Origin of the sequence: Pseudomonas sp. NPDC089392 (assembly GCF_044749595.1) — a bacterium.
Taxonomy (GTDB): domain Bacteria; phylum Pseudomonadota; class Gammaproteobacteria; order Pseudomonadales; family Pseudomonadaceae; genus Aquipseudomonas.
In genome coordinates, this window is sequence record NZ_JBIVIF010000021.1 from 1 (window position 1) to 56,805 (window position 56,805).

The window sequence follows — 56,805 nt, forward strand, 5'->3', positions numbered from 1 at the left end:
GGCGGTCGCGCGCGCCTGGCACAGGATGGACTGGCCCGAAACAAATGTAGGAGCGGCTTTAGCCGCGAAGCGCCGCGCGGGCGGCGCTCGATCTCGTAGGCGCTGAAAATGTTGCGGTGAACACCTGGCGGCGCTCGATCTCATAGGCGCTGCAAATCTTTCGCCAGGCCCCCGGGCTCAGCGCCCCATCAAGCGCTTGGCCCAGTCGCCGCCGTGGCTCCGCTGGCAGGCTTCTTCACTGTCAAACCGCACATGCCAGGCCGGATGGTCCAGCGTAATGCCGGCCTGCTCCAGCGCCAGGCTGGTCAGCGCCAGCATGCGCGCCTTGGCGTCACCCGCCACGGCAGCGGTCTTGTCGGTTTCGTGCTCGAACACCCAGGTAATCCGCAGGCTGGCAGGAAAATTATCCGGGTCAAGCCGATGGGTAAGCCAGCTGAAACCGACGATTTCCGCCTTGGCGGTTTCGCAGGCTTCAGTCAGGCACGCCACCAGTTCCCGCTCCAGCCGGGCCATTTCGCGTTTGCCCATAGCCTTCACGGGTTGGCCTCGTCATCTATCTGCTGGCAAAAGCGCAGGCGGTTGCCGAACGGGTCGTACACCTGCATCTGCAGGCCCCAGTCCAGGCATTCGGCTTCGGGTCGGGCGTAACCGTACTGTTTATCCTGCAGCTCACGCTCCAGCGCCCGCAAATCGTCGATGCGGGCAAACACGGTGGAGCCTGGGCAAGCATCGCCATGGTGCTCGGACAGGTGCAGGATCAGGCCGTCGCGGTGAATCTGCAGGTACAACGGCAGGTCGGGGCTAAATCGGTGCTCCCAGTCGACGCTGAAACCAAGGAAGTCGAGGTAGAACTCCCTGGCCTTGTCGACCGAGAAAATGCGCAGTACCGGTATGGCGGGGGCGAGGGGCATGGGGCGTCCTTGACCGTAAGTGAAGGCGCCACTGTAACCCAGTTGCACCGCTTGTGGTCGCCCGGCCCGGCGGCAATGGTTGACCACCCGCCAGCCACTGCGTAGCCTTGCCACTTCGAGGTTCTTCGGCCAGGCCGAAGCTAAGACGGGAACGCGGTACAAGCCGCGGCTGCCCCCGCAACTGTAAGCACCGACAACGGATCGACACAGCCACTGCGCCAACGCGCGGGAAGGCGTCATCCCGCCAGCCCACTGCTTATATAGCATTGGCAACTGGAACGGTGCGAGCCAGGAGACCTGCCTCGTGACGTTTTCGACTTTCAACCGGGCGGGGTGATCCGGTGGCGAACAAGCCCGGCCGGCCTGGCCCGCGGCTGTCGTCCTGCATGCCCGCGCCACACTGCCAAGGGCAATGCGACATGAAAACACTGGCCAAGCTCCCCGTTACCATCGTCACCGGCTTCCTCGGCTCGGGCAAGACCACCTTGCTGCGCCACATGCTCGACAACGCCCAGGGCCGTCGCATCGCGGTCATCGTCAACGAGTTCGGCGAACTGGGTATCGACGGCGAAATCCTCAAGCAATGCAGCATCGGTTGCACCGAAGAAGAAGCCAGCGGCCGGGTCTACGAGCTAGCCAACGGCTGCCTGTGCTGCACCGTGCAGGAAGAATTCTTCCCGGTGATGCGCGAACTGGTGGCACGCCGTGGCGACCTCGACCACATCCTCATCGAAACCAGTGGCCTGGCCCTGCCCAAACCACTGGTGCAAGCCTTCCAGTGGCCAGAAATCCGCAACGCCTGCACCGTCGACGCGGTAATCACCGTGGTCGACAGCCCGGCCGTGGCCGCCGGCACCTTCGCCGCCTATCCGGACCAGGTCGATGCGCAGCGCAAGCTCGACCCTAACCTGGACCACGAATCGCCGCTGCACGAGCTGTTTGCCGACCAGTTGGCCAGCGCCGACCTGGTGGTGCTGAACAAGGCTGACCTGATTGACGCTGAAGGCCTGGCCAAGGTCCGCGCCGAAGTGGCCGAAGAACTGCCGCCAGCGGTGAAAGTGATCGAGGCCAGCAGCGGCAAACTGCCACTGGCAGTGCTGCTGGGCGTGGGTGCCGAATCCGAGGCGCACATCGATGGCCGCCGTACCCACCACGATTCGCACCACGACGGCGACGACCATGACGATCATGACCACGACGCCTTCGACTCCATCTCCATCGACCTGCCGGAAGCCGACGAAAGCCTGCTGCTCGACGCCCTGACCCAGTTGGTTGTGGAATTCGGCATCCTGCGCGCCAAAGGCTTCGCGGCCATCCCGGGCAAGCCGATGCGCCTGCTGGTGCAAGGCGTGGGTACCCGTTTCGACAAGCACTTCGATCGCGCCTGGCGCGCCGACGAGCCGCGCATCACCCGCCTGGTGCTGATCGGCCAGGACCTGGATGCGGCCCAGCTGGAAGCGCGCCTGCGCCAGGCCCTGGGCGCCTGACCCATGCACCTGCTGCGGACCCAGCCCGGCGGCTTCGTGCCGGATGACAGCATTGCCGACCTCGGCCAGACACCCGCCGAGCTGGTGATTCTCTGCAGCGGCGATTCGCACCTGGCATTGCTCGCCGATACCGCCGAGCAATTGCCCGAAGACTTCCCCAGCCTGCGCCTGGCCAACCCGATGCAGGTGCAGAACCACGCCTCGGTCGACCTTTACATTGACGAAGTGCTGCGCCATGCCAAGGTCATTCTGGTGTCGTTGCACGGTGGCGTCGGCTACTGGCGCTATGGTGTCGAGCAACTGGTCGAGCTGGCCGCCCGTGGCGTGCAGCTGATCCTGGTGCCGGGCGACGACCGCCCGGACCCAGAGCTGACCAGCCTGGGCACTGTCAGCGGTGAACAGGCCGAGCGCCTCTGGCACTACCTGCGCCAGGGCGGCAAGGCCAACGCCATCAACCTGTTCAACTGCCTGGCCAACCAATGGCTGGGCCGCGACTATACCTGGGACGAGCCGCAGCCCTTGCCGCGCACTGCGGTGTATCACCCGGCCAAGGGCAGCGCCACGCTCGAAGACTGGTACCCGCAGTGGCACCCTGAGCACCCGGTGGCGCCGCTGCTGTTCTACCGCTCGCACTTGCAGGCGGCCAACACCGCATTCATCGACGTATTCTGCCAGCGCCTGCTGGCCGCCGGGCTGAACCCGTTGCCGATCGCCGTGGCCAGCCTCAAGGAAAGTGCCTGCCTGGAGCAGGTCGAAGCCTGGCTGGACGAGGTCGGCGCCGAGGTGCTGGTCAATACCACCGGCTTTGCCCTGTCCAGCCCCGAACGCCCCAACCTGCGCCCGTTCCGCCGCGACATCCCGGTGTTGCAGGCCATCTGCGCGCAAGACAACCAGCCCGGCTGGGAAGCCAGCGACCAGGGCCTGGGTGCGCGCGACCTGGCCATGCACATTGCCTTGCCCGAGCTGGACGGGCGCATCATCACCCGCCCGGTCAGTTTCAAGGACATGGCCTGGCGCAGCGAGCGCAGCCAGTCCGACGTGGTCTGCTACCGCGCTCACCCCGAACGCATGGATTTCGTCGCCGAACTGGCCCGCCGCTGGGTCGAGCTGGCGCGCCTGCCGAATGCCCAGAAACGCGTAGCGCTGGTGTTGGCGAACTACCCGACCCGGGATGGCCGCATTGGCAACGGCGTCGGCCTGGACACACCAGCAGCCGCGTTGAACATCCTCAAGGCGCTGCAGGCCGAGGGCTATCCGCTGGCCGAGTTGCCGGGCAGTGGCACGCAACTGATCCACCAGCTGCTTGGCGGCGTGACCAACGACCTCGACCACCTCGACCAGCGCCCCTGCGCGCAGAGCCTGAGCCTGGCCGACTACCAGGCTGCGTTCGAACGCTTGCCCGAGGCCAACCGCCAAGCGGTGCTGGAGCGCTGGGGGTCGCCCGAGCAGGACCCGATGTACCGCAGTGGCCGGCTGATGGTCGCCGGCCTGCGCTTTGGCCTGACCTTCGTCGGCATCCAACCGGCACGGGGCTACCAGGTAGACCCGAGTGCGGTGTACCACGACCCAGACCTGGTGCCGCCGCACGGCTACCTGGCGTTCCACTTCTGGCTGCGCCATGCCTTCGCCGCCGATGCGGTGATCCACGTCGGCAAGCACGGCAACCTTGAGTGGCTGCCCGGCAAGGGCGTCGGGCTGTCGGCCCAGTGCTGGCCGGACGCCTTGCTCGGCCCGCTGCCGAACATCTACCCGTTCATCGTCAACGACCCGGGCGAGGGCGCCCAGGCCAAGCGCCGCACCCAGGCAGTGATCATCGACCACCTGATGCCGCCGCTGACCCGCGCCGAAACCTATGGCCCGCTGCGCCACCTGGAACAGCTGGCCGACGAGTTCTACGAAGCGCAGCTGCTCGACCCACGGCGTGCCCGCGAGTTGCAGCGCGATATCCTCGAACTGGTCAAGGCCAACCACATCGACCGTGAGCTGCAGCTGGAAGGGCAGCTGGACGATGCCGCCGTGTGGCTGCCACGGCTGGATACCTACCTGTGCGACCTCAAGGAATCGCAGATTCGCGATGGCCTGCATGTATTCGGCGAGTCACCTGGGGGGCGGCTGCGCCTGGATACCCTGCTGGCGCTGGTGCGCGTCGAGCGTGGCGACGGTCGTGGCGGCAATGCCAGCCTGCTGCGGGCCCTGGCCAAGGCGCTGGTGCCGGGCTTCGACCCGCTCGATTGCGAACTTGGCCAGCCGTGGCAGGGCGCACGCCCTGAGCAGCTGCAGGCCGTGAGCAGCGAGCCTTGGCGCACCTGTGGCGATACCCGCGAGCGCCTGGAGCTGTTGTCGCTGCAGGTGATCGAGCAGGCGTTAAGTGGCGCAGCACAGTTGCCCGACCAGAGCGAATGGCAACCGGTGCACGACGTCGTACAGGCCCTGCGCGACGCGGTGGCACCCGGCCTTGACGCCTGCGGCCCCGCCGAAATGAATGGCCTGCTGGCGGCGCTGGCCGGGCGTTTCGTGCCGGCTGGCCCCAGTGGCGCGCCCAGCCGTGGACGCCTCGACGTGCTGCCCACCGGCCGCAACTTCTATACCGTGGACGTGCGCAACCTGCCCACCACCACGGCCTGGCGCCTGGGCTTCGCCTCGGCCAACCTGATTCTTGAACGCCACTTGCAGGACCACGGCGACCACCTGCGCCAGCTGGGCTTGTCGGTGTGGGGCACGGCGACCATGCGCACCGGCGGCGACGACATCGCCCAGGCCATGGCGCTGATGGGCGTACGACCGGTGTGGGCCACCGGCAGCCAGCGCGTCGACGACTTCGAAATCCTGCCATTGAGCCTGCTCGACCGCCCGCGGGTGGACGTGACCTTGCGCGTTTCTGGCTTTTTCCGCGACGCCTTCGGCAACCTGATCCGCCTGTTTGATGCCGCCGTGCAGGCCGTGGCCGCGCTGGACGAACCCGACGACCTCAACCCCCTGGCTGCCCGTGTGCGCAGTGAGCGGGCCGCGTTGCAGGCACAAGGCGTGGACGCCGAGCAGGCCGCACGCCAGGCCGGTTGGCGAGTGTTCGGCGCCAAACCCGGTGCCTACGGTGCCGGGGTGCAGAACGCCATCGACGGCCGCCTGTGGCACAGTCGCGAAGACCTGGCCGAGGTCTACCTGAACCACGGCGGCTATGCCTACGGCGCCAGTGACGACGGCACCCCGGCCCGCGCCCAGTTCGCCCAGCGCCTGGCCAAGGTGCAGGCGGTGCTGCAGAACCAGGACAACCACGAGCATGACCTGCTCGATTCCAACGACTACTACCAGTTCCAGGGCGGCATGCTGGCAGCGTCGGAAACCCTGAGCGGGGCTGGCGTGGCCAGCTACCATGGCGACCACAGCCAGGCCGACCGGCCGCGCATCCGTACCCTGAAGGAAGAACTCAACCGGGTCATCCGCGCCCGCGCGCTGAACCCGAAGTGGCTCGACGGGGTCAAGCGCCACGGCTACAAGGGCGCCTTCGAGATGGCGGCGACGGTCGACAACCTGTTCGCCTTCGACGCCACCACGCACCTGATCGACGACCATCATTACCAGGGGCTGGCCGATGCCTACGTGCTCGACCCGGCAACCCGCGATTTCATGCGCGAGCACAACCCTGAGGCCCTGCGCGATCTTACCGAGCGCCTGCTGGAGGCCCAGCAGCGCGGCCTGTGGCAGGCGCCGGGTGATTACCGCGAAGCCCTTGAGGAACAGCTGCTCGACGGCGAGGAACAGGCTTGAAATGAGTGAACCCGTACAATTTCCGCTGGCTGCCGTGGTCGGGGCTGACGACCTGAAGCTGGCGCTGTGCCTGACCGCCATCGACCCCAAGATTGGCGGTGTGCTGATCGAAGGGCCGCGTGGCATGGCCAAGAGCACCCTGGCCCGCGGCCTGGCCGACCTGCTTGGCGAAGGCCCGTTCGTCACCTTGCCACTGGGCGCCAGTGAAGAACGGCTGGTCGGCACCCTCGACCTGGATGCCGCGCTAGGGCAGGGCAAGGCGCAGTTTTCCCCGGGCGTGCTGGCGCAGGCCGACGGTGGCGTGCTGTACGTCGATGAGGTCAACCTGTTGCCCGATACCCTGGTCGACCTGTTGCTCGACGTGGCCGCCAGCGGCACCAACCGCATCGAGCGCGACGGCATCTCGCACCGGCACAGTGCCCGCTTCGTACTGATCGGCACCATGAACCCGGAAGAGGGCGAGCTGCGCCCGCAGCTCCTTGACCGGTTTGGCTTGAATGTGGCGCTGGAGGGGTTGCCCGAGCCCGCAGCGCGGCAGCAGATCATTCGCCGTCGCCTGGCTTTTGACAATGACCCGCAGGCCTTCTGCGTGCAATGGGCACAGGCGCAGGCACAATTGCGCGAGCGCTGCCAGGCGGCGCGCCACGCCCTTGCCAGCATTGCCCTGGATGACCAGGCGCTGGCCTGGATCACCGAGCGCTGTTACGCCGCTGGCGTGGATGGCCTGCGTGCCGACCTGGTGTGGTTGCGCGCAGCGCGTGCCCACTGCGCCTGGCGCGGTGCAGCTGCCATCGAAGAAGCCGATGTCGAGGCAGTGGCCGAGTTTGCCTTGCGCCATCGCCGCCGCGTTTCGCCCCAGACCAACCCGCCATCGCAGCCTGAGCAGCAGCCCGCTCAGCAAGGCGCCAACAGCCCTGGCGAACAGGGCGGGCAGGGCGACTGGGGGGCATTGCCGGCGCAGCCGGTGGCCAGCGGTGCCCGCCGCGAGGTGCCAAACTGGGCAAAAAAGCCCTGAGCATCCCCCAGCCACCTGCCACAGGGGCGGATGCCAAAGCGGGCACAGGCAAGCAGCAGGGTACCAGCCGTGGCCGCGCGCGCAATGCGGCGGCCGGCCGGGTAGCCTGGCTGCCGACCTTGCTCAAGGGGCGCCCACGCCAACGCCAGGATTTGTGCTGGCAGCAACGCCAAGGCAAACCCGCAGAGCTATGGCTGGTGATCGTCGACGCTTCGGCCTCGACGCGTCGCCATCAGGCCCTGGCCCAAACCAAAGGGTTGCTGGCGACACTGTTCGACCAGGCCTATCGCCAGCGCGCCCGCTTGGCCCTGCTGACTGCCAGCGGGCGCACGCCACAATGGCAGCGCCACGGCCTGAAGGCTTCGGCCGCGTTGCAGCCCTGGCTACAGGCTTTGGGGGCAGGTGGGGGGACGCCATTGCTCGCAGCCCTTGAGCAGGCCCGGCACTGGCTGCAGGCGCGGCAACGGGCTCATCCACAAGAAGTTGTGCGCTGCCTGGTGTTTACCGACGGCCGCCTGCAGCACTGCAACGCCGTGCAACCGATGCCTTGCGCCACGTTGCTGGTGGATATGGAACTGGCGCCGGTGCGTCTGGGGCGCGCACAGCGTCTGGCAGAACAACTGCAGGCCGATTACCAGCACTTGCAACAGTTCAAGGTAGTGGATTGAAGCGGCTGGGCGCGACACTATGTCGCAATGTGAAAAGTTGCCAGGACAGCAACTATGAAGTTTTACAAGTGCGTGCTGCTGCACGCACTTGGTGTGCCGGCCAATATTATTTTGGCATCGACCACGGTTGCAGGGCGTAACCTTTTTCGCACAGTTCGGCGCGCACTTCCTCGATCAGGCTGGCCCACTGGGCCGGGTCGGAATAGATACGCGAGGACACTTGCTTGGCGCCGATGCGGGTGCTGGTCCGGTCGATCACTGCCAGGCTCAGTTCACCAGTACCATTGGGTGCATCCCAGGCTACGCACTGGAAAGGTTCGAAGGCGTGGTCGGCAATCAGCAGTGCTTCGTTGACACGGAGCGGGGCATTCATGGTTCGGTCTCTCTATGGTCCCAAACATCGAAGTAAAGTCCGCGTTGCTTCAAAGTCGCCTCTTTATATCGCGATGTGCAGCGCGGGGTTATGTGTACTGATGCTCGTTGTCCGGGGGCAAGTCACACGTCAGGTGTAAAAATTTTTGTCAGGGTCGATTCCGTTCTTGCCTGCGCCGCCATGTGATGTCGATAAAGTGCGAAAATTCCCGTGACGCTTTGTAAAAAAATGCTTCGGCAGACAGACGGTACTGGGAACCGTCAACTTCGTTGCTACTGTTAATTGGGCGCCACAACTTGCTGTTTTACTTCAAAAAACCAAAAACTGGCGCCAAGGATTGGTCATGCAGCAGCCTGCCGCCCAACGCCGTTTGCTCATCGTCGACCCGTGCGATGACTGCCACCGTTTATTGCCCGGCCTGCACAACGCCGGCTGGGACGTGGACAGCTGTATGCTCGGGGCCGCGCTGGATCATCCTTGTGATGTGGGCCTGTTGCGTTTGCAGGCTTCGCACCTGAGGCACCCGGACGCAGTCAAGGACATGATCAAGCGCAGCAACACCGAATGGATCGCCGTACTCAGCGCCGAACAGCTGCGCATGCCGGCGTTCGGCGATTTCGTCTGTGAATGGTTCTTCGACTTCCACACCTTGCCGTTCGACGTCTCGCGGGTGCAGGTCACCCTTGGCCGCGCCTTCGGCATGGCGCGCCTGCGTGGCAAGGGCGCCGTCAAGGTAGATGAAGCGAGCCACGAGTTGCTCGGCGAAAGCCGCCCGATTCGCGAGTTGCGCAAGTTGCTGGGCAAGTTGGCGCCCACCGAGTCGCCGGTGTTGATCCGCGGCGAAAGCGGCACCGGCAAGGAACTGGTGGCGCGCACACTGCATCGCCAGTCGCAACGCAGCGAGCAGCCGTTCATCGCCATCAACTGCGGGGCGATCCCCGAGCACCTGATTCAGTCTGAGCTGTTTGGCCATGAAAAGGGGGCATTCACCGGTGCCCACCAGCGCAAGGCCGGGCGCATCGAAGCGGCCCATGGCGGCACGCTGTTCCTTGATGAAATCGGTGACCTGCCGCTGGAGCTGCAGGCCAACCTGCTGCGCTTTCTGCAGGAGAAGCACATCGAGCGGGTTGGCGGCAGCCAGCCAATCCCGGTGGATGTGCGAGTACTGGCGGCCACCCATGTGGACCTGGAAAGGGCCATCGAGCAAGGGCGCTTTCGCGAAGACCTGTATTACCGCCTGAACGTGTTGCAAGTGGTGACTGCGCCGTTACGCGACCGGCATGGTGACTTGTCGATGCTGGCCAGCCACTTTGCCCAATTCTACAGCCTGGAAACCGGGCGCCGGCCGCGCTCGTTCAGCGACCATGCCCTGGCGGCCATGGGCCGGCATGACTGGCCGGGCAATGTGCGCGAGCTGGCCAACCGGGTGCGCCGCGGGCTGGTGCTGGCTGAAGGGCGGCAGATCGAGGCGCAAGACCTCGGTTTGCAAACCCTTGGCCAGGAGCAGCAGCCGCTGGGCACGCTGGAAGAGTACAAGCACCGTGCCGAGCGCCAAGCGCTGTGCGATGTGCTCAACCGGCACAGCGACAACCTGAGTGTGGCGGCCAAGGTGCTGGGCATTTCGCGGCCGACGTTTTATCGGTTGCTGCACAAACACCAGATACGCTGACCAGCCCTACCGAAGCGCTGGCACCGGCTGCGCCGGTGTTCGCGGCTAAAGCCGCTCCTACAAGTACCGCGCAGGCCGCGAGGGCAGCGCGGTCCCTGTAAGAGCGGCTTTAGCCGCGAAAGGGCCCTTACAGGCTAAAGAAGATCAATGCGGCCCGCGCGCAATGGTCTTCAGCAAGTCTTCCGGGCTGATATGCCCGACCACCTGGGCCACCGCGCTGCCTGGGGTCGGCAGGTCGATGATGTGGTTCTTCATCTTGCCGATCACATGCATTTCGCACGGCTTGCAGTCAAACTTCAGGGTCAGCACTTCGTCACCCTGAATCAGCTGCATCGGTGCCACCTTGGTACGCACGCCAGTCACGCCCTTGGCCTGCTTGGGGCACAAGTTGAAGGAGAAGCGCAGGCAGTGCTTGGTGATCATCACCGGCACTTCACCGTGCTCTTCATGGGCCTCGTAAGCCGCGTCGATCAGCTGCACGCCGTGGCGGTGGTAGAAGTCGCGGGCCTTCTGGTTGTACACGTTGGCCAGGAAGGACAGGTGCGACTCGGGGTACACCGGCGGCGGCGTGGTCTCGGCCTTGCGCCCACCACGCGGGTGCGCCTGCACACGTGCGGCAGTCAGCGCCTCGATGGCTTCGCGGCGCAGGGCCTTGAGCTGCGAGTTGGGGATGAAGTACGCCTGCGGGGCATCCAGCTCGATGCTGTCGGCGTGGTACATCGTGGTGCCCAGCTGGCCGAGCAGGTCGTGCAATTGCTCCAGCGCCTGTTGCGGCTTGTTGGCTGCGCCGAACGGGCCTTCCAGGGCCACCTGCACGCTCACGCCTTCTTCACTGCTCAGGGTCAGCATCAGGCGCTGCTCGCGCAGTACCGCGTGCCACTCAACGGCAACCCGGCGCTCGGACGAGGTGCGTTGCAGGGCCTGCTGCCAGTTGTGGTCGAGGTTGCGCGACAGCGGGTGGTTGGGCCGCAGCTTGTGCAGGCCTTCGGGCATTTCGTTAGGTTCTACACGGTAGCGGTAGCGCTTGTGACCGTCTTCATCGAACTCGCCACGCGGCTCGGCGATGTTGGCGCGGAAGCCCACCACCTCACGCTTTACCAGCACATTCAGGCCGTCGCCGTTGGTCAGCGGCACATCGGTGACCACTTGCATGTCACGTTTGCCGACCTTTTCCACCACGCCCACCGGCAGGCCGGTGAAGGTTGGCGAGTCGAAGGCGCCGATATCCACCTTGCGGTCGGTGACGAAATAGTCGGTGCTGCCACGGTGGAAGGTTTTATCCGGGTCGGGCAGGAAGAAGTGCTCGGTACGGCCGCTGGAGGCGCGGGCATACTGCGGGCGGCCTTCGAGGATGGCGTCGAGCTCTTTGCGGTAGTGGGCGGTGATGTTCTTCACATAGCCCATGTCCTTGTAACGGCCCTCGATCTTGAACGAACGCACGCCGGCATCCACCAGGTCGGCCAGGTTGGCGGTCTGGTTGTTGTCCTTCATCGACAGCAGGTGCTTTTCGAACGCCACCACGCGGCCCTGGTCATCCTTCAGGGTGTAGGGCAGGCGGCAGGCTTGCGAGCAGTCGCCACGGTTGGCGCTGCGGCCAGTCTGCGCATGGGAGATGTTGCACTGGCCAGAGAAGGCCACGCACAGCGCGCCGTGGATGAAGAACTCGATGGCAGCATCGGTTTCGGCGGCGATGGTGCGAATTTGCTGCAGGTTCAGCTCACGCGCCAGGACCAGCTGCGAGAAGCCGGCCTGGTCGAGGAACTTGGCCCGCTCCAGGGTACGGATGTCGGTCTGGGTACTGGCATGCAGCTCGATTGGCGGGATGTCCAGCTCCATCACCCCCAGGTCCTGCACGATCAGCGCATCGACACCAGCGTCGTACAGCTGGTGGATCAGCTTGCGTGCTGGCTCCAGCTCGTTGTCGTGGAGGATGGTGTTGATGGTGGTAAACACGCGTGCATGGTAGCGATGGGCGAACTCGACCAGTTCGGCGATATCGCTGACTTCGTTACAGGCGTTATGGCGCGCGCCAAAGCTCGGGCCGCCGATGTAGATGGCATCAGCGCCGTGCAGGATCGCCTCACGGGCGATGGCCACGTCACGGGCAGGGCTGAGCAGTTCCAGGTGATTCTTTGGAAGGGACATGTCGTTATATTTTCGGGCTGTCACGGTTTAGGCGGGCATTGTAGCGGCGAAACGGGCTGGCGGCATCATTGGAGTGCCGGGTGGGCAGGCTTGCGGTGCCGGCATGGTGGTCAATCGCAGATTTCGCAGCCCACCCGGAACCCTGTAGGAGCGGCTTCAGCCGCGAACACCGGCGTAGCCGGTGCCATGCACTGCGTCGCCTTTTTCGCGGGTAAACCCGCTCCCACAGGTATCGCGCTCGATCTTCAAGTCAGCGCTTGGCAGCCATCGCAGTCACTTCCACGCGCATGCCTTCGATTGCCAGCGAAGCCACGCCCACCGCAGCGCGCACCGGCCAAGGCTTGCTGAAGAAGCGCTGGTACACCTCGTTGAACGCCGCACGGTCGGCCATGTCGGTCAGGTAGATGGTCAGGTGCAGCACACGGTCCATACCGCTGCCGGCTTTCTCCAGCGCCACTTTCAATGCCTGCAGGGTGCATTCGCTCTGCTCGACGATGCCGCCCAGCTCCAGGCTGCCATCGGCGCGGGTCGGGATCTGCGTGCTGACCAGCACGCCGTTGTACTCGGCGACGTCGGACGAAATCGACTCGGCGTCCGGGTCCGGGGTGTAGGTGATGTCTGCATTTGCCATGGTGTGTTTTGCCTTGCAACGGAAGGAAAGCGGCAAGCCTACGCGAGCACACCGGTCGGGTCGAGGGTGCCCAATGTTTGAAATGCGCGGCGTTCGCCGTCAAAATCGCGCCCGATTGCAAAACCAGGGGTTTACGTTGAACGAACAGACTTTGTCCAGGCGCCTGGAGCGTGTGGCAGCCCATGTGCCGCAGGGCGCGCGCCTGGCCGACATTGGCTCGGATCATGGCTTTCTGCCGGTGGCCTTGATGCTGCGTGGCGTGATCGAGGCTGGGGTGGCCGGCGAGGTGGCGCAAACGCCGTTCGCTTCGGCGCAGCGCACTGTGCGCCGGAACGGGCTGGAGGATCGCGTCACCGTGCGCCTGGCCGATGGCCTGGCCGCGCTCGAGCCTCAAGACCGTATCTCGGTGGTGAGCATGTGCGGCATGGGCGGCGAAACCATGTGCGAGATCCTTGAAGCCGGCAAGCAGCGCTTGGGCGGCGTCACGCGCCTGGTGCTGCAGCCCAATGGCGCCGAGCGCGATTTGCGCCAGTGGCTGGCGGGCAACGGTTACCAGATCGTCAGCGAAGAACTGCTGCGGGAAAACCGCTTCGACTACGAGATCATCGTCGCCGAGCCGGGCGGGGTGGCCTATAGCGCTGAACAGCTGTACTTCGGCCCGGTGCTGATGCAGGAGAAAAGCGAGGCGTTCATGGTCAAGTGGCGGCGCATGCTACGGCAGAAGCAGCAGACCCTGGCCAACTTCCAGCGGGCCCGCGATGCGGTGCCTCAAGCGAAAATCGACGACTTCAACCAACAGGTTGGCTGGATCACCCAGGTGCTGGCGTGACTCACTGCTGCGAGCAATTGCCCATTTCGCGGTAGTCGACTTCGCGCTTCTGGCCCTGGTGGTCGACATACACCATATGTGCGGTGCCAACTTGGCAGTCGACGGCGTTGCTGGCCGGGGTGATGGAGATGACTTTGGCCACGTCCAGCGGCATGCCGTATTCGTAGTTGCTGCTGCTGACCGGCTGGTTTTTACCGGCGTCGGCCAAGGCACCGAACGAGACGAGGGTGGCAGCAACGGCAAGGACAGCGATCGAACGTTTCATGGCAGGCTCCTTTTTTAAATGTATGGCTAATGATCCATTCATTGGTCATCCACAATAAATGGGCTAACTCGTGATAGATTCCTGCCTCTAACGCAACAATAAGACCGAACAAGGAGCACACCTTCATGGACATGCTGCATGCCATGCGAACCTTCGCCCGTGTGGTGGAATGTGGCAGCTTCGCTGCGGCCGCCAATGCCTTGGACATTTCTGCGGCGCAGGTTTCGCGCATTGTTGCCGAGCTGGAGAACCAGCTACAGACCCGCCTGCTGCACCGCACTACCCGGCGCTTGCGCATGAGCGAGGCGGGCGAGCGGTTTCTTGAGCGGGCGCGGCAGATCATGCTGCTGACCGAAGAGGCGGTAGGCGAAGCCCGTGGCGCGCACCTCACGCCGCGTGGCCGCCTGCGTTTGCATTGCCCGCACGGCCTGGGTCTGTTGCTGATGCCGCTGGTGGCTGGCTATAACGCCCTGTGCCCGGAGGTGGTGATCGAGCTGACCCTGTCCCAGCGCAACCCTGACCCGTTGGCCGAAGGGCATGACGTGGTGATTACCGTTGACGGCGCGTTGCCGGATTCGCAGCTGATCGCCGTTCCGCTGGGCAACATTTTCAGTATTCCCTGCGCGGCGCCCGGGTACCTGGAAGCCCATGGTGTACCGGAGCGACCCGAAGACTTGCACAACCACCGCTGCCTGCGCATGGCTTACCCGATGTATGAAGGCGACTGGGTGTTCCCGCAAGGGGTTGACCAGTGTGTGATCGCACCGAACGACAGTTTCTCCACCAACGTCGCCGACGCCATGCTGGTGGCCAGCGAATTGGGCATGGGCATTGGCTTGCTACCGTTCTATACCGCCAGCCAGGCGATCGAGCAGGGGCGCTTGTGCCGCCTGCTGGCGCCGTATCGGCTGAGGGAAAGTGCGCTGTATGCGATGTACCCGTCACGGCATTACCTGGATGCCAAGGTGCGCACCTGGATCGACTACCTCAAGGAGCAGCTGCCAGCGCTGTTCGAGGGGCATGCCAGGGTGGTGGATGATGCGCGGTATTGGCGCTGAGGCAGGACAACTGTTGTGTTGCATTTCCCAGGCTGTCCCAATTCCCTGTAGGAGCAGCCTTGTGCTGCGAAGAGGCACTCACTGCCACAATTCAACTTCTGGCATGCGGGCCCTTTCGCAGCACAAGGCTGCTCCTACAGGGATGGCGTCAGCATTTAGAGGGGATAGTGCTTCAACTCCCGCGCAATCAGCATGCGCTGGATCTCGCTCGACCCTTCATAGATCTGGGTAATACGCGCATCGCGGTAATAGCGCTCCACCGGATAATCCTCCAGGTAGCCATAGCCGCCATGCACCTGGATCGCCATCGAACACACCCGCTCGGCCATTTCCGAGGCAAACAGCTTGGCCTGTGAAGCCTCCGACAGGCATGGCTTGCCGGCGCTGCGCAGGCGCGCCGCATGCAAAATCAGTAGGCGCGCGGCATTCACCTGCACTTGCATGTCGGCCAGCAGGTTGGCGATGCTCTGGTGCTCATTGATCGGTTTGCCAAACTGCACGCGATCGCGCGAATAAACCAGCGCCGCCTCGAACGCGGCACGGGCGATGCCCAAGGCCTGGGCCGCAATGCCGATACGGCCGCCTTCAAGGTTGGACAGGGCGATTGCCAGGCCCTTGCCACGCTCACCCAGCATATTGGCAGCAGGGATACGGCAGTTGTCGAAGGTGACCGCGCAGGTGTCGGAGGCACGGATGCCCATCTTGTGCTCGCTGCGGTCAACCTTGAAGCCCGGGTTGTCGGTAGGCACCAGGAACGCCGACAGGCCCTTTTTGCCCAGCTCCGGGTCGGTTACTGCAAAGACGATGGCCAAGCCGGCACGGCGGGCATTGCTGACGAACTGCTTGGCGCCGTTGATCACCCACTGGCCATCCACCAACTCGGCGCGGGTGCGAAGGTTGTGTGCTTCGGAGCCGGCCTGCGGCTCGGTCAGGCAGAAGCAGCCAATCACCTCGCCTGTGGCCAGGCGCGGCAGCCACTGCTGCTGTTGCTCGGCAGTGCCGTAGGCCAGCAGCGGGCCGCAGCCCACCGAGTTGTGGATGCTCATCATCGCCCCGGTGGCGCCGCAACCGGCGGCGATTTCTTCCACTGCCAAGGCGTAGGCGACGTAGTCGGTGTAGCTGCCGCCAAAGTCTTCCGGCACCACCATGCCCAGCAGGCCCAGCTCGCCCATCTTGCGCACCACGCCGTCATCGATCCAGCCGGCCTTTTCCCAGGCCTGGGCATGCGGAGCGATCTCGCCACGGGCAAAGTCCCGGGCCATGTCGCGGATCATGATCTGTTCTTCGCTCAGTTCCAGGTCTTGCATCTGTGTACTCCCGGGCTCACAGGCCTTCGAAGAATTGGTCGACCCGCTGGCGTTGCAGCGCGGCCAGGGTCGGCGGGTTCCAGTGGGGCTGCTTGTCCTTGTCGATGATCAGGGCGCGCACGCCTTCGATGATGTCGCCGTGCTGGAACCACTGGCGGTCCAGGTGCAGCTCCATTGCAAAGCACTCGTCAAGGCCTAGCTGTCGACCCCGGCGCAGCATCTCCAGGGTAACCGCCATGGCCAGCGGCGAGCGGCTTTCCAGCTGGTCGGCGGTGGCAATGGCCCAGGCGTGGCTGTCGCCAATGCTGACTGCGCGCAGTTGCTCGACCATGGCCGGCAGGTCGGGCAGGGCGAAGAAGTGGTCGATGACCGGGCGCAGTTTTTCCAGTGGCGCGTCGCCCAGCACCTGGGTGCCGAGCTTGGCCAGCAGGTTCTGCAGGTCTTTCAGCGGATTGTCGCTGAACGCCAGTTGGTCGAGGCCCTGATCGAGGGCTGTGATCTGCTCGCTGGCCAGGTACCAGTCGGCCAGGCCACAGTACAAGGCATCAGCCGCCTGGATCTGCACGCCGCTGACGCCCAGGTAGATGCCCAGCTCGCCCGGAAGGCGCGACAGGAAGTAGCTGCCGCCCACGTCCGGGAAGTAGCCGATGCCGACTTCGGGCATGCCCAGCCGGCTGCGTTCGGTCACCACGCGCAGGTCGCAGCCCTGGGCCAGGCCCATGCCGCCACCGAGGGTGAATCCGTCCATCAGCACCAGCACCGGCTTGCGGTAGCGGTGGATGACCAGGTCGAGGGCGTATTCCTCGACAAAGAAGGTTTCGTGCAGCGTGTCGCCGGCCTTGAAGCTGTCGTACAGCGAGCGGATATCGCCACCGGCACAGAAGCCCTTGGGGCCTTCGCCGCGCAACACCACCGCGCGCACGTGTGGGTCTTCGGCCCACAGGTCCAGGTGCTGGCGCAGGCTGCGGACCATGTCCAGGGTCAGGGCATTGAGGCCGGCAGGGCGGTTCAGGATCAGGTGGCCGATCTGGTTGCGAACTTCGGCCAATACGTGGTCGGTTGCCGAGGTGTGAGCGTGCGCAGTCATTGCGTTCTCCCTGCTTTGTTATTGATTTTCCAAGTGAAGTCTGGAGTTCGCTGGAGGATCGCAGGATCCTGGCATGCGAATTTGCCTTGCACAATCGACAATTCTGCAAGGGGTATTCTGCATTTTTGCGTGGGGTGGCGCTATCGACACTTCATCCATGTTCCGGCACGACGCGGTGATCATCTGGCGGTCTGCACGCCTGCCGGCGTCATCGCCGCGGCTTCCTGGGCGTGCTGCTGGGCGTCAAATCCAATGTGGGCGGGGTGGGCATCGCCCTGATCATTACTGCTTGGGCTGCCTGCTGGGGCCGTCAGTGTTGTTTTTTTGTGTTCGAGGTTTACTTGGCTGATAGCACGACATTATCGCAACAACAGTAAACGTGATGTCCTTGCTACGCGGCCATACATATGCGTACCTAGCATTTTTACCAGTAGCAGATCCTAATGATTAGCAGGACAATCGGATCCCTAGTTCGATTTTCTTTTGCTCAGTCCAATAGCTATAAGTTGGTGGTCAGTTGATCTCCGCTGCGCACCTTGTGACGGCGAAGCTCATGCTAAGTCATTATCCTGTGGAGGGTTTATTATGGAATGTCCGTCTGTTGCTGAAAGCAGGTCGCTGGATGATTTTTTGAAAGAGATGAGGGAGAGAGCCCAGACCCTCGGATGGGACGCAATTCTGAGTTATGACAGGCAGAAGACCAATATTCTTTTGATTCAGCAGTATATTGACCGCTTCGCAGAGGGGACTTATTTTCCTGTGTTCCCAGCCAGTGAAATCGAAATCGGCGAGGGTATTTATCATGCCTTGATGGGGCTTGTAATGGCCAAGCCGAGAATTTCATTTGAAAACTCGAGCCTTGCTGATTCCAAAGCTATGTTGACGCTGAATATAGTGGGCGGTAAGCATGTTCAGCTCTCGGAGTCTTACCCCGACGGAAAACCGGTCAGAAAAGTGGAGCGATTAGCTAATCAGAATGCTGCGGCAGGGGCTGCGCTGTATATGGATATCACCTTGCAGGCCGTGCCCGGCTCTTTAGAGCAGGGCGGTAAGGTCATGCTTGATATATCCCAAGGAAGCATCCCGCGCTTTAGCGGCGTTGCAACCGATTTTGAGCGAAGCAAGCTGGGTGAGCATCTGCAAAATATCGTTAAGAGTAACTGGGGTGCTGAAATAACAAATTTCGAACTCAGCAAGTTGTCTCCCGGTGAGGATGAGCTGTTTAGCCCTGGCAGGTTCGGTATCCGTACTCAAGCTGCACCGAAGGGTAAAATACTCGATGCCGAAGAGTACGGTGACGGCGCCGTCGTGGTGTTTGCAGCCATGGAGGGTCGGGACACAGGTAAATACCCTGAGCTGGAATCGGACATGTTGTACATGCTGCCGGATTCCTATTCCAGTAATCTGGTGCTTGGCAGCAACTTTCTAATGACGCAAGTCGTGTTGCCTTGGCTTGAGCGGGTAAAGCTCTTCGAAGATGCAAAGTTTGAATTGAGCGTTGTAGGGGGGCGGTTGGCGCTTGTTGCGAAAGGTGGGGTGTATGAAGTCCCGGCGTACACTTCAGGTTTTGTAGTTGAAAATGGGCTTGGAAAAATTGGTTACGAGAAGATCGCAATCAAGATGTATGAGGGAAACAGCCCGTTGAGGTTATTTGTGGACGGCGATCGCTTGAAACTCAGTTGGCGTTCAGAATCCGTGGAGGTGCCGACCGCTTGGTATGTAACGTATAACACGAATCCCCCGAGCGGTGATCAAGGAAGTGGGACAATATCTGTTAAATGTACAATCGACGCCGAGTTCAAATTTGTAGTGGCGCAGCAGGAGGGTCGTGCTGTATTGAAGTTGGAGCGAGTTCCTGTAACTTCGGAGCGCATTGGCGGGCTTCCAGATCCCTACGATTTTATTCGCCTGTACTACGAGAATTTCGATAAGCTGGTTGCGCGTGATATTACACTGGCGACCGCTCAGCTCGCTAAGATCGCGCCTCAGTTAGACGCTTTTCGGCTGAATAACTTGCTGTTCCAAGGCTCAAACATTGTTTTGCCACGCGATGTACACTGGCCTTTGGATTTGACGGTTTTGGGCGACCTCGCACCAGAGCGCACTGAGTTCGTAATCAGTCCATCGGAGCTTGTGGTAAAAGCTGGTGGGGCTGGCGAGTTTAAAGCCTCAACTGTAACAGGTGTAACGTGGGAGCTCGAAAACCTGCCGGGTGAAACGGGAGCGCTTGGCACAATCGTCAATGGCAAATATACAGCCCCCGCAATGGATGATGATTTGCGTGAGAAGGGGCATCGTCAGTTGATCGTTAAAGCTACCTATGAGGGTAAAACCAGCAAGGCATTGGTCAGCCTGGTTGAGTCGGAGATTTCAGTGTATCCCTTTGTCGCGGCTCTTGGCCTGGGGTCAAGCCATTCGATGATTGCAAGAATGCCACGCACTACGGAGTTGAAATGGTCGCAGCCGCCTGAAGGGTTAGGAACGATCGATACGGACGTTGATCCAGTCAACGGGCCTGGTTACAAATACTTCGCACCCACAAGCCTGCCTAAAGTAAAAGATGATGAACCCCTTTATTACCATTCTATCCGGTTGGCCCCGATTGACATTGCAGACCCGGTAGGCGGTAGCAAAGCTACAATCGATATGCTGATCGTTGGTGGCAAAAGCGGTAATTACTGGCTGGAAACTAAGCTAGGGGCGAATGGTGGTATCCTCTTCACCTTTAATCGAAAATTGCGTGATGGCAAGGTGGAAGAAGTACCTCAGGACTCGACAGAGTGGTCTTTACTCAAAGGCCAGGGTAATCTGGACAAGGGCGTGTTCACACCAGCGTCTGGGGCCGGTGATAAATATGCAATTGTTGTTGCATTCTATGACGACGGTGAAAGTACCGACCGTTTTGACTACGTGATCCTGCCTCTACCCTTCATCGACGAAGATCGCTTCGTTAGTCTTGGTTTGGCAACCCAAGAAGCCTGAACCAACAGCAGGCGTTTTAGTAGGTTAAAAGGCCGGTACTATCTTAACCTCACTGCGAAATTGCCGGGGCCGCTCTGCGGCCCTTTCCGACCGGTCCGGCGCCCCGGCAAGGCCGCTCCAACAACTGAGCGCGCCTGTTGGTCATTCGTTAACTTGATCGTAATGATTAGCGACCGAGCTTGATTGATACCCCAACCACCCCCGCCCTAAGGTAACTCCCACGACAGCGAATCCGTGGAGTCACCCATGACAACAACGCAGAATCCACCGCCGCAATGGTCGCGGCGGCGTGCTGAAAAGCAGCGCCGCCTTGACCGGGCCCGCCACCTCGCCGACGGCGTGGTGCTGCCTACCGAGCATATCGTCGAAGCCCTGGAGCTGTTGCTGGCCCCCGGCGACCGGGTAGTGCTTGAAGGCAACAACCAGAAACAGGCCGACTTCCTCTCGCGTTCGCTGGCCAAGGTCGACCCCGGGCGCTTGCACGACCTGCACATGATCATGCCCAGCGTCAGCCGCGCCGAGCACCTGGACCTGTTCGAGCGCGGCATCGCCCGCAAGCTCGACTTCTCCTTCGCCGGCCCGCAAAGCCTGCGCATCGGCCAATTGCTGGAAGACGGCCTGCTCGAAGTCGGCGCCATCCATACCTATATTGAGCTGTATTCGCGGCTGCTGGTCGACCTGATTCCCAACGTCACCCTGGTGGCCGGCTTCATGGCCGACCGCGATGGCAACCTGTTCACTGGCCCCAGCACCGAGGACACCCCTGCCTTGGTGGAGCCGGCCGCGTTCAGCGACGGCATCGTCATTGCCCAGGTCAACCAGTTGGTGGACCACGTCGATGACCTGCCACGGGTCGATATCCCGGCGTCGTGGGTGGATTTCGTGGTGGTCGCCGACCAACCCTTCTATATAGAACCGCTGTTCACCCGCGACCCGCGTCATATCAAACCGGTGCATGTGCTGATGGCGATGATGGCCATCCGCGGCATCTACGAAAAACACCAGGTGCAGTCGCTGAACCACGGCATTGGCTTCAACACTGCGGCCATTGAGCTGATCCTGCCCACTTACGGCGAGTCCTTGGGCCTGAAAGGCAAGATCTGCCGCAACTGGACGCTCAACCCACACCCGACGCTGATCCCGGCCATCGAGACCGGCTGGGTGCAAAGCGTGCACTGCTTCGGCACCGAACTGGGCATGGAGGATTACATCGCCCAGCGCCCGGACGTGTTCTTCACCGGCCGCGACGGCTCGCTGCGCTCCAACCGCATGATGTGCCAGCTGGCTGGGCAGTACGCCGTGGACCTGTTCATTGGCGCCACCTTGCAGGTGGATGGCGATGGCCATTCCTCGACCGTGACCCGCGGCCGCCTGGCCGGTTTCGGTGGTGCGCCGAACATGGGTCACGACCCGCGCGGCCGCCGCCACGCGACCCCGGCCTGGCTCGACATGACCGTACCGGAAACCATGCTCGAACGCGGCCGCAAGCTGGTGGTGCAGATGGTCGAGACCTACCAGGAAGGCGGCAAGCCCACCTTCGTGGAAACCCTCGATGCCGTGGAAGTGGCGAAAAAGGCCGGCATGCCGTTGGCGCCGGTGATGATCTACGGCGACGACGTCACCCACCTGCTGACCGAAGAAGGCATAGCCTACCTGTACAAGGCCCGCAGCCTGGAAGAGCGCCAGCAGATGATCGCCGCCGTGGCCGGGGTTACCGCCATCGGCCTGCGCCACGACCCCAAGGACACCTTGCGCCTGCGCCAGCAAGGCCTGGTCGCCTTGCCCGAAGACCTTGGCATCCGCCGCACCGACGCCAGCCGCGAGCTGCTGGCTGCGCGCAGCATTGCCGACCTGGTCGAATGGTCCGGCGGCCTGTACAACCCGCCTGCACGCTTCAGGAGCTGGTGATGAAAGCACTCGACTTGCAACCGCATGCGCAACTTCGCGGGCACGCCCGCTCCCACAGGTTTAGCACTGAACCTGAAACTGCCGCGGTCGTTGTAGGAGCGGGTTCACCCGCGAAGAGGCCAGCCCAGGCAACAGAAATCCCCCTGGCCGACCACCTGGCCGACCTCGCCGTAGAAGCCCTGATCGACGAAGCCGACCTGTCCCCCAAACCCGGCCTGGTCGACCGCCGCAGTAGCGGCGCCCACTCCGACATGAGCCTGGCCCTGATGCACGCTTCGGCGCTGGCCCTGTGGCCATGCCTGCGCAACATGGCCGCAGCCGCCCAAACCATCGGCACCATCAGCCAACCCCTGCGCGCCGCACTGGGCCAGCTCGGCCGCGAAGGCGAGGCCGCAATGCTGGCCGCCACCCACGGGGTAAACACCCACCGCGGCGCAATCTGGGCCCTGGGCCTGCTGGTAGCGTCCAAGGCCCTTGCCCCCCAGGCCGACACTACCACTCTGGCCGCCCGCGCTGGGCGCATTGCCCTGTTCGATGACCCGGCCATGCCGCATCAGGACAGCCACGGCCAGCAGGTGCGTCAGCGCTACGGCACCGGCGGCGCCCGCGAACAGGCACAACAAGGCTTCCCTGCGGTCATCGGCCACGGCCTGCCCCAACTGCAGCGCAGCCGCGCGGCCGGTGCCAGCGAGCAGCACGCCCGGCTCGACGCGTTGCTGGCGATCATGGCCGTGCTCAGCGACACCTGCGTGCTCTGGCGCAGCGGCCCAGCCGGGCTGGCCGCCGTCCAGCAAGGCGCCCGCGCCGTACTGGCCGAAGGCGGCAGCGCCACCTTGGCCGGGCGCCGCCACCTGCGCGACCTCGACCAAAATCTGCTGCACCTGAATGCCTCACCGGGCGGCGCCGCCGATTTGCTGGCCGCCTGCCTGTTCCTCGACAAAGCCGGGAGCCTGTGACATGGAAACCCTGACCTTTAACTTCCCCGCCGCCGAACCGGGGCGTGGCCGCACGCTGGTGGGCTGTGTCAGCTCCGGCGACCTTGAAGTGCTGATCGAGCCCGGTACTGCCGGCAGCCTGCAGATTCAGGTGGTGACTTCGGTCAACGGCAGTGGCGCCCGCTGGGCCCAACTGTTCCAGCGTCTGTTCGAAGGCCGCGCCTGGCCGGCCGTGAACATCGACATCCATGACTTTGGCGCCACCCCAGGTGTGGTGCGCCTGCGCCTGGAGCAAGGCTTCGAGGAGATCGCCCATGACTGACACCGCACGCTTGCTGAGCAGCCGCAGCTTCGTCGAACTGGGCGCCCGCCAGCGCGCCCGCGCCGTGCTCGACCCCGGCAGCTTCCGCGAATTGCTGGGCCCGTTCGACCGCCTGATGTCGCCCTGGCTGCCGCGCCAGGGCATCGTGCCGCAGGCCGACGATGGCGTGGTCATCGCCAAGGGCCTGCTGAACGGGCGCAACGCCGTGGTCGCCGCTATCGAAGGTGGTTTCCAGGGCGGCAGCATGGGCGAGGTAGGTGGCGCCAAGATTGCCGGCGCCCTGGAGCTGGCCATCGAAGACAACCGCAACGGCATCCCCACTTGCGCGGTGTTACTGCTGGAGACCGGCGGTGTGCGCCTGCAGGAGGCCAACCTGGGCCTGGCGGCGATTGCCGAAATCCAGGCGGCTATTGTCGAACTGCGTGCCTGGCAGCCGGTAATCGGCCTGATCGCAGGCTCGGTCGGCTGCTTCGGCGGCATGTCGATCGCCGCCGGCCTGTGCAGCCACTTGCTGGTCACCCGCGAAGCCCGGTTGGGTCTCAACGGCCCGCAGGTGATCGAGCAGGAGGCGGGCATCGGCGAATACGATGCCAAGGACCGCCCCTTCATCTGGAGCCTGAGCGGCGGCGAGCAGCGCCATGCCAGCGGGCTGGTCGATGGCTACGTTGCTGACGATATCGAGGCTTTGCGCGAGCGCTTGCTGCAGTTGCTCGACGCACCTTCCAAAGACCGCGCCAGCCAGCACACCTGGTACCTCGAGCGCCTGGCCCGGCTGGGCGATGAATGCCCGCAACTGGACGCCGCCGCCGTGCGTGACCTTTACCAAGGAGAAGCCAAATGAACCGTGCCTTGAACTGGCTGCCGGGCCTGGCCGGCGGGCAAGCCTTGCCGGGCTACCCCGCATCGCTGCGGGTTATCGACGGCGAACTGGACAATCGCCTGGCGCGCTTCATTGCCGTGGTGCCGGATGCCGACAACCCGTTCCCCCGCGCCCGCTCGGGCGAGGTCGGCCTGCTGGAAGGTTGGGGCCTGGCCAAGGCCGTGAGCGAGGCGGTGGAGGCTGACCGCAACGGCCAGAAGCGCGCCATCGTGGCGGTGATCGACGTGCCCAGCCAAGCCTATGGCCGCCGCGAGGAAGCGCTGGGTATTCACCAGGCGCTGGCCGCTGCCGTGCAGGCCTATGCCCAGGCGCGACTGGCCGGGCACGCGGTGATCGGCCTGCTGGTCGGCAAGGCCATGTCTGGCGCCTTTCTGGCCCACGGCTACCAGGCCCAGCGCCTGATCGCCCTGGACGATGCCGGGGTGATGGTGCACGCCATGGGCAAAGCTGCGGCGGCGCGGATTACCCTGCGCAGCGTCGAGCAGCTGGAGGCCTTGGCCGCCGAGGTACCGCCCATGGCCTACGACCTGGACAGCTACGCCTCGTTGGGCCTGCTGTGGCGCCGCCTGACGGTGGACAATGCCGAAGCGCCGAGCAGCGCCGACATTGCTCAGGTACGTGCTTGCCTGGCCGACGCGGTACGCGACATTGGCAGCTCGACCGACCTGTCGTCGCGGCTGGCGGGGAAAAACCGCAGCGCCTCGCGCCAGGTACGCGAGCAGCTGCGCCGACAGTGGCAGGGCGCTTGAGATGAGCGCGCCAAGGCCGCACGACCTGCTCTGGGGGATGCCTGCCTCGGGCTTGCCCGCTGACGCGCCGCAGTGGGCGCGGGAGGTGCTGGCAAGCGGCCGGCCGGTGGTGGTGCGCCGTGCCACCTGTGAGCAAGGCTGGGTAGCGGTCGGGCTGCGTGGTCAGGGCCGGGCGCAGCGCCTGGGTGCGCTGATGCGGCTGGCCGATATCCAGCGTCAGCAAGGCCCCGAAGCGCTGCGCTGGCAAACGCAAAGTCCGTGGCCTGCGTTGCGGGCTTTGGCCTCGGTTGCCCCGGTGTTGAATGCCAGCGGCCTGGCTTGGGGGCCAACAGGCGGGGCGGGCTACCAGATCGCCACAGGCATAGAAGTTGTGCATGCCGACAGCGACCTGGACCTGTTGCTGCGCACGCCACAACCGCTGGCCCGCGCGCAGGCGCGGGAGCTGCTGGATATTCTCGATTGCGCGCCGTGCCGTATTGACGTGCAGCTGGAAACCCCGGCGGGTGCTGTCGCCCTGCGTGAATGGGCCAGCTTCGCCCGCCGCGTGCTGCTCAAGTCCCCCCATGGCGCGCTTTTGGTCAGCGACCCATGGACAACGCTGGAGCGTGCCGCATGAGCAGCCTGTTCGCCTTCCCTGGCCAGGGCGCCCAGCAGGTGGGCATGCTGCAGCGTCTGCCTGAAGGTGCCGGCCAATTGCTGGAAGAGGCCAGCGACACCCTCGGCCAATCAGCGCTTGCGCTGGACAGCCAGCAAGCCCTGCAATCTACCCGCGCCGTGCAGCTGTGCCTGCTGCTGAGCGGCGTGGCCTGGGCGCGCTGGCTGATGCAGCGCAGCCCGGCGCCGGATTATGTGGCGGGGTTGTCGATTGGTGCCTATCCGGCTGCGGTCGTGGCGGGTGCCTTGGGCTTTGCTGATGCCGTGCGCCTGGTTGCCTTGCGTGGCGAGTTGATGCAGCGCGCCTATCCGCAAGGGTACGGCATGACTGCACTCAGCGGCCTGGACCTGGCCAGTGTCGAGCGATTGCTGAACGAGGTGAGTGGTGAGGTGTATGTCGCCAACCTCAACAGCGAAAACCAGATTGTCATTGCCGGCAGCGATACGGCGATGGCTGCGGTTGCGGCCAAGGCACGTAGCCTGGGCCAAGGTGTGGCCCGGCGGCTGGCGGTTAGCGTGCCGTCGCATTGTCCGCTGCTGGCTGGCCCGGCGGCGGAACTGGCCAGGGCCTTCGCGGCAGTCGAATTGCAGCGGCCACGCATCACTTACCTCAGTGGCAGCAGCGCGCGGCCGATCTTCGACCCACAGCGCTTGCGCGACGACCTGGCCGGCAACATGGCGCGGGTGGTCGACTGGCGTGCTACGTTGCGCAACGCCTATGAGCGCGGCGTGCGCCTGCACCTGGAAATGCCGCCGGGCAGCGTGCTCAGCGGCCTGGCCCGGCCGGTGTTCGAACAGGGCAGGGTGGTGGCGGTGGAAGGTACCCGTTGGGACAGCCTGGATGCGCTGCTGCGCCAGGAGGTGGCCCAGAACCGATGATGCCAATTGCTCCCGACTAGCAGGATTACGCGGTCATTGTAGGAGCGGCCTTGCGTCGCGAAAGGGCCGCAAAGCGGCCCCGGCTATCTAAGCCGCGAAGCTGAAATCCTGGGGCCGCTGCGCAGCCCTATCGCGACACAAGGCCGCTCCTACAGGTCCGTAGCGATGGCACAAGTGTGTGTTTACAAGAACAACAACAAGCAACTTCGACACTACCCGAGGACAACAACAATGATCATCTATGGTGTGGCACTGCTGGCGGTCTGTACGCTTGCCGGCGTCATCGTCGGCGACTTCCTGGGCGTGCTGCTGGGCGTCAAATCCAATGTGGGTGGGGTGGGCATTGCCATGATCCTGCTGATCTGCGCCCGCCTGTACATGCACCGCAACGGCGGCATGAGCAAGGAATGTGAGTTCGGCGTGGGCTTCTGGGGCGCCATGTACATCCCGGTGGTGGTGGCCATGGCCGCCCAGCAGAACGTGGTCACCGCCCTGCACGGCGGGCCGGTGGCGCTGCTGGCAGCGATAGGCGCGGTGCTGGTGTGCGGTGCGACCATCGCCCTGATCAGCCGCAGCCACCGCGGCGAACCATTGCCAGCCCTCGAACCCACCCCTGAAACCCGTGCGCAGGTTGCCCCTGCAGGAGGTCGTTGAACATGTGGCCACTCATTGACAATGCGCTGGAACACAACGGCCTGATCACCGCCTTTGCGGTGGTCGGCGGCATCATGTGGCTGTCGGTGGTGCTGTCGAAGTACCTGACCTTCGGCCGCGTGCACGGCTCGGCCATCGCCATCGTCATCGGCCTGGTGCTGGCCTGGGTCGGCGGCACCCTTACCGGTGGCCAGAAAGGCCTGGCCGACATGGCGCTGTTCTCCGGTATCGGCCTGATGGGCGGGGCCATGCTGCGCGACTTCGCCATCGTCGCCACGGCCTTCGAGGTGCAGGCCACCGAGGCGCGCCGGGCCGGCATGATCGGCGCGGTGGCGCTGCTGCTGGGCACGGTGCTGCCGTTCATTGTTGGTGCGGCGGTGGCTTATGCCTTCGGTTATCGCGATGCGGTAAGCATGACCACCATCGGCGCGGGCGCGGTGACCTATATCGTCGGGCCGGTGACCGGGGCGGCGCTGGGTGCCAGCTCGGATGTGATGGCCCTGTCGATTGCCACCGGGCTGATCAAGGCGATCCTGGTGATGGTGTTTACCCCGGTCTCGGCGCGGCTGCTGGCGCTGGACAACCCGCGTTCGGCGATGGTGTTCGGTGGTTTGGCAGGGACGGTGTCGGGGGTGACGGCCGGGTTGGCCGCGACGGATCGGCGGCTGGTGCCGTATGGGGCGTTGACCGCGACCTTTCATACCGGGTTGGGGTGCCTGATGGGGCCGTCGATTCTGTACTTCTGCGTACGGGGCCTGGTTGGCTAACACCAAACGCAAACCTGGAAGCCCTGCCCAGATCCCTGTGTGCGGCTTTAGCCGCGAACACCGGCCTAGCCGGTGCCATCCACCGCGGCGCCTGCTTCGCGGGCAAGCCCGCTCCCACATCGACCGCGCCGACTTCAAGTCATGTGCAGTACCTGTGGGCGCTGGCTTGCCGGCGATGAGGCCGCTCGACGCCACATCAATGCCAGGTGATATCCCCGGTCTGCCGGTGGAACAGCAACTCTGCCAAGGCCTTGGTCATCTGCACATGATGCACCGCATTGACCAACATGTTGATGCCGGGCTCACCAGCGTTGGCGCAGATGTATTCGTCCAGCGTGTCTTCGATCCCGGACATTAACTGGAGGGCGTGGATCAGGGCGTCAACCGAGGGCATATCCTGGTTGATGGTGTAGAACGGGCGGGGTGAAAGCTTTGCGGGTGGATCGGGTACGAGCTTTTTCATTATGTAATTCCAGCTTCTAGAAGAATGGAACTACCACCAGAATCTTTCTCATGGATTGAGGGTGGCAGCCGTACGCGGGTGTGAGAAAGCCGAGAAGAAGCTAGCAAAGACCCGGCCAGGCGAAAGCCCGCCCACGTACGGCCACCATCAAGGTGCTGCTAGCTTATCTGTCGGGTTCTCATGCCCGGTCACCGAAGCGACTTGGAAACGTTATCTGTGGGGTGATTTCCCGACAACAGCGATAGTTCGGCAGCGCGCGTAGGATAATTCCTAAGCGGGTTAATTCTGAAGCATTTGGTTGCAGGTTCAGAAATGTCTTACAGGCGATGGCTTTGTTGGCTGTGGGGGGTAGGGCGGGGGATTGGGTGAGGGCTGCCATGTGTCCGGCACCACATTTTCGGCGCCTGTGAGATCGAGCGCCGCCCGCGCGGCGCTTCGCGGCTAAAGCCGCTCCTACGTTTGTTTCGGGCCAGTCCCTCCTGTGCCAGGCGCGCGCGATCGCCTTGTTTGTACGACGCGATATCGAGCCATGCGCCAAGGCGTTCGCGCGCGAATCCCATAGGAATAATTGGCCCGAAACAAACGTAGGAGCGGCTTTAGCCGCGAAGCGCCGCGCGGGCGGCGCTCGATCTCATAGGCGCTGAAAATGTTTCGGAGGACACCTTGCGGCGCTCGACCTCACAGGCGCAAACAATGGCATGGCAAGCACCTGCAACCCCACCCCCAATTCGGGGAAACCCGCCGGGGATTGCCCCCCAATCTGCCACACACGCCGTCGCAACCAACTGAAAACAATACATATTCACACCTGGCACACACCTTGCTGAAGCTCCCCGCAGAGAACCTGTGTCCCGGAGGTGCAGCATGTCGACACCGCTCAAAGGCCCCATCCTGTCATCACTTGTTCTGGCCTTGTTCGGCTGGGAGTCGACCAGCGAGGCGGCCGTACAGTGCCAGCGTACCCTGGTCGCCAACGTGGTGGCGCTGGACCAGCCACTGATGTTCAATCGCCTTGGCGCGCAAAACGCCAATGGCATGATGTTCGCCCTGCGCGAGGATGTGGTGGACGACAAGAACGTCCCCCTCAGCATGGGCGGGGCCGCTGTACCGGGCAAGGTCACCCTGCGCCCGGACAAGCGCCCACGGCCCATCGTGCTGCGTGTGGCCGCCGGTGACTGCCTCACGGTCAACCTGACCAACTTGCTCGATTACCGGGCTAACCCGAACAAGCACGGCATCGAGGCTGAAGAGCCAGAGGGTGAAGAGGAAGGGCCGGAAATCGAAAACGAAGCCAGCGAAAACTTCGTCGCCGATGAGCAGGTAAATGATCGCCACGTAGGCTTCCAGGTCAACGGCATGCAGGCCGTGAACAGCATTGGCGACATCGCTGCCAACACCGGTCGCAATGGCAACTTCCTGGTTTCGCCGGGCAATACCCGCAGCTATACGCTCTATGCGGAACGCGAGGGCGCTTTCGCCGCCACCAGCCAAGGGGCCACCTTTGGTGGGCAGGGTGGTGCCGGCAACGTCGCCAATGGTTTGTTTGGCCAAGTGGTGGTAGTGCCCAAAGGTGGCCGCACCTACCGCAACACGCTGACTGAAGAAGAGATGCGCCTGGCCACCACCGGCCGGACCGCCACCGGCCAGCCGGTGATCGACTACGAAGCCCGCTACCCGCAAACGCAGCCGTGGCTGGCCGAAGGCAAGGCCGGCAAACCGATCATTGCCATGGTCAACGGCAACGAGATCCTCAACAGTGAAACCGATGCCATCGTCATGGGCCCTAACCCGGACGGCAGCTTCCCCAAAGCCACCTACCCGCTGGAGAATATCGGCAAGCGCAACCCGGCGCTGCCCAACCGCCTGGAGGCGTTCCGCGATTTCGCCTCGCAATTTGCCGATGAAGTGGCTGCCACCCAGGCCTTCCCCGGCTACTGGGCCGACCCGGTGATGGGCCATGTGCTGGAGCCGACGCGCGACTCGTTCATGATCAACTACGGCTCTGGCGGCATGGGCGCCGAAGTGGTCGCCAACCGCCTGGGCGTAGGGCCAATGCATGACTGCCTGTCGTGCGCTTACGAGGAGTTCTTCCTCAGCGCCCACACAGTAGGTGACATTGGCACCCTGGTGGACGTGCCGGCCAACGTCGGCCTGGAGAACATCCGCCCAGGTGAAACGCCCCCCGCAAATGCCGTGGGCGTGAAAGCCAACATGGCGCTTTACCCTGCCGAACCCGCCAACGTGCACCACAGCTATATCGGCGATTTCACCAAGTTCCGCAACACCCACAATGGCCATGAACAGCACATCTTCCACTTGCACGGCCACCAGTGGCTGTTCAACCCGAACGACGATAACTCCGACTATATCGATGCCCAAGGCATCGGTCCGGGTATCGGCTACACCTACGAAATCGCCAACGGTGGTTCGGGTAACCGCAACCGGGTGGCGGGTGATGCCATCTACCACTGCCATTTCTACCCGCACTTTGCCCAAGGCATGTGGGCCATGTGGCGGGTACACGACGTGTTCGAGGAAGGCACCCGCCTGGAGGTGAGCGGGCAGGGCGAGAATGGCTTCCACAGCACCCCGTTCGCCCTGCGCAGCGGCAAGCCGGCGGTTGGCGCCCGGGCCCTGCCGGATGGCGAGATCGTTGCCGGTACGCCGATCCCGGCGATTGTGCCGCTGCCCGGCAAGGCAATGGCGCCGATGCCAGGCAAAGTGGTGGTGGTACCGAAACTCTCCGAAGAGCTGGTCGCCGCCAATGACGATGATCACGATGACGAAGAAGAGGGCGACGACGACCACGCCAACCAGGCACCGGTACGCAAAGCCATTGGCTCGCTGGCCATGGTCGACCGCACCGATGCCAACCGCAACGTCGACGGCACCCTGAAAAACCCAGGCTACCCGTTCTGGATCGGTGGCATGGAAAGCAGCGTCGGCAACCGCCCACCAACCCCACCACTGGACATGCTCGACCCGGACCTGGCTCGGCAGCTCAAAGCCAGCGGCAAAGCCCTGTGGGCCAACCTGGATGCGAACCAGGTCGATGGCTGGGACGGCGGCCTCGGTCGCCACGCGCTGGACGGTGTATCCGCTGGCGGCGAGGCCGTGACGACCACCACCAAACTGGACTTCACCAAGGTGGTACACAAGGCCAAGCCGATCTACCTGCCGGAAGAGGGCACCGATGTCGAACAGGCGGCCATGCAGTTCCACGCCATGGCCGAGCACCCCAGCTATGCGCTGATCCCCGGTAGCCAGCCTGTAGCCAAGGTATTCCGTACCAACGGTGCCTTGCCGACTGCCGGCGCGCCGTTCTACGAGCCGTGCATGGATGACCGTGGCAAGCGCCTGACCCAGTCTTCGGGGGTAGGCGAGTTCTTCAGCGGTGAAAGCCTTACTGGCCTGAGCTTCCGTGGCGCCTCAACCTTTACCGCCGACCGCCCTCGCATCTACAAGGGCGCCAACATCCAGTTCGACGCGGTGTACAACAAGGTTGGCTACCACTTCCCGCAAGCGCGCATCATCGCCCTGTGGGAAGACGCCTGGCCGGTGATCACCAAGCAGCGCCCACCAGAGCCGCTGGTGATGCGCATGAACACCTTCGACTGCACCATGTACCAGCACACCAACCTGATCCCGAACATCTATGAGATGGACGACTACCAGGTGCGCACCCCGACCGACGTGATCGGCCAGCACATCCACCTGCCCAAGTGGGACCTGACTGCCGCCGACGGCTCGGCCAACGGCTGGAACTACGAAGACGGCATTCTCTCGCCCGGCAGCGTGGTCGAGCGCGTGCATGCCATTCGTGCCTACAACGGTTGCACCGAAGGAGATACCCGCGACGGCACTGCCGCCTGCCCCAAAGCCAAACAGCACCCGTACTTTGGCCGCTTTGGCCGGGCTGACTGGCTTGGCGCACGTACGGCCATGCAACGCTGGTTCGCTGACCCGTTGGTGAACGTGCACAACGTGGACCGTGGCCTGGGTACCATCTTCACTCACGACCACCTCGGCCCATCGACGCACCAGCAGCTTGGCCTGTATGCCACCGTACTGGCCGAACCTGCCGGTTCCACCTGGTACCACGCCGAAACCGGCGAGCAGCTGTACAACCCGGCCACGCGCCAGGACGGCGGCCCGACCTCGTGGCAGGCGGTGATCCAGACCGGCGACCATGATGGCGATGGCAAGAATGACAGCTACCGCGAGTTCTTCCTGGAGTACAGCGACTTCCAGCATGCCTATGAAGCCGGCGTGTACGTTGGGGCCGGTCCTGACGGTATCCCCAACGGCCAGTCCTACCCAGCCACGGCAGACAGCTTCCGCTACGCCATCAACCCGCCCGTGCGGCAGAAGGCATCCAACCTGCTTGAGTCGGTGGTCGAGTCGCGTGGCGGCTTGAACCCAGGTTGCCCGAGCCGGCCTTGCCCACAGGCGATTTCCGTGGATGACCCAGGCATGTTCGTTGTCAACTACCGCAACGAGCCACTGGCCCTGCGCGTATTCGACCCGAACAAGGTTGGCCCGGACGGCAAGCGTGGCATGCAGGCCGACGGCCTCGGCGGCGACCTGAGCTATGCCTTGCAGAGCCGTACCGACCGTGCAATCCCGGCCATGAACATGGCGCCTTCGGCGATTACCTCGGCGGTTGGCCCAACTGGTGGGACGACCCTGTTCCCACCTCACATCAACAAGGCGGGCAGCGAGCCAGGCGACCCGTTCACCCCCATGCTGCGTACCTATTCCGGGGACAACGTGCGCCTGCGCCTGCATGCAGGTGGTCATGAAGAGGAACACAACGTCACCCTGCATGGCGTCAAGTGGCTGCAAAACGGCTCTGGCTTCGGCAACAGCTCCAACTCGGGCTGGAAGGCCTCGCAGATGATCGGTATTTCCGAACAGATGGGCTTCATGGCGCCGGTGTCGATGATTTCCAGTTCCGCTGCCACCAACGGCGACTACCTGTACTCGATGGACGCGGCACTGGAAGGTTACTGGAACGGCATCTGGGGGGTGATGCGCAACTACACCGCACAGCGCGCGGACCTGTTCGCCTTGCCGAACAACCCGCAACCGGTGGCCATGCGCAACACCGTGAACTTCGACGGCATCTGCCCGAAAACCACAGCCAACCCCAACGGCATCGGTACCCGCACCACGGTCAAGCGCAGTTACGAGATTGTCGCGGCGCTGGCCAACGACATTCTCGAGAACCGTAACGGGGTCAGCATCAACGACCCGGCCGGTGTCGGCCAGCATGTTGGCGGCCCGTTGAAGTCCAATGGCGGCACCCTGGTGTTCAACAGCCGCAAGACCAGCATCCCGCAGGTCACGGTTGTCGACGAGGAAGATGGCACCACCTTCACCGTGGGCGGCCACAGTGCACCGCTGCATGACCCGACCGCAGTGCTGTACGTGCGCAAGGCCGACCTGGACGCGACGACTGGCAAGCTCAAGGCCGGCGTGCCGGTTGAGCCGCTGGTACTGCGCGCAAACGCCGGGGACTGCATCAGTATCACCCTGGAGAACCGCCTGCCGTTGGTGATGCCGGACCTGCCCAGCACTGCCGTGATGCAGAACGTGGTCAAGCGTGACCGCTTCGGTAGCGAAGGCTCCACGGCCTTCAACAACAACCTGATGCGGCCGTCGAGCCATGTCGGCCTGCATGCCCAGCTGCTGGCCTATGACATCACCAAGTCCGACGGTGCCAACGTGGGGGCCAACCCCGTGCAGACCGTACCGCCTCGGGCGGGCAACAGCGGCGCCTACCCAAGCCGGGTGTACCAGTACTATGCCGGCCACCTGGAGCGCGAAGGCAAGCCAATGCTGCAACTGGGCCGCACGGTGGACAACATCAACACCACGGCGATCGAGTTCGGTGGGCTCAACCTGACCCCGTCGGACTTCATCAAGCAGCCACAAAAAGGCCTGGTCGGTGGCATGAGCATCTTGCCGCAGACGGCGACCTGGACCGAGGACATCGCCAGCCGTGCACAGGCTACGGTCAAGGTCAGCGGGCAGCCCGACTATCGCGACCTGGTAACGGTGTGGCAGCGCTCGATGAACATGCGCTGGGCGGACGGCCGTCCTGTCGAAGGCATCGCTACCGAGGGCAATGGTGTACCGGGCGACCCGAAAGACAACGGCAACATGGCCTTGAACTACAAGACTGAGCCGCTGTGGCTGCGCTTTGGCCTGGCACCGGATGCCCCCTTCGGCCATGCCGATGGCTTCGGCTTCGCGGATGTGCCCAACGCGCACATGGCCTACAGCAATGCCTTGGTAGGCGGTGACCCGCAAACGCCGGTGCTGTATGCCAAGCCTGGCCAGCCAGTGCGCAGCCATGTGCTGATGCCCAGTGGTGGCAGCCGCGGCATCACTTACCAGCTGGATGGGCACCTGTGGCCGCTGCACAACTACCAGGCCGAGAAGAGTGATGTGAACGGCTACCCCACGAGCCTGCCCGGCATCGGCTCGGTGCGCTTCGGCTTCAACCCGATGGCCATGTACATCGGTGCCCAGGAAAGCGTACTGCCAGCGGCGCACTTCAGCTTCATGCTGCCGAGCGCCGGCGGGGCCAACGCGGTGGCGGGTGACTACCTGTTCCGCGACTACGCCGCCTACGGCAACCTCTCGGGGCTGTGGGGGATTCTGCGGGTGACCAACGAAGCGCCGCCGGTGACGGCGCCGGCGCAATAGGCATTGAATACCGGGCAAGGATGCCCGTTTTATGGGGGTGACGATGAACAAAGCCGCTGGATATTCCAGCGGTTTTTTTTTGCCTGCCTTGATAAAGCATTTCGGCTGAGAGGTGCTTGGCACGACATTTTCAGCGCCTGTGAGATCGAGCGCCGCCCGCGCGGCGCTTCGCAGCACAAGGCTGCTCCTACATCTGTTTCGGGCCAGTCACGCCTGTGCGGTCACCGCTGTCCGCCTTGTGTGTTCCATTCAATATCGAAGGGTGCGCCGTTGCTCTTCATCGATCTCCAGCCATGCACCAAGGCTGCAACCCAACTGGCACAGGAATAACTGGCCCGAAACAGATGTAGGAGCAGCCTTGTGCTGCGAAGCGCCGCGCGGGCGGCGCTCGATCTGTGCATCAACCTGAATCCCAAGGCATGCACCTGGAAGCCCTCACCCCACCTCTCCGACGGACAAATCGCAGCCGCTCTTCCCCAGTTTCCCGTAAAGAACCTTTTTCGCCATTTGCCCCCCGTTTTCGGGGAACAGGCTGGGGCATCCTCCCCAGTGTTCTCCGGTAGTTGCGCTAAGTTTCTGTTCTAAATGTAATTTTCAGATGGCATACCGCTTGCTAGAACACTCCATAGAATAATGAGCCTCGTGGAGGTGTTGCATGGTCGTCACACCCGAATTTGCCGCCCCGTTCGAGCAACATCTGCACCGCCTGAGCAAGAGGGCGCAACCATGAAGCTCAAACTGCGGCCGGTTCATGCCGGCCTGTTGCTGAGCATGGCCTTGATCGGCCTTGGGCTTGCCTATGAGGAGCTCTGGTGCGATCCCCGCGAGCTGCTGCAGCAACCTGCCGACCCGCAGGCCCTGCACCGGCTCAGCCGGGACGGCGTAACCGTGGAGTTCGAGGCCCGGCCGCTGGCCGGGGGCGAGCTGCAGGAGGGCAGTTTCGCCAACATCCGCTTCAAGGTCAGCGACCAGTACAGTGGCCAGCCGCTGTCGGGCATGGCCCCGGGGGCGTGGATCGACCCGGCGCAGTCGGCCCCGGTGGGCGACCGCGACCAGAGCTGCAAGGCCCGTGTCGCGCTGTTTCTGAAAAGCAGCATCGGTGCCCGGCCATTGCTCGACCTGAACAGCTACTTCCTGTTGATGCTGAACAAGGACGCCAGCCTGACGGTGATCGACCCAACCGTGTCGGTGGGCGGCGTGACCAGCACCATGGCCCGCATCGACCTGCCCGGGCAACCCATGGACTGGGCGGCCACTGGCGACGACAAGCAGGTGTTCGTGTCGATCCCCGAGCGCGGCAAGGTTTCGGTGATCGACACCGAAACCTTCACCCGTGTGGCCGACCTGGACGCCGGTGACCAGCCGGTGCGGGTGGTGCTGCAGCCTGACCAGCACCGGCTGTGGGTGGGCAATAACAGCAAAGACCCGGCCAAGGGCGGGGTAACGGTAATCGATGTGCCGGGGCGCACTACCCTGAAAAGCTTCAATACCGGCACCGGGCACCACGAAATAGCCTTCAGTGCCGACTCGCGCTTTGCCTACGTCAGCAACCGCGACAGCGGCACCCTGAGCGTTATCGACATCCCGGAAATGCGCCTGGCCAAGACCATCAAGGTTGGCCCGCACCCGCTGTCGGTCAGCTACTCGGCGCTGTCCCAGGCCGTATACGTGGTCGATGGCGAGGAAGGCAGCGTGCGGGTGTTCGATGCCCGCAGCCACCAACTGCGCCATACGGTCACTGCCGAGCAGGGCCTGGGGCCGATGCGCTTCAGCAGCGATGGCCGCTACGGCATCGTGCTCAACACCCTGGAGAACCAGGCCCTGGTGATCGACGCCAGTACCGACAAGCTGATCCACCACATCCCGGTGGCCGCAGAACCGTACCAGCTGACCTTCACCAAGGGCTATGCCTATGTGCGTGGCCTGGCATCGCCGAAGGTGAGCATGATCAACCTGGCCAGCCTGGGCGAAGGGCGCGCGCCGATCGTCCAGGGCTTCGAAGCCGGCCCGGCGGCGCCGCGCCAGGCCGGTGACCTGCCGCTGGCCCAGGGTCTGTCGGTGTCGCGCGACGACAATTCGGTGTTCGTGGTCAACCCGGTGGACAACACCACCTACTTCTATGCCGAAGGCATGAACGCGCCGATGTCCGGTTACAACAACCGCGGCCACCAGGCCCGCGCCGCCATCGTCGTGGACCGCAGCCTGCGCGAGATGGCGCCCGGCGTGTATGGCTCGACAGTGAAAATGCCGGCCGCCGGCAAGTTCGATGTGGCCTTCCTGCTCAACCAGCCGCAGATCATCCACTGCTTCAGCACCGACGTGGCCGAGTCGGCCAATGCCAGCAAGCGCAAGGGCGCGCATGCCGAGTTCATCGGCCTGGACCAACCGTTGCCGCAGCATAGCGCCGTGACTGCGCGGGTACGCATCGTCGGTGACGACGGCCAGCCGCGCCTGGGCCTGAGCGACCTGAGCCTGCGCTACTTCCTGGCGCCGTCGTCGATGCCACGCAACCTGCAACTGCAGGAAGTGGGCGAGGGCATCTATCAAGCGGCCCTGACCCTGCCCGAAGCCGGCGCCTGGTACCTGCATGTGCAGTCACCTTCGCTGGGCCGCAAGTTTGCCGAAGAAAACTACACCAGCCTGCGTGTCCTGCCGGCTGCAGCGACCAACGCCTCCCAGACTGACGCGAGGAATGTGCGATGAAGACCAAGCATTCTTTCAAACTGCTGGCCCTGAGCCTGGCGTTTGCCAGCAACCTGGCCATGGCCCATGCCGGCCACGACCACAACGGCAGCGCCGAACAGCCGCCGGCGGCGCGCCAGGAAAAGACCAGCGTACGCTTTGCCGATGTTTCCCTGCTGAACCAGGACGGCATGCCGGTACGCCTGGAACGGGACCTGGTGGGTGACCACCTGGTGGTCATGGGCTTTATCTACACCAGCTGCACCACGGTGTGCCCGGTGGTGTCGTCGATCATGGGCAAGGTCCAGCAGCAGCTGGGCGGCCGGGTAGGCGAAGAGATCCATATGGTGTCGATCAGCGTTGACCCGCAGCGTGACGATGCCAAGCGCCTGCAAGACTATGCCAAGGCCTTCCAGAAAGGGCCGGGCTGGAGCTGGCTGACCGGTACCCCGTACGCCATCACCGAAACTCTCAAGGGCCTGGGCAGCTTCAGTGCCGACCTCAGCCAGCACCCACCGCTGATCCTGGTGGGTGACGGGCGCAGCGGGCACTGGACGCGTTACTACGGCTTTACCGACCCGGCGGTGCTGATCGAAGAAATCAACCGCCTCAGCGCCCGCCGCGTGCATGCCAAGAGCACCGCCGTTGCCGACCATCACGAGGTGCAACCATGAGCCAGGTAACTTCCCACCGCGCGAGCATGCGCGGCTTCGACTGGCTGGTGCTGGGCGGCTGCCTGTGGATCCTCGCCTCGGTGGCGTTCGCCCACGAGGGCCATGCACCGCAGGCGCCCGAGCCGCAGCCGGCGCCGCAGGCCATGACCAGTGGCGGCGGCACGCGCGATGCCCAGACCTGGTTCACCGACACCGTGCTCAAGGACCAGAACGGCCGCGAACTGCGCTTCTACAGCGATGTGCTCAAGGACAAGGTGGTGATGCTCAACGTGATCTTCACCCACTGCACCGACGCCTGCCCGCTGATCACCCGCAAGCTGCGCGAAGTACGCGAAGCCATGGGACCAGAACTGGCAAGCCAGGTGACCTTCGTGTCGATCAGCAGCGACCCGCTCAACGACACCCCGCAGGCGCTCAAGGCGTTTGCCGAGAAGCAGGGGGTGGATGGGCCGAACTGGTTGTTCCTGACCGGTGACAAGGCCAATGTCGACCTGGTGCTCGGCCGCATCGGCCAGTTCCTGCCCAGCCCCGAACAGCACTCGACCCAGCTGATTGCCGGTGATGTGGCGGGCAAGCGCTGGAGCAAGATCCGCCCGGATGCGCCGCCTGCGGCAATTGCCCAGCGCATGCAGCTACTGGCCCAGCCTTTGGCTGGTCGGTGAGTATCATGCGCAGTATTTCGGCAATGCTGGCGCGGATCCCTGTAGGAGCGGCCTTGTGTCGCGATCGGGCGCGCAGCGGCCGTAAAACCGGCACACGCGGTGCACCTGATGAAACGCATTCGCCTGTCCTGCGGCCGCTGCGCGCCCGATCGCGACACAAGGCCGCTCCTACAGGGATCCGCGCCGGCATTGAAGAGTTAGTGCGCTATCTGGCATTTGCATTAGGTATTGCCATGTGCAGCGGTGCATTGGCCCTGGACCTCACCGAACACGAACAAGCCGGCAAACGCCTCTACCGCGAGGGCCTCTCCAGCAGCGACGCGCAACTGCAGGCCCGGGTCGGTGCCAGCGACATGACCGTACCCGCCAGCGTGCTGCCGTGTGCCAGTTGCCACGGCAGCGATGGCCGTGGCCGTGCCGAAGGCGGTGTGCGCCCGCCTAACCTCGACTGGCAACGCCTGGCACTTGGCCAGGGCGCGCGCGAGGTCAACGGCCGCAGCTACCCGGCCTATACCGACAGCAGCCTGGCCCGGGCCATCCAGCATGGCCTGGACCCGGCCGGCAATCGCCTGGACCCGGCCATGCCGCGCTTTGAACTGACCCTGGCCGACCAGCGCAACCTTACCGCCTACCTCAAGCGCCTGGCCCAGGACCGCGACCCTGGTGTGGAGGAGGGCGTACTGCGCCTGGGCACGTTGTTGCCCACCCGCGGCCCGCTGGCCGAAGCCGGGCAGGTGGTACGTGCCGTGCTGGAAGACGGCGTGACGCAACTCAACCAGCAAGGCGGCATTCATGGGCGGCGCCTGGAACTGGTAGTGCTTGACCCAGGCCCCGACCCGGCCAGCGCCGAACGGGCCTTGCAACAGTTGCTGGAGCAGGAGCGGGTGTTCGCCCTGATCTCGCCCTTGGCGCCCATGCTCGACCCGCGCCTGGCAACCCTGCTGTCGCCACAGAATGTGCCACTGATAGGCAACACCCCGCGCAGTGGCGGCAGCGCACAGATTTTCGACCCGCTACCCGGTTTACCCGAGCAACTGCTGAGTCTGGCCGGCCATGCCCGCGCGGCGCTGGGCCTGGCGCCGGGCGACCTGCGCGTGGTGTACGCCGGTAATGAGCAGGCGGCGTTGGCCGAACAGGTGCGCGAACGTTTGCTGCAGCAAGGTTGGTCGCCACCCGCCATCCAGGCGTTCGACGGCCAGGCCATGGACGGGCAGGGCATCGTCTTCCTCGGCCGTGCCCAGGCGTTTGCCGAGTTGGCGGCGGCGTTGCAGGCGGCAGGCCGCCAGCCCTACCTGTTCGCTGCCTCCAGCCAGGTGGCCGGCGCCGTGGCGCACTTGCCCGAGCAGTGGTCGCAACGGCTGTTCCTGGCCTACCCCTACGTGCCCGAGGATTGGACCGAGCAGGGCCTGGCCACGCTGGCCGGCCTGCAGCAGCGCCAGGGCCTCGACCCACGCCAGGCGTCGCTACAGGTCAACACCCTGTGCGCCCTGCGCCTGTTGAGCGAAGCGTTGAAACAGATTGGCCGTGACGCCAGCCGCGAGCAGCTGATTGCTGCCCTGGAAGGCCTGCACGATGTGGCCACCGGCCTGACCCCGGCGCTGGGCTTTGGCCCCGGCCGCCGCCAGGGCATGGCCGGTGCCCATGTGGTGGCGGTGGCCCTGCCTGGGCCACGTTTCATCTCGGTCACCCCGTACCGGCCAGTGCCGGACGCCCTTTGAGCGGAGGTTGCCATGCGAATTGTGTTGCTGTGCCTGTTACTGGTGGTCGCCAGGGCGAGCTGGGCCGATGTGCCCGCTGCGCGGGTCAATGGCGAGGAGATCGGGCTGATGCGCCTTGAGCGCTATTTCAGCGAATACCTGGACGCCCAGGGCCGCGCGGTGACCAGCATCCGCAACCCGGGCCTGTACAAGCGCCTGCGCGCCCAGGCCCTGGACGAGCTGATCGACAAGGAGCTGCTGTGGCAGGAGGCCCAGCGCCAAGGCATCGCCATCAGTGATCAGCAGGTGTCGGCGCATGTCGGCGAGGTGGAAGCGGCGTTTGGCAGCCCGGCAATTTTCGAGCGGCGTCTGGCAGAGGCGGGCTTCGATAGGGCACAGTACAATGAATACACCCGGCGCGAGATGGCGGCCCAGCGGGTGTATGCCCAGCTCAGCGCAGTCGACGCGCCGAGCCAGGACGAAGTGGAGGCATTCTATGATGCCAACCGAGAAAGGTTGCAAGGAGCGCAGAACCAAAGTGATAACCCTTCGGTCACACACGAACAGGGCCTGGTCTTGGCCAGGGCCACGCTCATCGGCCAACGGGAGGCGCAGGCGCGTCAATCCGTGCGCCAACGTTTGCGCGAATCCGCTAAAGTGGAAATCGCCGACTGAGGCCCCTGATGGCGTTTCCCCCAATGCTGGGGAATTAAGGTTTGGCAATGTGCCATCAGTTTCCCCGCTTGTGGGGAACCGGGCGGGTGTGCCTGCCTGCGGTGTTTCGGGTGCTGGTTGGAACCTTATGAAAATCAATGACTTACAGCGGTGCAACATGACTATTCACGCCTGGCACGAAGCCTGCTCAAGCTTATACAAGGGCGCACTTCGCAGACCGGGTAACCGGGCAGTTCTTGGGAGTCGACCTTGGTGAACAGAGTATTGGTAGTCGATGACGAACAGACTCTTGCGCAAAACCTGCAAGCGTACCTGCAGGCGCAAGGCCTGGAAGTTCATGTTGCCCACGACGGTGCCAGTGGTATCGAGCAGGCTGAAAGCCTGGCACCGCAAGTAGTTGTGCTGGATTACCGCTTGCCCGATATGGAGGGTTTTCAGGTTCTGGAGGCTGTACGCAAGAACAGGCAATGCCACTTCGTGCTGATTACCGCCCACCCCACCGTCGAGGTGCGTGAGCGGGCCGCCGAACTCGGTGTGAGTCATGTCCTGTTCAAGCCGTTCCCGTTGGCGGAACTGGCGCGTGCGATCTTCGACCTGGTGGGCATCGAGCGCCGGCGCAGGGCCACGGACAACCCGGCAGAAGGGTTCGTCGAACGACGCCAGAACAGGAACGAATCGTTCCCCCTGCAGTTGTACGATGGAAGCTGGGTGTTGGCTGACCGCCGCCGTAATGGCGCCAAGCCCCCAGGGCCCGAAGACGAACAACTGCTCACAGGGGAATAGCGGCGCCCGCACCCTGGCCGAGCCAGCCTGCGACGCGCCCCCTGAGCGGAGTCGCAGGCCATGCCAGAAGCATTCGATGCAACCCGGGAAGCTTTACAGCCTGCACCGGCCCATTCGCGGGTAAACCCGCTCCTACATGATTGCGCTGAACCTGTAGGAGCGGGTTCACCCGCGAAAGGGCCAGCACAGGCAAAACAGCTCCAAGCCTACCCCCGCGACCTGCTGGCCCAGGCCCGCCTGCAAGCCAGTGACGAGCGCCTGCTCAACTGTCTGGAACGCCTGGCCTGCGACAGCCCAGCCATCTTCACCCAACGCCTGGGCCTGACCCTGCATTACCCGGTGCTGGACAGCCACACGCTGCTGGCCAGCAGCCCACGCTTCGACAAAATCAGCCTGGCCGTGTGCCTGAAGCGCGAATTCGTGCTGATCGAGCAGGGCGGCCAACTGCTGGGCGTGTTCGCCGACCCCTTCGACCACGCCCGCCTGGCCTGGATCGACGATGTGCTGCAAGGCGCGCCGCTGTACCTGGCCCACGCCGCCGAACTGGCCACCTTCCTGGCCCGCCACGAAGAAAGCTTCCACGCCGTCGATGCCCTTGACCACGAAGCCGAAACCAGCAGTGAAAGCGACCCGCTGCAACGCCTGTCGCTGGCCAGCATCAGCGAAGACCAGAGCCGCGTGGTCAAACTGGTCAACTCCACCCTGTACGATGCCCTCAAGCTGCACGCCAGCGATATCCACCTGGGCATGACCGGCCAGGGCCTGACCATCAAGTACCGCATCGACGGCGTACTCAATGGCGCCGGCAAGGCCAGCGGCAGCGCCTTCGCCGACCAGGTAATCTCGCGCATCAAGGTCATGGCCGAGCTGGACATCGGCGAAAAACGCGTGCCCCAGGACGGCCGCTTCAAGGTCGCCGTGGGTGACCGGCAAATCGACTTCCGCGTGTCGATCATGCCCAGCATCTTCGGTGAAGACGCGGTGCTGCGGGTGCTCGACAAGCAGGACCTGTCCGACAAGGTCAGCGGTGTACAACTGCAAGCCCTGGGCTTTGCCGACGAGACTCTGCGCGCCCTGCGTCGGCTGGCCGCCGAGCCCTACGGCATGATCCTGGTCACCGGCCCTACCGGTAGCGGCAAGACCACCACCCTGTACGCCATGATCAGCGAGATCAACCATGGTGTAGACAAGATCATCACCATCGAAGACCCGGTCGAATACCAGCTGCCCGGCGTGCTGCAGATCCCGGTCAACGAGAAAAAGGGCCTGACCTTCGCCCGCGGCCTGCGCTCGATCCTGCGCCACGACCCGGACAAGATCCTGGTCGGTGAAATCCGCGACCCGGACACTGCCCAGATCGCCGTGCAGTCAGCGCTCACCGGCCACCTGGTGTTCACCACCATCCACGCCAACAACGTGTTCGATGTGATCGGCCGCTTCAGCCAGATGCAGGTCGACCCCTACAGCTTCGTTTCCGCACTGAACGCGGTGCTGGCCCAGCGCCTGATTCGCCTGGCCTGCCCGCACTGCGCCACACCCTGCGAACACGATGACGACACCCTGTTTGGTTCGGGCCTGACCCGCGAGGGTGTGGCTGGCTGGACATTCGTCCGCGCCCAGGGTTGCGGCCAGTGCCGCGGCAGTGGCTACCGCGGCCGCAGCGCCATCGCCGAACTGCTGCACCTGGACGACGACCTGCGGCAGATGATTGTCGAACGCCGCCCTCTGTCGCAAATCAAGACACTCGCCTGCCAGCGCGGCCTGCGCCTGCTGCGGGCCTCGGCCCTGGACCTGGTCCGCGACGGCCGCACCACCCTTGAGGAGATCAACCGTGTCACATTCATCTGACCGTTACTGCGCCGTGCTCGGCGCCGAGGGTGTCGGCCTGGGTCGCTGGCACAAAAATAGCCACCAGTGGCTGGGCAGCCGCGCGTTCACCTGCGATGCCGCCCAACCGGCCTGGGAAGCCGCCGTCGATGCGCTGGCCGCGCTGCTGGCCGAACATGCCGTACGTGGCGCGCAGTTGCGGGTGCTGCTGTCGGCCCGTTACAGCCGCTTCTGCCTGGTGCCCTGGAGTGACGCCATCGGCAACCCACGCGAACTGGACGCCTACGCCCGGGCCTGTTTCGAAAACCTTTACGGGCAGCCGCTGGACGACTGGCGCATCGTACTGTCGCCGGAGCCTGCCGGTGCCGCCCGCATCGCCACCGCGCTGCCCGAAGCGCTGCTGCAACGGTTGCAGGCGCTGGGCCGGGAAAGCCGCCTGAACCTGCGCTCGGTGCAGCCGTACCTGATGGCCGCCTACAACCGCTGCTCGGCACAACTGGAGCAGGGCGACTTCCTGTTCGTGCTGGCTGAGCCACGCCGCAGCGTGCTGCTGCTGGCCGCCGGAGGCGCCTGGCAGCAAGTGCTGGCGCAAGGCTGCGCCGACAGCGACCAGGCCCTGCAAGCACTGATCGAGCGCACTTGCGAGCTGTACGGCGAGCACATGCCACGCGTGTACCTGCATGCCCCAGGCCGGGGCGACGTGCCGCAACTGGCGGCGGTGAAGCTGTGCCAACCGGCCAGCGAAACCGACCCGCTGTGCGCCATGTGGCGGGCGGTGGCCTGACATGCGCCGCCTCGACCTGGAATTCCAGCCCCGGCGCAACAGCCCGTTGGCCTGGTCGCTGCTCGCCCTGGGCAGCGCCGTGGTCATCGGCCTGGTGCTGCTGCAACAAAGCTTGCAAGCCGAGCAGGTCGACCTGGAGGCCAGCGTGCACGGCCTGGAACTGCAACTGGGCCGCCGCCCGGCCACTGCAGCGCCGTTGAGCAGCGCCGCCAGCCGTGAGCAGGCCGAGCGCCTGGCACAGATGCAAAGTGTTTCGCAGCAGTTGCAACGGCCTTGGCAACAGCTGTTCGCCATGCTCGAAGCCCTGCCACAGGACGACGTCGCGCTGCTTGGCCTGACCCCGGATGCGCGCAAGGGCCAGGTCCGCATTACCGCCGAAGCGCGCAACCTGGAAGCGATGCTGCAGTACCACCAGCGCCTGGAGGCAAGTGAGGAGCTTAGCGACGTGTCGCTGCTCAATCACGAAGTGCTGGCGGCACAGCCTGAGCACCCGGTGCGCTTCACCCTAACCGCCACCTGGGAGACCGGCCATGCGCGCCCTTGAATCGCTGAGCAGCCTGATCCTTCATGAGCGCCTGCAGCGTGTCGGCACGGTCGGCCTGGCCGCCGCCGCGGTGGGTATGCTGGCCATTGGCGTGCTGTGCGCCGGGGTGTTGCCGCAGTGGCAGAACGTACGTGAACTGCGTGCCACGCAAGCGGACGCCAGCGTGCAGGTCGAGCGGGTCAAGCGTGGCGAGCTGAAGATCGCCGTCAAACCCGAGCAGCAGGCGCTGGACAGCCTGCGCCAGCAACTGCCTGGGCAGCCACAGGCCAGCGAGTTGATCGAGCGCCTGTACCACCTGGCCAGCGCCGAGCACATCAGCCTGGCCCGTGGTGAGTACGCCCTGGGCGTCGACCCCAAGACCCAGCTGGCGCGCTACCAGATCGTGCTGCCGGTACGTGGCAGCTACCCGCAGATTCGCGGCTTCCTCAAGGGCCTGATCAAGCAGCTGCCGACCCTGGTGCTGGAAGACCTTGAGTTGCAACGCAAACGCATCGGCGACAGCGAGCTCAATGCCCGCCTGCGCATGACCCTTTACCTGTCGAGGTCATGATGAACACACAACGTGCAGTCATCTGGGCCGGTTTCCTCGGCGTGAGTGCGGTGTTGGCCTGGGCGCCGGACCATTGGTTTGGCCAGGACGACGGCGTCGCGGCCTTCGCGGGTAAACCCGCTCCCACAGGGGCAGTGGACACCGCCAAGTCTGTGGGAGCGGGTTCACCCGCGAAAGGGCCGGAACAGGCCTCCCGCGATCTGTTCCCAACCCAGCAATGGACCAAACCCCAAACCCTGGCCACCGTCACCGAACAACCTGTTGCAACCGCACCTGTCGTAGCCCCGGCGCCAACCGCCCCGGCCTTGCCATTCCAGTTCATCGGCCGCATGGGCGAACGCGACGACCTGCAGGTCTTCCTGCAGAGCGGCGAAAAACTCTACGTCGTGCGCCAGGGCGACGTCATCGAAGACACCTATCGCCTCGACCGGGTATCGGCCAGCGAGCTGAGCCTGGTTTACCTGCCTTTGCATCAGTCGCAGACTTTGTCTGTAGGGAGCGCACCATGATGTCGTCAAAGCTGTGCAAACCTGCTCCGTTCCTGCTTGTGGCGCTGTGCGTGGCCATTGCCGGTTGCGGCTCCAGTGCGGTACGCGAGGACAGCGACCAGTTGATGAAGGAGGGCCAGTACGAGGCCGGCATCGCCCGCCTGGAAGAGGCCCTGCGCGAGGACCCGCGCGACACCGAGCTGAACATCGCCCTGGCCCACGGCCGCCAGGCGGCAGTCGAGGCGCTGATCGGCCAGGCCGACGCTGACCGCATCCGCCATGACTTCGCCGGTGCCCGCATGGGCTATGGCCGGGTGTTGATCATCGAGCCGAACAACCGCCGCGCCCAGGAAGGCATTCGCCAGCTGGAGCTGATCCGCACCCTGGACGAACGCGTGGCCCTGGGCCAGGCGGCGCTGCGCCAGGGCGATCTGTTCGGCGCCGAGCGCTACATGCGCGAAGTGATGCGCCTGGACCCGCAGAACCAGAAGGGCATGACCCTGCGCAGCGACATCGAGAACGTCCAGGCGCGTACCGCTCAGCCTTTCCCACAGTTGCACAGCAAACTGGAGCGGCCGGTAACCCTGGAATTCCGTGATGCCAACCTGAAGACCATCTTTGAAGTGCTGTCCCAGGTCGCCGGCATCAACTTCATCTTCGACAAGGACATGCGCCCGGATATGAAGGCCACCATCTTCGTGCGTGAAGTGCGCATCGAGGACGCCGTGGCGCTGCTGCTGGAGCAGAACCAGCTGCGCCAGAAGATCGTCAACGACAACACTCTGATGATCTACCCCGATTCGCCGCAGAAGGCCAAGGACTACCAGGAACTGGTCATGCGCACCTTCTACCTGACCAGCATCGATGCCAACACCGCGCTGAACATGGTCAAGACCATGCTCAAGACCCGCGACGTGTTCGTTGACGAGCGCCTCAACACCCTGACCATGCGCGACACCCCGGATGCCGTGCGCATGGCCGAGAAGCTGCTGCAGTCGCAGGACCAGTCCAACCCCGAGGTGGTGCTGGAAGTGGAAGTGATGGAAGTGGCCACCTCGCGCATCCTTGACCTTGGCCTGCAATGGCCCAACACCTTCGGTGTGCTGAGCTCCGATGGCAAGCCGGTCAGCGTGCTCGACCAGCTGAAGGGCATCGACTCCAGCCGCATCAGCATCGCGCCGGCGCCGCAGGCCAAGATCAACGCCCAGGACAAGGACATCAACACCCTGGCCAGCCCGGTGATTCGCGTCAGCAACCGCGAGCAGGCACGCATCCACATCGGCCAGCGGGTACCGATCATCAGCGCCACCTCGGTGCCGTCCACCCAGGGCCCGGTGATTACCGAAAGCGTCACCTACCTGGACGTGGGTCTGAAGCTTGAAGTGCAACCCACCGTGCACCTGAACAACGAAGTGGCGATCAAGGTGGCCCTGGAAGTGAGCAACGCCACCCCGCTGGAAGCCACCCGCCAGGGCACCATCCCGGTCCAGGTCGATACCCGCAACGCCCAGACCAGCCTGCGCCTGCACGACGGTGAAACCCAGGTGCTGGCCGGCCTGGTGCGCAACGACCACAACGCCAGCGGCAACAAGATCCCCGGGCTTGGCGACATTCCCGGCCTGGGCCGGCTGTTCGGCAGCAACAAGGACGACATGAGCAAGAGCGAGCTGGTGCTGGCGATCACCCCGCGCATCGTGCGCAACCTGCCGTACCAGAGCCCGTCGGACATGGAGTTCTCCACCGGCACCGAGTCGGCCATGCAGGTACGCCAGATGGCGCCGCTGCCACCGATGGACGTGCCCGGCAATGCGCCGACCACCGACGCACCGGCAGCGGACAGCCAAATGGCGGTCGCCCCGGTTGCCCCGGTCAACGGGAGCCCACGGCCATGAAAGCCCAGCGCCGCATGCACGGCTTCAGCCTGATCGAGGTGGTGCTTACCCTGGCACTGCTCGGGCTGCTGGCCAGCATGGCCGCGCCGCTGACCGAAACCGTGGTGCGCCGCGGCAAGGAGCAGCAGCTGCGCGAGGCGCTGTACCAGATTCGCGACGCCATCGACGCCTACAAACGGGCCTTTGACGCGGGTTACATCGAGAAGCGCCTGGATGCCAGCGGTTACCCGCCGAACCTGCAGGTGCTGGTGGATGGCGTGCGCGACGTGCGCAGCGCCAAGGGTGCCAAGTTCTACTTCCTGCGGCGCATCCCGCACGACCCGCTGCTGGCGGCCAAGGACAAGGACGAAGGTGGCTGGGGCCTGCGCGCTTACGACAGCAGCCCCGACAACCCGCGCGAAGGTGAAGACGTGTTCGACGTGTATTCCAAGGCCCGCGGCAAAGGCCTCAACAACATCCCTTACGGGCAATGGTGACAGCCATGAAACGCAGCAAAGGCTTCACCCTGATCGAACTGCTGGTGGTGATGGCGATTATCGCCACGCTGATGACCATCGCCATGCCGCGCTACTTCAACAGCCTGGAAAGCTCCCGCGAGGCCACCCTGCGCCAGAGCCTGGCAGTGCTGCGCGAGTCGCTGGACCACTTCTACGGCGACACCGGGCATTACCCCGACTCGCTGGAACAGCTGGTCGAGTTGCGTTACCTGCGCAACACCCCGATCGACCCGATCACCGAGCGCAGCGATGCCTGGCAGCTGGTGCCACCGCCTGAAGGCGTGGCCGGCGGCGTGGCTGATATCAAGAGCGGTGCCACAGGGAGGGCGCGTGATGGCAGCCTCTTCGCTGAATGGTAAGGCCGAAGCCGGCTTCACCTACCTGGGCGTGCTGCTGTTGATTGCGGTCAGCAGCGTGGCCCTGGCCGCCACCGGCACCATTTGGGCCAGCGCCGCCCAGCGTGACCGCGAACGCCAGCTGCTGTGGGTGGGCAGCCAGTACGCCCAGGCCCTGCGCAGCTACTACCGCGCCTCGCCGGGGCTGGCCCAGTACCCGCAAGAGCTGGCCGACCTGCTGCAGGACAACCGTTTCCCGCAGGCCAAACGGCACATTCGCCGGCTGTACCCCGACCCCGTCACCAACAGCGACGAGTGGGGCCTGCTGCGTTCGATCGACGGCCGTATCACCGGCGTGCACAGCCGCTCGGACGACACCCCGTTCAAGCGCAGTGGCTTCAGCAGCGAATGGAGCGGTTTCGAAGGGCTGGAGCATTACAGCGACTGGCAGTTCGTCGCAGAGCAGGCCTTTACCGAAAGTGCCGGCGGCGTGCAGACCCACAGCGGCCCGGGAGACACGCCATGAACCGCCTGGTTGCGCTGTGCCTGAACCTGCTGCTGATGGCCGTGCTGGCCACTTCGGCCAAGGCCGGGTCCGAAGACGAGATGCAGGGCTTCATTGTCGACAACACCATCTCGCACATCGGCCACGACTTTTACTTCTACTTCGCCGACCGCCTGCGGGCAACCAGCCGCCTGGACTTCAACCTGGTGGTGCGCGAACGCCCGGATGCCCGCTGGGGCAGCCTGGTAACCGTGGAGTTCGAGCGTGAGGTGATGTACCGCCGATTCCTGCCACCGAACACCACCGAGCTCAAAGACGAGGCCGTCGCAGCTGCCGACCTGGTCAAGCAGCAAATCATTCAACGCAAGCTGCAACGCCTGCTACAGGACACCACCGATCTGGAGAGGGACGAGCTATGAAACACCGCATACCCCGTTGCATTGCCGCCTGCCTGCTGGTTAGCGCATGTGCTGCCCAGGCCACCGAGCTGGTGTACACCCCAATCAACCCATCGTTTGGCGGCAACCCGCTGAACGGCACCTGGCTGCTGAACAACGCCCAGGCGCAGAACGACTACGACGACCCCGACCTCAAGGACCGTGCCTCGGCGTTTTCCGGCACCTCGGCCCTGGAGCGCTTCAGCAACCAGCTGGAGTCTCGGATGTTGTCGCAATTGCTGGACAACATCAGTAACGGCAATACCGGCAGCATGGCGACCGATGCGTTTCTCATCGACGTCATCGACGATTCCGGGGCCTTGAGCATCAAGGTCACCGATCGCGCCACTGGAGAAACTTCGATCATTGAGGTCAGCGGCCTGAACCCCTGAGAGGGAAGGGCTTTTATGTTGGGGAGAGAACACTATGAAACGTCTGCTGAGCACGCTGCTGATCCTCACCGCCCTGGGCCTGCAAGGTTGTGGCCTGCGCGAACCCATGTCGGCCGAACAGGACTCGGAAACCCCGACCCTGACCCCTCGCGCCTCCACCTATTACGATTTGATCAACATGCCACGGCCCAAGGGCCGCTTGATGGCGGTGGTGTACGGCTTCCGCGACCAGACCGGCCAGTACAAGCCAACCCCGGCCAGCTCGTTCTCCACCAGCGTCACCCAGGGTGCAGCCAGCATGCTGATGGACGCCCTGAACGCCAGTGGCTGGTTCGTGGTGCTGGAGCGTGAAGGCCTGCAGAACCTGCTGACCGAGCGCAAGATCATCCGTGCTTCGCAGAAAAAGCCTGACGTAGCGGAAAACATCATGGGCGAACTGCCCCCGTTGCAGGCTGCCAACCTGATGCTGGAGGGCGGCATCATCGCCTACGACACCAACGTGCGCAGCGGTGGCGAGGGTGCCCGTTACCTGGGGATCGACATCTCCCGCGAGTACCGCGTCGACCAGGTGACCGTGAACCTGCGCGCGGTGGACGTGCGCACCGGGCAGGTGCTGGCCAACGTGATGACCAGCAAGACCATCTACTCGGTCGGCCGCAATGCCGGGGTGTTCAAGTTCATCGAGTTCAAGAAGTTGCTGGAAGCTGAGGTGGGGTACACCACCAACGAGCCGGCGCAGCTGTGCGTGCTGTCGGCGATCGAGTCGGCGGTGGGGCACTTGCTGGCGCAGGGGATCGAGCGGCGGTTGTGGCAGGTGGCGGGGGATGCGGGGGCGGGGCAGGCTACGGTGGACAAGTATTTGAGCCAGAATCAGCAGCAGTGATTGGGGTTGAGGGCCTCTTCGCGGGTGAACCCGCTCCTACATGGATCGCATACCCTTGTAGGAGCGGGTTTACCCGCGAAGAGGCCGGTGCAGGCGACACAAAAATTCGATTGATACTGACACCCCAGGGCCGCTTTGCGGCCCTATCGCGACACAAGGCCGCTCCAAGGATCGCACCAGACCCTGGAGCATGGACAAGGCGGGCAACCCAAGTCTCACAGGTTCGGCACGTTGCCAAAATGTGGGAGCGGCCTTGCGTCGCGATGCGCCGCGCGGGCGGCGCTCGATGTCAGCCCCCACCCAAAACCCAAGCCGGCCGTGATTGGCCTCAAGGGCCTCTTCGCGGGTAAACCCGCTCCTACAAGGGACTGAGCTGGCCCTAGGCTTTGCGCTGTCCGTTGTAGGAGCGGGTTTACCCGCGAAGAGGCCGGTACAGGCGACATATTATTTTCATCACTGTGCTGCAACGACTTGGACTTGGCGCAAGAGCGAACCCAAGACCCAGGGAAGCTGCTGCGGGTGGGGGCTGTACACGGGAGGTAACCGTCAGTGAGTCGGTGGTCACCGAAGGTGGCGACCACGTCAGCCAAGGAACACATTCGGGTTCACACAAAAGCGGTCGGCCAGCGCCCGGATCTGGCGAACGTTGAGTTTGCGCTTGCCCGACAACAGCTGGGAGACGGTCGACTGGCTGCCGATCTCGGGAAGGTCGCGCTGGCTGACCCCGTGCTCTTCCATCAGGGAACGCAGCACTTCGACGCCGGTGGCTTCGGGGATGGGAAAGTGCTTTTTATCGAAGTCGCTGATCAGGTTAGCCATGCACTGCACCAAGCCATCCAGCGGGTGCCCTTCGTCATAACCGGTGATCTCTTGCAGCTCGTCAAGCGCAGCCACCAGCGTGTCGTAAGCAGCCTCGTCCTTCGGTGGACTAAGCAGAGGCGCGACGAAGGCCCAGTGGTCGACGGCAGTTTTTACCAGAGCATTCATATTCAATCCTTCCACTTCTCTTTGTCGTATTCGGCGTGGCTGAGTACGAACTTTATGTAGACCTGCTGCGTACTGTAAGACACTCCAGCTATCAGCCTGATCTTGTTGCCGCCGATGTCGAACACATGGAACCGTCCGACTAGGTCCACTGCAGGAAACAAAGCTTTCATTTGCGAGAAATTGCCAGGCGTTTCCTGGCTTATTCGCTTGTACCAGCTCTCCAGCGCCGTAGCAGACTGGGGCCATTTGGCCACCGCCTCAACGATGCGCTTGTGTGTCACCACACGCATGCAAACCCATTGATTCGCTTTTGCAATATAGCAGAGGCTACAGTCGATCTTGGGTGATTGCAAATCCGAATTCTAGCTCAAGAAGCTGCTGGAGGCTGAGGTGGCGTACACCACCAATGAACCGCCGCAACTGTGCGTGCTGTCGGCGATCGAGTCGGCGATGGGGCATTTGCTGGCGCAGGGGATTGAACGGCGGCTGTGGCAGGTGGCGGGGGATGCGGGGGCGGGGCAGGCTGCGGTGGACAAGTACCTGCCAGAATCAGCAGCAGGGATTGGGTTCGAGGGCCTCTTCGCGGGTAAACCCGCTCCTACAAGGATCAGCGCTGGCCTCAGGCTTGGCGCGGTCCCTTGTAGGAGCGGGTTTACCCGCGAAGAGGCCGGTGCAGACGACACAATAATTTGATTGATGCTGACACCCTGGGGCCGCTTCGCAGCCCTATCGCGACACAAGGCCGCTCCTACATCGACCGCGTCAGCGGGTGGGGAAGTGAAGGCCGGCGGGAGAAGTGTTACAGCGCTTACCCTTCGCTTGAAACGCTTCCCCGACACCGGTAGTCTTTGCCCGCTGCTGTCAATCCAGCAGCCGGGTTTGGTAGCCCGCGATCAATCAAGGCGCACAAGCGCCCGCTCTGCGATACAGTTGGCGCTTTTTTGTGCTTGGCTGTTTCGTTTTATGGCGGCTGTGCGTAGGGCGCCTCCGTGCGCGCCGGTTTCCTTGATTCCCGGTCTACCAACCTGCGTACAGCCGTCACCATTTCGTTTGGTAGCGATTTGTGGCGGCTCCAGTGAATCAAGGAGCGACACAATGACAAAAGGCTTACCTGATCCTCCCGTACGCGCCACCACGGCGGCCTCCAGTTTCTCTACCTGTGAATGCAGCCATCCGCCGTTGTTTGCCGTGCGCTCGGGGGTGGATTACGAAGATGCGTTGGTGCACCTGTCGACGCTGCTGAAAGGGGCGTTTGCCACCAATCTCAAGGCGCTGGAGCTGGCCAAGGGGACCTGCCGTGATCTGTTGTTGAGCAATGACCATGGGCTGGATTCGGCCAAGGCGGTGGTGGAGGCGTTGCTGGATGGGGTGGAAAGGCAGCAGTTGGCTGGGCGGAAGATGGTGCCGGGTATCTGACGGCTGCCCTGCGTACTGGGTCAACCTGCCTTGCGCAAGGTCAGGTTGATCCGCCGCTCGCCCATTCTGGGATGCACGCCAGGTTTGATCGGCAACACCCCATGAAAGCGCAAACGGTCCTCACCTCCCCAGACCAGCACATCCCCATGGCTCAACGGTATCCGCTGAGTCCTGTCCGACCGCTGCAACCCGCCAAACAGGAATACCGCCGGCAACCCCAGTGAAATCGACACGATCGGCTGGTCGAAGTCCTGCTCGTCGCGGTCCTGGTGCAGGCTCAGGCGGGTGCCGGGCAGGTAATGGTTGACCAGGCAGGCATCGGGCACGAAACCTTCGAAACCGGCTGCCGCCGCTGCACGCCCAGCCAGTTCGAGCAGGACCTGGGGCAGGCCGGGCCAGGGGCGGCCGCTGACAGGGTCGGTGGGGCTGTAGCGATAGCCTTTGTCATCACTGACCCAACCCAGCGACCCGCAATTGGTCAACGCCACTGCCATGTTCAGGCCGCCCGGTGTCTGCATGTGCCGGAACGGCGCGGCACGCAGCACCGGGCGCAGAGCGTCGAGCAGCGGCTCGATGACGGCCAGGGCGAAGCCGGGCAGCAGCACGGTGTGGCTGGCTAGGCGTTGCGGCTGGGGGCCGAACAGGTCGAGGTCGGACTGGATCATGATGCGGCGGCGTGGTGGGGGGATGTCAGGCATTGTAAGGCAAGCGCGGCTCCCACAGGGACTGAGCAAGACTAGGGGTTATGCAGAGGCAGAAAAAAAGGAACCGCGACGCCAGAGAGAGGAGACGCCGCGGTTCAAGGGGGGAGCTCGTCAGCGTTGGGTAGCGGTAGCGGTGTTGCCGTTGCCCATCTGGTTGATGGTGGCGCTCTGGTTGGCGCCACTCTGGTTGACGATGGCCGCGTTGTTGTTGCCGCCCTGGGTCACGTAGGCGACGTTGGCGGTGTCGGCCTGCTTGATCGTTGCGCTGTTGCCACTGCCGTACAGCTGGGTGGTGTAGCTCTGGTTGGCGTAGCCGGACTGGTCCAGGTTGATGCTGTTGCCAGTGCCGGTGGACGAGCCGAAGGCGTAGTTGTCGGTGCCGCGCTGGTCGGCGATGAGGCTGTTGTCGGTGCCGTTCTGCTCGAAATACAGCTCGTTGTAGCTGTCGGCCTGTTTGGTCTCCATGGTGTTACCGGTGCCTTTCTGGCTAAGCGTGGCCAGTTGGTACTCGCCGTTCTGGGTCAGGTTGGTGCTGTTGTTGGTACCGTTCTGGTTGATGTTGGCGGTCTGGTTGTTGCCGAACTGCCCGCCCAGCTTGTCGCCTTTCCAGTTGCTGGCCAGCACCTTGTTGCCGGTGCCCTTGCTGGTGACGGTCAGGCTCTGGTTGTCGCCGGTCTGGTAGGTGAAGCTGCTGTTGGTCTTGCCCATTTTGCGAGACGCTGGTGTTCGAGTTGTTGGTCTCGAACTGATCCGACCAGCTGGCGTTGGACTGGCCCTGTTGAGGTGGATGCCTGCGGATACATCGCTCCGGCCCTTTCAAGCCGAAAGCCGGCAATCCACCTTCAACAAAAGTATTGCACAGAGTCAATGCGCTGTCCGTACCTGGTAGAAATGCCAGTAGTCGTACTTTTGCGCCTGTGAGCAAATTGGCAATGACCTGCCTCAGCGTGACATTGCGAAGGCTGAGTCGCTCGTTCAAAGTGAGGAGGCCCCATGAAGCGTGCTCTGATGTGTGGGTTACTTTTAATTGCCAGTTGCGGGATGGGATATTGGATTCTGGCCCGCTCTCCTGCGCCTGTGCGTCCGGTTGCAAAAACCCAGGTGCTGTTGTTGGAGGCACCAAAGTTGCAACAGCTTGTCGAACTGAACATACGCGGTACACAAGCAGTAGAGGAACTTAAAAAGTGGTATGACTCCACCACCGATGATTGTGGTGGGCCAGACAAACCGAGCAACCTGTGCAGCGGAATAGCGCTGCGCGCCACCGCGTCCAGTCCGGACATGCTGCCATGGGACCCAAGCCAGAAGCATCTGGACAAAGGGAGTATCGCGTTCTCCTGGGTACGCCGCGATACCAACTTCGGGCGGCCATTCGATCGGACGAATGGCTTTATGTTCCCGCCCGTGCAGGCAGTGCCGGAGGGCAAGATAAAGAACCTTGATGTGCTATGTACTTTCCCCACCGACGGTAACACGGATGCCCGTGAAGCTGCGCAGGGATGCGGCCCTCGACGAGGGCTGGAAAGTACGACCGATGCCTGCCAGAAAGTGAATGTCAAGGATGCAGACGATTGGTTGAAACAATACAGCGATGATGATGTGAGATGGACACGGATTTGCGGTTGGGATCTGCGCGAAGAACCGGCAAATATGAGAGCCGAGTGGTTTGAGATGGCGGTGAAGGTCCGGGCGGGCTTGATCGGCAATGCCTGGGTCGGCTTCAACGAAGTGTTATTGCCAGTCTGGCCGCTGGGCAGTGGGCCAAATCTGCCGTTACAGGCGTTCTTCTATGTCGAAGGTGATCATACTGCGCTGGTGAAGGCGCAGTATGATCAGATTCGCTATGAAAAAAATTATGGTCAGTCTGTCCCGGTCATTCGTACTAAGTTCCCAACTGACAAGGATCAGGTCATGGTGTTTACCTATGCAGAAGAGGATCAGGCCGTAGGGCGGCCTGTGCCCGTCGCGAAAATTGACTTCGAATCTGAGACAGTGGGCGAACGTAAAGACTTTGTGGTTGATGGTGTGACGTTTCTGATGGCCAACCGCGGCGGGGTCAGCAAGGATGCACATGAGGAGAGCGAAGGGTTGATCAGCCGTAAGCACTTGAAGTTTGAGCATTACATCCACATAGTATTGCCAGGTAAAGGGCGGCGTGAGGTGAGCTATCACTGGGGTTGTAATGATCATTGTGAGAGATACACGACCATTGTGGAAAATGGAAAAATCCTGTCAACGTCGTCCGCCATGCGCTATGGAACCGACGAGTTTATT

General features: G+C 63.6%; 50 protein-coding genes, 3 pseudogenes and 1 riboswitch (1 of these 54 only partly in view). Of the genes and pseudogenes, 40 read left to right on the plus strand and 13 right to left on the minus strand.

Annotation, left to right across the window (positions count from 1 at the left end; genetic code table 11):
• Nucleotides 1–177: 177 nt before the first annotated feature.
• Both ACIP1G_RS18090 and ACIP1G_RS18095 read right to left on the minus strand, forming a co-directional pair.
• Complete coding sequence (locus ACIP1G_RS18090) at nt 178–537, minus strand: hypothetical protein (protein WP_400739481.1); 360 nt, start codon at nt 535–537, stop codon at nt 178–180.
• Entirely contained in the window at nt 534–911 is a 378-nt protein-coding gene (locus ACIP1G_RS18095) for a glyoxalase superfamily protein (protein WP_400739483.1), read from the minus strand. Before ACIP1G_RS18095 ends, ACIP1G_RS18090 begins: the two co-directional genes overlap by 4 nt.
• A 101-nt stretch (nt 912–1,012) precedes the next feature.
• A riboswitch (cobalamin riboswitch) is annotated at nt 1,013–1,231 on the plus strand.
• Nucleotides 1,232–1,330: 99 nt separating this feature from the next.
• Here ACIP1G_RS18095 and cobW point away from each other — a divergent pair.
• The 4 genes from cobW (at nt 1,331) to ACIP1G_RS18115 (ending at nt 7,846) form a co-directional block, all read left to right on the plus strand.
• The gene (gene cobW / locus ACIP1G_RS18100) at nt 1,331–2,398 is read left to right on the plus strand and encodes a cobalamin biosynthesis protein CobW (RefSeq protein ID WP_400739485.1); all 1,068 of its coding nucleotides are present in this window, start codon (nt 1,331–1,333) and stop codon (nt 2,396–2,398) included.
• A 3-nt stretch (nt 2,399–2,401) separates the two neighbouring features.
• Nucleotides 2,402–6,163, plus strand: coding sequence for a cobaltochelatase subunit CobN (cobN, locus tag ACIP1G_RS18105; protein WP_400739488.1), 3,762 nt, complete (start codon nt 2,402–2,404; stop codon nt 6,161–6,163).
• A gap of 1 nt (nt 6,164) precedes the next feature.
• Entirely contained in the window at nt 6,165–7,178 is a 1,014-nt protein-coding gene (locus ACIP1G_RS18110; protein ID WP_400739490.1) for an ATP-binding protein, read from the plus strand.
• A gap of 110 nt (nt 7,179–7,288) precedes the next feature.
• On the plus strand, nt 7,289–7,846 hold the full coding sequence (locus tag ACIP1G_RS18115) for a VWA domain-containing protein (protein WP_400739667.1): 558 nt from the start codon (nt 7,289–7,291) through the stop codon (nt 7,844–7,846).
• Nucleotides 7,847–7,952: 106 nt separating this feature from the next.
• Here the strand turns inward: ACIP1G_RS18115 and ACIP1G_RS18120 are convergent, their stop codons facing one another.
• Nucleotides 7,953–8,219: a hypothetical protein gene (locus tag ACIP1G_RS18120; protein ID WP_400739493.1), complete on the minus strand. Its 267-nt coding sequence runs from the start codon at nt 8,217–8,219 to the stop codon at nt 7,953–7,955.
• Nucleotides 8,220–8,562: 343 nt separating this feature from the next.
• On the opposite strand from ACIP1G_RS18120, the gene ACIP1G_RS18125 reads away from it, so the two are divergent.
• On the plus strand, nt 8,563–9,888 hold the full coding sequence (locus tag ACIP1G_RS18125; RefSeq protein ID WP_400739495.1) for a sigma 54-interacting transcriptional regulator: 1,326 nt from the start codon (nt 8,563–8,565) through the stop codon (nt 9,886–9,888).
• A 144-nt stretch (nt 9,889–10,032) separates the two neighbouring features.
• Here ACIP1G_RS18125 and ACIP1G_RS18130 read toward each other — a convergent pair whose 3' ends face one another.
• Together ACIP1G_RS18130 and ACIP1G_RS18135 are read right to left on the minus strand one after the other, a co-directional pair.
• A complete protein-coding gene (locus tag ACIP1G_RS18130) occupies nt 10,033–12,033 on the minus strand; it encodes a U32 family peptidase (protein WP_400739497.1) in 2,001 nt (666 codons plus the stop codon).
• Nucleotides 12,034–12,283: 250 nt separating this feature from the next.
• A complete protein-coding gene (locus ACIP1G_RS18135; protein ID WP_400739500.1) occupies nt 12,284–12,664 on the minus strand; it encodes a RidA family protein in 381 nt (126 codons plus the stop codon).
• Nucleotides 12,665–12,800: 136 nt separating this feature from the next.
• On the opposite strand from ACIP1G_RS18135, the gene ACIP1G_RS18140 reads away from it, so the two are divergent.
• Entirely contained in the window at nt 12,801–13,493 is a 693-nt protein-coding gene (locus ACIP1G_RS18140) for a tRNA (adenine(22)-N(1))-methyltransferase (protein ID WP_400739502.1), read from the plus strand.
• 1 nt (nt 13,494) lies between these two features.
• Here ACIP1G_RS18140 and ACIP1G_RS18145 read toward each other — a convergent pair whose 3' ends face one another.
• Complete coding sequence (locus tag ACIP1G_RS18145) at nt 13,495–13,758, minus strand: DUF2790 domain-containing protein (RefSeq protein ID WP_400739504.1); 264 nt, start codon at nt 13,756–13,758, stop codon at nt 13,495–13,497.
• A gap of 125 nt (nt 13,759–13,883) precedes the next feature.
• Here ACIP1G_RS18145 and ACIP1G_RS18150 point away from each other — a divergent pair, with 125 nt between their 5' ends.
• On the plus strand, nt 13,884–14,816 hold the full coding sequence (locus ACIP1G_RS18150; RefSeq protein WP_400739507.1) for a LysR family transcriptional regulator: 933 nt from the start codon (nt 13,884–13,886) through the stop codon (nt 14,814–14,816).
• A 155-nt stretch (nt 14,817–14,971) separates the two neighbouring features.
• On the opposite strand, the gene ACIP1G_RS18155 is transcribed toward ACIP1G_RS18150, so the two are convergent.
• Entirely contained in the window at nt 14,972–16,123 is a 1,152-nt protein-coding gene (locus ACIP1G_RS18155; protein WP_400739510.1) for an acyl-CoA dehydrogenase family protein, read from the minus strand.
• 16 nt (nt 16,124–16,139) lie between these two features.
• On the minus strand, nt 16,140–17,210 hold the full coding sequence (locus ACIP1G_RS18160) for an enoyl-CoA hydratase/isomerase family protein (RefSeq protein ID WP_400739512.1): 1,071 nt from the start codon (nt 17,208–17,210) through the stop codon (nt 16,140–16,142).
• A 183-nt stretch (nt 17,211–17,393) separates the two neighbouring features.
• Here ACIP1G_RS18160 and ACIP1G_RS18165 point away from each other — a divergent pair.
• The 11 genes and pseudogenes from ACIP1G_RS18165 to madM form a co-directional block, all read left to right on the plus strand.
• A pseudogene (locus ACIP1G_RS18165) lies at nt 17,394–17,515 on the plus strand (malonate transporter subunit MadL); the annotation flags it as partial.
• A 280-nt stretch (nt 17,516–17,795) separates the two neighbouring features.
• Nucleotides 17,796–20,192 (plus strand): hypothetical protein, encoded by a 2,397-nt coding sequence (locus tag ACIP1G_RS18170; protein WP_400739515.1) that lies wholly within the window; start codon nt 17,796–17,798, stop codon nt 20,190–20,192.
• 246 nt (nt 20,193–20,438) lie between these two features.
• Complete coding sequence (gene mdcA / locus ACIP1G_RS18175) at nt 20,439–22,100, plus strand: malonate decarboxylase subunit alpha (protein ID WP_400739517.1); 1,662 nt, start codon at nt 20,439–20,441, stop codon at nt 22,098–22,100.
• Entirely contained in the window at nt 22,100–23,056 is a 957-nt protein-coding gene (locus tag ACIP1G_RS18180; RefSeq protein ID WP_400739519.1) for a triphosphoribosyl-dephospho-CoA synthase, read from the plus strand. The genes mdcA and ACIP1G_RS18180 overlap by 1 nt, the downstream gene beginning before the upstream one ends.
• Before the next feature lies 1 nt (nt 23,057).
• Entirely contained in the window at nt 23,058–23,357 is a 300-nt protein-coding gene (locus ACIP1G_RS18185) for a malonate decarboxylase subunit delta (RefSeq protein ID WP_400617900.1), read from the plus strand.
• Nucleotides 23,350–24,198, plus strand: coding sequence for a biotin-independent malonate decarboxylase subunit beta (locus ACIP1G_RS18190; RefSeq protein WP_400739521.1), 849 nt, complete (start codon nt 23,350–23,352; stop codon nt 24,196–24,198). Before ACIP1G_RS18185 ends, ACIP1G_RS18190 begins: the two co-directional genes overlap by 8 nt.
• Nucleotides 24,195–24,986 (plus strand): biotin-independent malonate decarboxylase subunit gamma, encoded by a 792-nt coding sequence (gene mdcE, locus ACIP1G_RS18195; protein WP_400739523.1) that lies wholly within the window; start codon nt 24,195–24,197, stop codon nt 24,984–24,986. Before ACIP1G_RS18190 ends, mdcE begins: the two co-directional genes overlap by 4 nt.
• A gap of 1 nt (nt 24,987) precedes the next feature.
• Nucleotides 24,988–25,602 (plus strand): malonate decarboxylase holo-ACP synthase, encoded by a 615-nt coding sequence (locus ACIP1G_RS18200; RefSeq protein ID WP_400739525.1) that lies wholly within the window; start codon nt 24,988–24,990, stop codon nt 25,600–25,602.
• The gene (gene mdcH, locus ACIP1G_RS18205; protein ID WP_400739527.1) at nt 25,599–26,519 is read left to right on the plus strand and encodes a malonate decarboxylase subunit epsilon; all 921 of its coding nucleotides are present in this window, start codon (nt 25,599–25,601) and stop codon (nt 26,517–26,519) included. The genes ACIP1G_RS18200 and mdcH overlap by 4 nt, the downstream gene beginning before the upstream one ends.
• A 231-nt stretch (nt 26,520–26,750) precedes the next feature.
• Nucleotides 26,751–27,173 carry a malonate transporter subunit MadL gene (madL, locus tag ACIP1G_RS18210; RefSeq protein ID WP_400739529.1) on the plus strand — a complete coding sequence of 141 codons (423 nt, stop codon included), beginning with the start codon at nt 26,751–26,753 and terminating at the stop codon, nt 27,171–27,173.
• Nucleotides 27,174–27,175: 2 nt separating this feature from the next.
• On the plus strand, nt 27,176–27,940 hold the full coding sequence (madM, locus tag ACIP1G_RS18215) for a malonate transporter subunit MadM (protein WP_400739531.1): 765 nt from the start codon (nt 27,176–27,178) through the stop codon (nt 27,938–27,940).
• Nucleotides 27,941–28,136: 196 nt separating this feature from the next.
• Here madM and ACIP1G_RS18220 read toward each other — a convergent pair whose 3' ends face one another.
• The gene (locus tag ACIP1G_RS18220; RefSeq protein WP_400739533.1) at nt 28,137–28,403 is read right to left on the minus strand and encodes a hypothetical protein; all 267 of its coding nucleotides are present in this window, start codon (nt 28,401–28,403) and stop codon (nt 28,137–28,139) included.
• Nucleotides 28,404–29,267: 864 nt separating this feature from the next.
• Here ACIP1G_RS18220 and mnxG point away from each other — a divergent pair.
• From mnxG to ACIP1G_RS18315, 19 genes are all read left to right on the plus strand, one after another.
• Nucleotides 29,268–35,117, plus strand: coding sequence for a manganese-oxidizing multicopper oxidase MnxG (mnxG, locus tag ACIP1G_RS18225; protein ID WP_400739535.1), 5,850 nt, complete (start codon nt 29,268–29,270; stop codon nt 35,115–35,117).
• 726 nt (nt 35,118–35,843) lie between these two features.
• A complete protein-coding gene (locus ACIP1G_RS18230; RefSeq protein WP_400739536.1) occupies nt 35,844–37,820 on the plus strand; it encodes a cytochrome D1 domain-containing protein in 1,977 nt (658 codons plus the stop codon).
• Nucleotides 37,817–38,473 (plus strand): SCO family protein, encoded by a 657-nt coding sequence (locus tag ACIP1G_RS18235; RefSeq protein WP_400739537.1) that lies wholly within the window; start codon nt 37,817–37,819, stop codon nt 38,471–38,473. Before ACIP1G_RS18230 ends, ACIP1G_RS18235 begins: the two co-directional genes overlap by 4 nt.
• Complete coding sequence (locus ACIP1G_RS18240) at nt 38,470–39,135, plus strand: SCO family protein (RefSeq protein ID WP_400739539.1); 666 nt, start codon at nt 38,470–38,472, stop codon at nt 39,133–39,135. The genes ACIP1G_RS18235 and ACIP1G_RS18240 overlap by 4 nt, the downstream gene beginning before the upstream one ends.
• A gap of 233 nt (nt 39,136–39,368) precedes the next feature.
• Nucleotides 39,369–40,853 carry an ABC transporter substrate-binding protein gene (locus ACIP1G_RS18245; protein WP_400739540.1) on the plus strand — a complete coding sequence of 495 codons (1,485 nt, stop codon included), beginning with the start codon at nt 39,369–39,371 and terminating at the stop codon, nt 40,851–40,853.
• Nucleotides 40,854–40,865: 12 nt separating this feature from the next.
• Nucleotides 40,866–41,507, plus strand: a complete 642-nt coding sequence (locus ACIP1G_RS18250) for a SurA N-terminal domain-containing protein (protein WP_400739542.1) — start codon at nt 40,866–40,868, stop codon at nt 41,505–41,507.
• 249 nt (nt 41,508–41,756) lie between these two features.
• Nucleotides 41,757–42,290, plus strand: a complete 534-nt coding sequence (locus tag ACIP1G_RS18255) for a response regulator (RefSeq protein ID WP_400739544.1) — start codon at nt 41,757–41,759, stop codon at nt 42,288–42,290.
• A gap of 60 nt (nt 42,291–42,350) precedes the next feature.
• Nucleotides 42,351–44,138, plus strand: coding sequence for a GspE/PulE family protein (locus ACIP1G_RS18260; RefSeq protein WP_400739546.1), 1,788 nt, complete (start codon nt 42,351–42,353; stop codon nt 44,136–44,138).
• Nucleotides 44,122–44,901, plus strand: coding sequence for a hypothetical protein (locus ACIP1G_RS18265; protein ID WP_400739548.1), 780 nt, complete (start codon nt 44,122–44,124; stop codon nt 44,899–44,901). The genes ACIP1G_RS18260 and ACIP1G_RS18265 overlap by 17 nt, the downstream gene beginning before the upstream one ends.
• A gap of 1 nt (nt 44,902) precedes the next feature.
• Nucleotides 44,903–45,445 (plus strand): PilN domain-containing protein, encoded by a 543-nt coding sequence (locus ACIP1G_RS18270; RefSeq protein ID WP_400739551.1) that lies wholly within the window; start codon nt 44,903–44,905, stop codon nt 45,443–45,445.
• Nucleotides 45,432–45,995 (plus strand): type 4a pilus biogenesis protein PilO, encoded by a 564-nt coding sequence (gene pilO / locus ACIP1G_RS18275; protein ID WP_400739554.1) that lies wholly within the window; start codon nt 45,432–45,434, stop codon nt 45,993–45,995. Before ACIP1G_RS18270 ends, pilO begins: the two co-directional genes overlap by 14 nt.
• Entirely contained in the window at nt 45,995–46,504 is a 510-nt protein-coding gene (locus tag ACIP1G_RS18280) for a hypothetical protein (RefSeq protein ID WP_400739557.1), read from the plus strand. The genes pilO and ACIP1G_RS18280 overlap by 1 nt, the downstream gene beginning before the upstream one ends.
• Nucleotides 46,501–48,375 (plus strand): secretin N-terminal domain-containing protein, encoded by a 1,875-nt coding sequence (locus ACIP1G_RS18285; RefSeq protein WP_400739560.1) that lies wholly within the window; start codon nt 46,501–46,503, stop codon nt 48,373–48,375. Before ACIP1G_RS18280 ends, ACIP1G_RS18285 begins: the two co-directional genes overlap by 4 nt.
• A complete protein-coding gene (locus ACIP1G_RS18290; RefSeq protein ID WP_400739562.1) occupies nt 48,372–48,851 on the plus strand; it encodes a type II secretion system protein in 480 nt (159 codons plus the stop codon). The genes ACIP1G_RS18285 and ACIP1G_RS18290 overlap by 4 nt, the downstream gene beginning before the upstream one ends.
• A gap of 5 nt (nt 48,852–48,856) precedes the next feature.
• Nucleotides 48,857–49,231, plus strand: coding sequence for a type II secretion system protein (locus ACIP1G_RS18295; RefSeq protein ID WP_400739565.1), 375 nt, complete (start codon nt 48,857–48,859; stop codon nt 49,229–49,231).
• Entirely contained in the window at nt 49,206–49,733 is a 528-nt protein-coding gene (locus tag ACIP1G_RS18300; protein ID WP_400739567.1) for a type II secretion system protein, read from the plus strand. Before ACIP1G_RS18295 ends, ACIP1G_RS18300 begins: the two co-directional genes overlap by 26 nt.
• Nucleotides 49,730–50,131 (plus strand): curli production assembly/transport protein CsgE, encoded by a 402-nt coding sequence (gene csgE, locus ACIP1G_RS18305; RefSeq protein ID WP_400739570.1) that lies wholly within the window; start codon nt 49,730–49,732, stop codon nt 50,129–50,131. Before ACIP1G_RS18300 ends, csgE begins: the two co-directional genes overlap by 4 nt.
• On the plus strand, nt 50,128–50,541 hold the full coding sequence (locus ACIP1G_RS18310) for a curli assembly protein CsgF (RefSeq protein ID WP_400739573.1): 414 nt from the start codon (nt 50,128–50,130) through the stop codon (nt 50,539–50,541). Before csgE ends, ACIP1G_RS18310 begins: the two co-directional genes overlap by 4 nt.
• Before the next feature lie 34 nt (nt 50,542–50,575).
• Nucleotides 50,576–51,424: a CsgG/HfaB family protein gene (locus ACIP1G_RS18315; RefSeq protein ID WP_400739576.1), complete on the plus strand. Its 849-nt coding sequence runs from the start codon at nt 50,576–50,578 to the stop codon at nt 51,422–51,424.
• Nucleotides 51,425–52,006: 582 nt separating this feature from the next.
• On the opposite strand, the gene ACIP1G_RS18320 is transcribed toward ACIP1G_RS18315, so the two are convergent.
• Together ACIP1G_RS18320 and ACIP1G_RS18325 are read right to left on the minus strand one after the other, a co-directional pair.
• Entirely contained in the window at nt 52,007–52,411 is a 405-nt protein-coding gene (locus ACIP1G_RS18320; protein ID WP_400739579.1) for a type II toxin-antitoxin system HigA family antitoxin, read from the minus strand.
• Nucleotides 52,412–52,413: 2 nt separating this feature from the next.
• Entirely contained in the window at nt 52,414–52,701 is a 288-nt protein-coding gene (locus ACIP1G_RS18325; RefSeq protein ID WP_400739582.1) for a type II toxin-antitoxin system HigB family toxin, read from the minus strand.
• A gap of 79 nt (nt 52,702–52,780) precedes the next feature.
• Here ACIP1G_RS18325 and ACIP1G_RS18330 point away from each other — a divergent pair.
• Nucleotides 52,781–52,963 (plus strand): annotated as a pseudogene (locus tag ACIP1G_RS18330) (CsgG/HfaB family protein); the annotation flags it as partial.
• A gap of 627 nt (nt 52,964–53,590) precedes the next feature.
• Complete coding sequence (locus ACIP1G_RS18335; RefSeq protein WP_054885269.1) at nt 53,591–53,827, plus strand: hypothetical protein; 237 nt, start codon at nt 53,591–53,593, stop codon at nt 53,825–53,827.
• A 20-nt stretch (nt 53,828–53,847) separates the two neighbouring features.
• Here ACIP1G_RS18335 and alkB read toward each other — a convergent pair whose 3' ends face one another.
• Together alkB and ACIP1G_RS18345 are read right to left on the minus strand one after the other, a co-directional pair.
• Nucleotides 53,848–54,492, minus strand: coding sequence for a DNA oxidative demethylase AlkB (gene alkB / locus ACIP1G_RS18340; protein ID WP_400739585.1), 645 nt, complete (start codon nt 54,490–54,492; stop codon nt 53,848–53,850).
• A gap of 150 nt (nt 54,493–54,642) precedes the next feature.
• Nucleotides 54,643–55,312: pseudogene (locus ACIP1G_RS18345) on the minus strand (curlin); the annotation flags it as partial.
• 212 nt (nt 55,313–55,524) lie between these two features.
• Here ACIP1G_RS18345 and ACIP1G_RS18350 point away from each other — a divergent pair.
• Nucleotides 55,525–56,805: the 5' portion of a hypothetical protein gene (locus ACIP1G_RS18350; protein ID WP_400739588.1), read on the plus strand. 102 nt of this gene lie beyond the right edge of the window; 1,281 of the gene's 1,383 nt are visible here — the first part of the coding sequence; it begins with the start codon at nt 55,525–55,527; the stop codon falls past the right edge of the window.

Excerpts from the sequence above, each read along its gene's own strand:
- ACIP1G_RS18095 (WP_400739483.1), bottom strand. The coding sequence starts at position 911 with ATGCCCCTCGCCCCCGCCATACCGGTACTGCGCATTTTCTCGGTCGAC.
- cobW (WP_400739485.1), top strand. The coding sequence starts at position 1,331 with ATGAAAACACTGGCCAAGCTCCCCGTTACCATCGTCACCGGCTTCCTC.
- cobN (WP_400739488.1), top strand. The coding sequence starts at position 2,402 with ATGCACCTGCTGCGGACCCAGCCCGGCGGCTTCGTGCCGGATGACAGC.
- ACIP1G_RS18110 (WP_400739490.1), top strand. The coding sequence starts at position 6,165 with ATGAGTGAACCCGTACAATTTCCGCTGGCTGCCGTGGTCGGGGCTGAC.
- ACIP1G_RS18120 (WP_400739493.1), bottom strand. The coding sequence starts at position 8,219 with ATGAATGCCCCGCTCCGTGTCAACGAAGCACTGCTGATTGCCGACCAC.
- ACIP1G_RS18125 (WP_400739495.1), top strand. The coding sequence starts at position 8,563 with ATGCAGCAGCCTGCCGCCCAACGCCGTTTGCTCATCGTCGACCCGTGC.
- ACIP1G_RS18130 (WP_400739497.1), bottom strand. The coding sequence starts at position 12,033 with ATGTCCCTTCCAAAGAATCACCTGGAACTGCTCAGCCCTGCCCGTGAC.
- ACIP1G_RS18135 (WP_400739500.1), bottom strand. The coding sequence starts at position 12,664 with ATGGCAAATGCAGACATCACCTACACCCCGGACCCGGACGCCGAGTCG.
- ACIP1G_RS18145 (WP_400739504.1), bottom strand. The coding sequence starts at position 13,758 with ATGAAACGTTCGATCGCTGTCCTTGCCGTTGCTGCCACCCTCGTCTCG.
- ACIP1G_RS18150 (WP_400739507.1), top strand. The coding sequence starts at position 13,884 with ATGGACATGCTGCATGCCATGCGAACCTTCGCCCGTGTGGTGGAATGT.
- ACIP1G_RS18155 (WP_400739510.1), bottom strand. The coding sequence starts at position 16,123 with ATGCAAGACCTGGAACTGAGCGAAGAACAGATCATGATCCGCGACATG.
- ACIP1G_RS18160 (WP_400739512.1), bottom strand. The coding sequence starts at position 17,210 with ATGACTGCGCACGCTCACACCTCGGCAACCGACCACGTATTGGCCGAA.
- ACIP1G_RS18170 (WP_400739515.1), top strand. The coding sequence starts at position 17,796 with ATGGAATGTCCGTCTGTTGCTGAAAGCAGGTCGCTGGATGATTTTTTG.
- mdcA (WP_400739517.1), top strand. The coding sequence starts at position 20,439 with ATGACAACAACGCAGAATCCACCGCCGCAATGGTCGCGGCGGCGTGCT.
- ACIP1G_RS18180 (WP_400739519.1), top strand. The coding sequence starts at position 22,100 with ATGAAAGCACTCGACTTGCAACCGCATGCGCAACTTCGCGGGCACGCC.
- ACIP1G_RS18185 (WP_400617900.1), top strand. The coding sequence starts at position 23,058 with ATGGAAACCCTGACCTTTAACTTCCCCGCCGCCGAACCGGGGCGTGGC.
- ACIP1G_RS18190 (WP_400739521.1), top strand. The coding sequence starts at position 23,350 with ATGACTGACACCGCACGCTTGCTGAGCAGCCGCAGCTTCGTCGAACTG.
- mdcE (WP_400739523.1), top strand. The coding sequence starts at position 24,195 with ATGAACCGTGCCTTGAACTGGCTGCCGGGCCTGGCCGGCGGGCAAGCC.
- ACIP1G_RS18200 (WP_400739525.1), top strand. The coding sequence starts at position 24,988 with ATGAGCGCGCCAAGGCCGCACGACCTGCTCTGGGGGATGCCTGCCTCG.
- mdcH (WP_400739527.1), top strand. The coding sequence starts at position 25,599 with ATGAGCAGCCTGTTCGCCTTCCCTGGCCAGGGCGCCCAGCAGGTGGGC.
- madL (WP_400739529.1), top strand. The coding sequence starts at position 26,751 with ATGATCATCTATGGTGTGGCACTGCTGGCGGTCTGTACGCTTGCCGGC.
- madM (WP_400739531.1), top strand. The coding sequence starts at position 27,176 with ATGTGGCCACTCATTGACAATGCGCTGGAACACAACGGCCTGATCACC.
- ACIP1G_RS18220 (WP_400739533.1), bottom strand. The coding sequence starts at position 28,403 with ATGAAAAAGCTCGTACCCGATCCACCCGCAAAGCTTTCACCCCGCCCG.
- mnxG (WP_400739535.1), top strand. The coding sequence starts at position 29,268 with ATGTCGACACCGCTCAAAGGCCCCATCCTGTCATCACTTGTTCTGGCC.
- ACIP1G_RS18230 (WP_400739536.1), top strand. The coding sequence starts at position 35,844 with ATGAAGCTCAAACTGCGGCCGGTTCATGCCGGCCTGTTGCTGAGCATG.
- ACIP1G_RS18235 (WP_400739537.1), top strand. The coding sequence starts at position 37,817 with ATGAAGACCAAGCATTCTTTCAAACTGCTGGCCCTGAGCCTGGCGTTT.
- ACIP1G_RS18240 (WP_400739539.1), top strand. The coding sequence starts at position 38,470 with ATGAGCCAGGTAACTTCCCACCGCGCGAGCATGCGCGGCTTCGACTGG.
- ACIP1G_RS18245 (WP_400739540.1), top strand. The coding sequence starts at position 39,369 with ATGTGCAGCGGTGCATTGGCCCTGGACCTCACCGAACACGAACAAGCC.
- ACIP1G_RS18250 (WP_400739542.1), top strand. The coding sequence starts at position 40,866 with ATGCGAATTGTGTTGCTGTGCCTGTTACTGGTGGTCGCCAGGGCGAGC.
- ACIP1G_RS18260 (WP_400739546.1), top strand. The coding sequence starts at position 42,351 with ATGCCAGAAGCATTCGATGCAACCCGGGAAGCTTTACAGCCTGCACCG.
- ACIP1G_RS18270 (WP_400739551.1), top strand. The coding sequence starts at position 44,903 with ATGCGCCGCCTCGACCTGGAATTCCAGCCCCGGCGCAACAGCCCGTTG.
- pilO (WP_400739554.1), top strand. The coding sequence starts at position 45,432 with ATGCGCGCCCTTGAATCGCTGAGCAGCCTGATCCTTCATGAGCGCCTG.
- ACIP1G_RS18280 (WP_400739557.1), top strand. The coding sequence starts at position 45,995 with ATGAACACACAACGTGCAGTCATCTGGGCCGGTTTCCTCGGCGTGAGT.
- ACIP1G_RS18285 (WP_400739560.1), top strand. The coding sequence starts at position 46,501 with ATGATGTCGTCAAAGCTGTGCAAACCTGCTCCGTTCCTGCTTGTGGCG.
- ACIP1G_RS18290 (WP_400739562.1), top strand. The coding sequence starts at position 48,372 with ATGAAAGCCCAGCGCCGCATGCACGGCTTCAGCCTGATCGAGGTGGTG.
- ACIP1G_RS18295 (WP_400739565.1), top strand. The coding sequence starts at position 48,857 with ATGAAACGCAGCAAAGGCTTCACCCTGATCGAACTGCTGGTGGTGATG.
- ACIP1G_RS18300 (WP_400739567.1), top strand. The coding sequence starts at position 49,206 with ATGGCAGCCTCTTCGCTGAATGGTAAGGCCGAAGCCGGCTTCACCTAC.
- csgE (WP_400739570.1), top strand. The coding sequence starts at position 49,730 with ATGAACCGCCTGGTTGCGCTGTGCCTGAACCTGCTGCTGATGGCCGTG.
- ACIP1G_RS18310 (WP_400739573.1), top strand. The coding sequence starts at position 50,128 with ATGAAACACCGCATACCCCGTTGCATTGCCGCCTGCCTGCTGGTTAGC.
- ACIP1G_RS18315 (WP_400739576.1), top strand. The coding sequence starts at position 50,576 with ATGAAACGTCTGCTGAGCACGCTGCTGATCCTCACCGCCCTGGGCCTG.
- ACIP1G_RS18320 (WP_400739579.1), bottom strand. The coding sequence starts at position 52,411 with ATGAATGCTCTGGTAAAAACTGCCGTCGACCACTGGGCCTTCGTCGCG.
- ACIP1G_RS18325 (WP_400739582.1), bottom strand. The coding sequence starts at position 52,701 with ATGCGTGTGGTGACACACAAGCGCATCGTTGAGGCGGTGGCCAAATGG.
- alkB (WP_400739585.1), bottom strand. The coding sequence starts at position 54,492 with ATGATCCAGTCCGACCTCGACCTGTTCGGCCCCCAGCCGCAACGCCTA.